We start from the raw sequence: 57,671 nt of genomic DNA, 5'->3' as shown, positions 1-57,671 counted from the left end.
CACTTCTGACCAAAATTATAGCGCCCGGTATCCCCAACTTCGCTGTTTTGCACAATTTTATAAATATTTTTCGCCCAGAGCAGATCCTCGCGTTCGATCAGGTTATGTCGCCAGTAGCGGAAAAACATCAGTAAAAAGGCAGCAAACATCACCACGCCAATAAAGGGATGCAGGATGCGCGCCAGCTGTGGCGTCCCCAGCACTTGCAGCAGCCAGTTAAACGAGGGGAAGAAAAACCCCAGGCCGCTCAGGGCCGCAAAGAGAAAACAGAACGCCACAATCCAGTGGTTAATCCGCTCTGGCGCACTGTAGCGCTGAATGGGGTGCTTTTTCATTGCCGATCCTCCTTATCATGGGCTTCTTCCTCATCTTCTTCCACCCGGTTCGGCCCGACGCCGACATAGTGAAAAATGCTGGCAGCAAAGGTGGCGGCAAAGCCAATCGCTGCCAGCGGTTTCCAGATCCCTTTCCAGAAGGTGACCGCCGGACTGATGCCGGGATCGTCTGGCAAACCGTGATAGAGCTGCGGTTTATCGGCGTGATGAAGCACATACATTACGTGTGTGCCGCCCACGCCCTGCGGATCGTAAAGCCCTGCATGGGCATAGCCCCGGCTTTTCAACTCACGAATGCGCTCCGCTGCCAGCTGCTTCATCTCCTCTTTGCTGCCAAAGTGCAGCGCGCCGGTTGGGCAGGTTTTCACACAGGCTGGCTCCTGGCCGACAGCGACCCGATCGACGCAAAGTGTGCATTTATAGGCGCGGTTGTCCTCTTTATTCAGACGCGGAACGTTGAACGGACAGCCAGCGATACAGTACCCACAGCCGATACACTGCTCCGACTGAAAATCTACGATGCCGTTAGCGTACTGAATAATCGCTCCCTCTGCGGGACAGGCTTTCAGGCAGCCGGGATCGGCACAGTGCATACAGCCATCCTTGCGGATCAGCCATTCCAGCTTGCCGTACTCTTCTGTCTCCGCGAAGCGCATCACTGTCCAGGATTTGGCGCTCAAATCTCCAGGGTTGTCATACACCCCGGAGTTGTGGCCGATTTCATCACGGATGTCATTCCACTCTGAGCAGGCCACCTGACAGCCTTTACAGCCTGTACAGGTAGTGACATCAATAAGCTTTGCGACCTCCTGCTGGTGATCCCGCGCCTGCGGCGGCGGCGTTAAGGTGTTCGTTGCTGAACGGCGGAGAATATTCTGACTTTGTAGTGACATAGCGTATTCCTTTACACTCTCTCGACGTTAACAAGAAAAGCTTTGTATTCAGGTGTTTGTGAATTGGCATCCCCCACCGACGGGGTCAGCGTGTTGGCCAGAAAGCCTTTACGGGCGCTCCCTTCAAATCCCCAATGGCAGGGGATACCAACGGTATCGATCTGCTGACCATCAATGGTTAATTGCTGCAAACGCCGGGTTACCACTGCTTTAGCTTTAATGTAACCACGCTGTGAGCTGACTTTTACCCAATCTCCGGCCTTAATGCCTTTGGCTCTGGCCAGCTCTGTGCCAATCTCAACAAACTGCTCGGGCTGGGCAATGGCATTCAGCCGGGCATGTTTGCTCCAGTGGCGGAACAGTTCAGTAATGGAGTAGGTGGTGGCGACAAAGGGGAATTTATCTGCCTTACCCAGTGCCGCCGCGTCACGACTGAACAGGCGAGCTACCGGACTGTAGACCATAGCCGGGTGCAGAGGGTTAGTGCCTGTGGGGCTTTCCATCGGCTCGTAGTGCTCCGGGAAAGGGCCGTCACCGAGTTTATCCAGCGCAAACAGGTGACCCATGCCGTCCGGCAGCATGATAAACGGGCCACTCTGTTTTTCTGGTGCCGTCGTTACCGGGTAATCCGGCACGTCCAGGCCTTCCCAGCGCTGACCGTTCCATTCGATAAGTTTGCGCTGCGGATCCCACGCTTTACCCTGCGGATCGGCTGAAGCACGGTTATAGAGAATTCGCCGGTTCAGCGGCCAGGCCCAGGCCCAGTCGTTCACCGCCCCCAGCCCTGACGGATCGGCATTGTCGCGCCTGGCCATCTGGTTGCCCGCAGGCGTCCAGCTACCGGCGTAAATCCAGCAGGCACTGGCGGTGGTCCCGTCATCACGTAGCTCAGCAAAAGAGGTGAGCTGCTGGCCTTTTTTCAGCACCAGCTTGCCTTGCGCATCTACAACGTCGGCCAGTGCCTTGCCGTTACTCTCTTTCGCCACTTCTTCAGGCGAAGGTGACGCCGGGTCACTGTAATCCCAGCTCATCGCCAACAGCGGTTCAGCCGCCACGCCGCCCTCCTCGCGGTAGAGCTGGCGCAAACGCAGATAGATATTGCCGAGGATTCTACCGTCATGCATCGCTTCGCCCGGCGGGCTGGCTGCGGCCCAGTGCCACTGCAAACAGCGGGCGGAATTGGAGACAGACCCCTCTTCTTCCGCAAAACAGGAAGAGGGCAGACGGAATACTTCTGTCTGGATCTCACTGGCCTTAACGTCGTTAAACTCGCCATGATGCTGCCAGAAGCTGGCCGTTTCCGTACTCAGGGGATCGATCACCACCAGATATTTCAGGTTGGAGAAGGCGCGGAAAGCTTTGTTTTTGTCCGGGAAGGCGGCCAGCGCGTTAAAGCCCTGCACGATATAGCCATTCATTTTTCCCTCAACCATCATTTCGGCCTGGGTCATACAGTCGTAGCTTTTGTCCCACTTTGGCAGCCAGTCAAAGCCCCAGCTGTTCTCTTTCTGCGCCTTGTCGCCGTAGAAGCTTTTCATCAGGCTGACAAAGAACTTCGCGGTGTTCTGCCAGTAGTTAACCTGGTCCGGAAGCAGCATGGCTGGCGTGGTTTGTTGCAGGTATGCTTCCAGCGTGGTTTGTTTTTCTGAAGGCAGCGTGAGATAACCCGGCAGACTCTGGGAAAGGAGTCCCAGATCGGTAAAACCCTGCACGTTAGAGTGGCCGCGCAACGCGTTAATGCCCCCGCCAATCATCCCGATATTACCTAACAGCAGCTGTATCATAGCGGCCGCCCGTATGATCTGGGAGCCATTGGAGTGATGCGTCCAGCCGAGCGCATAAAGCACGCTGGTGGTGCGATCCGGCACACAGGTTGTCGCGAGCTGCTGACAGATAGCCAGAAAATCTTCTTGTGGCGTGCCGCAAATCCGGCTGACCAGCTCAGGCGTGTAACGGCTGGCGTGCGCTTTCAGCAGATTCCACACGCAGCGCGGGTGGGTGAGCGAGTCGTCACGCTTCGCATGGCCGGCTGCATCCAGTTCATAGTGCCAGCGGGTTTTATCATACTGACGTGTGGCCTGGTCGTAGCCACTAAACAGCCCGTCACGGAAGCCATAGCCTTCACTGATTATCAGCGCGGCATTGGTATAAGCTTTTACATACTCATGCTGAACCTTGTCATGTTCCAGCAGGTAATTGACCACGCCCATCAGAAAAGCAGCATCGCTCCCTGCACGCAGAGGCGCATAGATATCGGCCACGGCGGCGGAGCGGTTAAAGCGCGGGTCAACCACAATGACGGTGGCATTGTTGCGGGTTTTCGCTTCCACCACCCATTTGAATCCTACCGGGTGAGCTTCTGCCGGATTGCCGCCCATAATGAGGATAACGTTGGCATTTTTGATATCGGTCCAGTTATTGGTCATTGCACCGCGGCCAAAGCTTGGCGCCAGCGCGGCCACGGTAGGGCCGTGGCAGAGCCTTGCCTGGTTTTCCAGCGCCAGCATGCCCATTGAGCGGGCAAATTTATGGTCGAGCAGGCCGGTTTCGTTGCTGGCGGCGGAAGAGCAAAGCATGCCCGTTGTCAGCCAGCGGTTTACCGTTGTGCCCTCGCTGTTTTTAATCTGGAAATTCGCATCGCGATCGTTTTTCATCAGGCGGGCGATGCGCGTGAAGGCTTCGTCCCAGCTGATGCGTTGCCAGCGATCGGAACCCGGAGCACGGTACTCCGGGTATTTCAGCCGTTGTTCACTGTGAATGTAATCCAGGACGCCAGCGCCTTTCGGACACAGAGAGCCTCTGCTCACCGGATGGTCCGGGTCCCCTTCAATATGATAAATGGAGGAGTGGGCATTTTTTGCTCCGTCGCCAAGGCTGTAAATCAGCATGCCGCAGCCCACAGAGCAGTAGGTACAGTTATTGCGGGTCTCTTTACTGCGCAGTAATTTGTATTCGCGTACCGAAGCCAGGGCTGCTGTTGGCGTAAAACCTAATAAGGTCAGAGAAGTACCGGCCATCCCTCCGGCACAGATCTTAAAAAAGCTCCGTCTGTTCATTTTCACTGTTATCTGCTCACTCTTGTTCCTTGAATGCGCAAAATAACAGGCTGAAAAGGGCAATATTTGATGGTAATCAATAAGTCAGCTGTTTATTGCTGTTCAATTAACAATTTAACTACTTTTGGCTATCACTCCTGCGGTTAAGCCCTCTTAACGACCAGTCGCTTAAGATAAGTTTTAATTTTCTCCTGATTTTCTCCCGATCAAGCCTCCATTACCGGCCTGGAAAGTGCTGTCTCGCCTTGCCGCAGCGGCTAAACCATTGTGATTAGCGGGTGACAGGTTCAGAATCTTTGCAAGCGCTGGAACGCAGATGATTAAAGCATGGCCGCCTTTTTTAAAGAGTCGTGATAACAGGTGAAATGCAGGTGAATAAAAACGGTGGGAATATGAGTGAGATCGCGGGGTTAAGCCAGGTACAGGTCCGGCAGCGCCGTTCGCTGGAGACGCCAGAGGATGACTGGCTGGCCGACGAGGTTCCGGTGGCGCTGGTCTATAACGGCATCTCGCACGTGGTGATGATGGCCACACCCAAAGATTTGCAGGCGTTCGCGCTGGGCTTCTCGCTCTCTGAAGGGATTATCAGCTCGCCTGCCGATATCTATGGCATCGATATTCACCCCTCCTGCGGCGGTATTGAGGTTCAGGTTGAGCTTTCCAGCCGTCGTTTTATGGGACTGAAAGAGCAGCGCAGAGCGATGGCCGGGCGCACGGGCTGCGGCGTCTGCGGCGTGGAGCAGCTGGAAGAGATTGGCAAACCCATTCAGCCGCTGCCGTTTACCCAGACCTTTGAGATTGCCCGGCTGGATGAAGCCCTTTCCCAGCTGAAAAGCTACCAACCGGTCGGACAGCTTACCGGCTGTACGCACGCTGCGGCCTGGATCCTGCCGGACGGCAATCTGGCCGGAGGCTGTGAAGATGTCGGGCGGCATGTGGCGCTAGACAAGCTGCTGGGGCAACGCAGCCAGCAGCCGGCGTGGCAGCAGGGCGCGGTGCTGGTCTCCAGCCGTGCCAGCTATGAGATGGTGCAGAAATCCGCAATGTGCGGCGTCGAAATCCTCTTTGCCGTCTCAGCCGCCACGAAGCTGGCCGTTGAAGTAGCCGAGCGCAGTAATCTGACGCTGGTGGGCTTCAGCAAACCGGGAAGAGCCACCGTATACACGCATCCGCAGAGATTGGTGTAATATTGAGCGACTTTTAGACACATGGGATGTGACATTATGCGAAAGCCTTACCGTATTGAAAGTATCACTTTGCAAGACATCGGTGTTTTTGAGCATATACATTTTGATTTTCCAAAAATCAAGAGGGTCGGACAGGATGTCAATAAAGCCGAAATTCATATTTTTACGGGCCCGAACGGCTGTGGTAAAAGCACCCTTCTCTATGCACTGGCAGCAATTTTTGATTCTGTCCCTTTTGACAATGAACTGATAAAAAAACGTTTCAGAAATACCGGACTGGTTGACTATCGCTTTGATGGTCTTGATTTGAAATACTTTGGCAACGAGCCTTTGCCTCCAGTCCCTGGCACGGGCAGCATCGCCTCATTTTCCTCGTCAACCCTTCTTGATAACTATCGAAATAGTGTTTATAAAAAAACGAATTCCCCTGTGAGTTTTGCTGCTTTTGCCTATTCAGGTAACCGAAACAGTGAGGGTCAGTTTCGACTCGATTCCATTAAAGAAGTAGAATGCTCTCCCTTTGAGAACGCCTTATCATTTAACTCTACTGTCAGGATAGATGTATTAGCCCAGTGGATTGCTAATAACCGCACAAAGCATGCGCTTTCATTGTCTGAGAATGAGCTTGAAGAAGCTGAACACTATCAACATGCTTTGAAAAAAATTGGCGAGTTTATTTTCGATGTTTCCTCATTGAACGTCTCTTTTAGCCTGAAAAGAAAGCCGCTTGAGGTGGTTGCTATAGTTGATGGGCAAGAGATGCGTTTTGAGGTCTTACCGGAGGGATTAAAATCCATTATTTCATGGGTGGCCGATTTGTCATTACGTCTTGAAGCCATTACATGGAAAGAGAAAGGGGACATCTTTTCTCAGCCAGTCATTCTTTTCCTCGATGAAGTAGATATCCATCTCCACCCTAAATGGCAGCGTCGTATTCTTCCTGCTATCCAAAAATTATTGCCTGAGGCACAAGTTTTTGTTTCTACTCATTCACCTTTTGTCGTGGGCTCTGTTGAAGATGCATGGGTCTACCGCTTGCCCGATCCGCAATGCAAAGTTTGTCGTGATCCCTCTGTCCCTGAAGTGATTGCCCCAGTTGAGTCAGGCGCAGGTAAAAGTTATCAGCTTATCCTTGAAGAAGTGTTTGATGTCAGCGAACAATTTGATGTGGAAACTGAGCAACTATTAAAACGATTCAAAGAGTGTAGGGATTTTTATCTGCAAAACCCTCAGGACGATGGTGAATTGATGATGTTGGCCGATAAAATTCGTGAGAGAGGTGATGAGCTGGAAATAATTATTGAGATGGAACTTCGGCAGATTGCACGCCGCTTAAAAGGATAAGGGCCAGGGAATGAGGAAAATGATTCGGGTAGAGCAGCCACGTTGTCTGGCTCTCAGAGGATCTGAATGGACAGAGCGTTATAACACAGCCAGACGATTAAATCCTGCCGCTACTTTTCGCTGGTATTCGAGAGCATGTTACGCAGATATCCGCACTGCTTTGCAGGCTACAACGCAACACCACTGCGCATTTTGTGATGGCTTTATTGGAAGTGAAGGGCGGGAAACAATTGAACACTTTCGTCCCAAAAGTCGCTTCCCAGAACAGGCATTTGCCTGGGAAAATTTGTTTCCCTGCTGCGATGTCTGCCAAAGCAAAAAGTTGGAAACATACCATGAACTGCTGATCAAGCCCGATGAAGAAGATTACCAGTTCGAAAACTACTTCATCTGCAATTATGGCAGTGGGGAACTGCAACCTGCGCCTGATGCCAGCGAGTTTCACAGGTTGAAAGCAGAAAAAACTATAGAAGTTTATGGACTTAACCTGCCAGTCAGGAAAAAGGCAAGAATAAGAGAGTTGAAAAAGTTTCGGGCCGTAGGCGAAACAATGCATATAGATGAGTTTCCTTACCGCTACTATCTTGCTCCTTAAGCCAGGACTACCTCTGCCAGACTGTTCTTCAGGGCAGCAAAAGCGGGAAGCGTGGCCGCGCCGCTGTCGGTGATCAGCAGGGATACCTGCCCGATATCGGCATAGTTTATCCGGCTGGTCAGCCCTAATTTGCTGTGATCGGCCAGCAAAATCAGCTGTGCGGACTGCTGTACCATGGCGCGGGCAATGGCGGCTTCGTGAGGATAAAAGCTGCTGGCACCCTTTTTACTGTCAATTCCTACCGGCGACAACATTGCCACGTCAGCGCGGTAGCGGTAGATCTCCCCCACCGTCAGTTCGCCACGCGTCTCGTGCGCCCCGGCAAGCATATTACCGCCCAGCAGAATAATGCTGTTATTCAGCGCCTCATGCTCCTCAGCCGCAGAGAGCTTGAGCGCCGCATTCAGGCTGTTGGTGATGATGGTTAAACCTGACATGGTTTTCAGCTCTTCTGCCAGCATCGTTGTGGTGCTGCCTGCGTCCAAAAACAGCGTTTGCCCCGGCTTCAGACGCTGCGCGGCCGCCCGCGCAATGGCCCGCTTTTCTTTCGCCCTGACTTCGCTACGCACGGTAAGAGGCGGTTCCGGTTCTGCATTCAGCGCCATCAGTCCGCCATGCACGCGGCGGGCTAACCCCATCGCCTCCAGCTCAATAATATCTCTTCTGGCAGTTTCTCTGGAGATACCCAGTTCCCTGACAATGCGTTCGGTGCTGAGGTGGTTCAGGGTGGTCAACAGGGCGCGAATGCGATGTAAGCGGGTTTCCTGCAACATAGCGTTTCCTTTTCCATGAAAAGAGCCTGGCGTCACGGAGTGCCCTGGCCTCTTATTGTGTATTTCATTGTATTTGTGTATTTGGTTGCATTCCAGCAAAACTTTGCCATGATAAGGGGAGTTAGGCGCCTTCTGCCCGCCCATCCTCACTTCGCAACGGGAGTTCTTATGGCTACACGTTCGACAATTATGGACACCAACAGTTTTCGCGCCGAGCACGCCGACGGCCTGGAGGCTGACGTACGCAAACTGACAGATAAACGCAGCAAAGTGCTGGGTGAATCTTACCGTCTGTTCTACCGTAAGCCGGTGCATCTGGTGCGGGGTGAGGGCCAGTATCTCTGGGATGCCGCCGGGGATAAATATCTGGATGTCTATAATAACGTAGCCAGCATTGGTCACTGCCATCCGGCGGTGATTGATGCGGTATATCAGCAGATGCAGCAGCTGAATACGCACACCCGTTACCTGCATGAGCGCATTCTGGACTATTCAGAAGAGCTGCTGGCGACAATGCCGACCGGGATCGATCGGGCGATGTATATGTGCACCGGATCAGAAGCCAACGATCTGGCTATCCGCGTGGCGCGCGCCCACAGCGGCGGCACCGGGATTATCGTCAGTCAGGAAGCCTATCACGGCACCAGCGACCTGACATCTGGCGTATCGCCTGCGCTGGGAACGGGTCAGCCACTGGCAGCAACGACCCGCCTGGTTTCCCCTCCTGACCATTACCGCGTCAACGCGCCAGATTTGGGGGAGTGGTTTGCGAACGAAATCCAGAAGCAGATTGATGATATGGCCGCGCACGGCATTAAGTTTGCGGGCTTCCTCGCCGATTCTATCTTCTCTTCAGATGGCGTGCTGCCGGGGCCAAAAGGCTTCCTGAAGCAAGCGGTGGACGTGGTGCATAAAAATGGCGGGATCTTTATTGCCGATGAGGTGCAGCCCGGCTTTGCCCGTACCGGCGAGGCGTTCTGGGGCTTTGCCCGTCACGGCGTGGTGCCCGATATCGTCACTACCGGTAAACCGATGGGTAACGGCATTCCTGTTTCGGCGCTGCTGGCGAAAAGCGATGTGCTCGCCTCGTTTAGCGATGATATTCCCTATTTCAATACTTTTGGCGGCAACCCGGTAGCGATGGCGGCAGCTCAGGCCGTACTCAGGGTTATTAAAGAAGAGGGGTTGCAGGAGCACAGCTGTGTGGTGGGCGAGAAGCTGTTGCGTGAGCTGCTGACGCTGAAGGAGAAATATGAGTGCGTGGGAGATGTTCGTGGTGCCGGGCTGTTTATTGGTTTTGAGCTGGTAACGGATAAAACCAGCAAAACGCCCGATAAGCAGCTGGCGCTGGACGTCACCGAGAAGCTGCGTGAAAACCATGTCCTCACCTCTGTCGCCGGGCCTTATGGCAACGTGCTGAAACTGCGTCCGCCGTTGGCATTCCAGGAGAGCGATATTGACTGGCTGGTCGGGGCGCTGGATAAATCGTTGGCAGCATTAGGGAAATAATGGCTTAGATCGATTTGGTGTCACGCTACAGCCAAATGGCATAAAGCTGTCGTTGCGCCCGCTAAGGCGTAATCCCTTATTAACGTCGGGGCATTGATAACCCTTTTACGGATCGTTTATTTAACTATAATGATCCGACTGCTTACGCGGTGCTAACAGAAACGGCGCCGCTCACCCTTAAATGGAGATGATGAACATGAGTTATTCACTGCCATCCTTACCGTATGATTACGACGCACTGGAACCGCATTTCGACAAGCAGACGATGGAAATCCATCACACTAAACACCACCAGACTTACGTCAACAACGCCAACGCGGCGCTGGAAGGCACCGAGTTTGCCGACCTGCCTGTTGATGAGCTGCTCGCTAAACTGGATCAGGTTCCCGCTGACAAGAAAACCGTACTGCGTAACAACGCGGGCGGCCACTCTAACCACAGCTTCTTCTGGAAAGGCCTGAAAACCGGCACCACCCTGAGCGGCGAGCTGAAAGCGGCTATCGAAAAAGATTTCGGCAGCGTTGATGCATTCAAAGCTGAATTTGAAAAAGCGGCTGCAACCCGTTTCGGTTCAGGCTGGGCGTGGCTGGTTAAAAAAGGCGACAAGCTGGCTGTGGTTTCCACCGCCAACCAGGACAGCCCGCTGATGGGCGAAGCGATTTCTGGCGCATCCGGCACCCCAATTGTGGGTCTGGACGTGTGGGAACATGCTTACTACCTGAAATATCAAAACAAACGCCCTGACTACATCAAGGCGTTCTGGGAAGTGGTTAACTGGGATGAAGCCGCAGCGCGCTTCTCAGCCGCTAACTAATTTCTCTCCACGTTAAATCGTGACCCTAAGCCGACGAAGCCCGCTTCGTCGGTTTTTTATTGCCCGCTGGGCGTCGCCACCTCATCTTCTTGCCCATCCCTGTAGAAAATCATCCTCTTTGCCCTTGTGGCGTTATTGCCAGCAAGCTCACGTTTCTTATCAGTACAGAAAAGAAGCGATGAACTTTTGCTGGCATGGCGACACTCAGTTCAAATTATGAACTTTCAGGAGAACTTTATGTTTCCGGCACTCCCCTTAACTTCTGCACAGGTGAAAAGAAGTGACCCTCAGACGGTAAAGCTCTGGGAAGCGCTGCCGGGCCGGCATCGCGGTGAGACGGTGCTGGTTTCGCCTGAGTTGATGAACGAACTGAATATTGCTCAGAACGTAATCGATGTTGTTAAAGATAACCTCGTGCACGGAACCGGCAATCAGAAAACAGACTACATGCTCTCCAGGGGACAAAGCTATTACCATGCTGTTGCCGCCCGTCACTTACGGGATGTTGATTTCCGCGGGGACGATGGGGCCATTGTTAAATCGGGGCAGGCAGCCCGGGGAGGCACCTGTGGTGAACAATCTGCCCTTGCCATGGCTTATTTATCCAATATGGATTTAACCCGTCCGGTTTATACTTATGCCGTTGAAAATCATCGCGATCATCAACTGAATGTGATTGGCGATTTGCGTGAACCCCGCCGCGCTGTCGTGGTGGATCCATGGCCGATTTTTGCCCGTGCCCATCTTGTCGATAATGCCGCGCTTCGGCCAGATATTAACCGGCTGCTGGATGTTCATCTGCCAGGTTCCGATCCCAAAATCGAGTTAGATGAACTTGCCGATGTGAAACTTGTGGATGAAAAGCGGATTGCGCATATTAATCAACAAAAGCAGATCCCCACCTATCATCAGGTACTGGAAAATCCGGGCAGCGTCAGGCTTGAAGGGCGAACGCACGGTATCCGCAATGCTGGGGTGCGCTATCAGAACCGGGAGAACGCGGCAGAGGTATTAGAGAATATTGCCGACCGTGCCGTTTATGAGCGACAGGCGATGGCCATGCAGCAGGCGCGTCGCTATTTCCCTGAAGGGGACGATAGCTGATGCCTGGTTCCTCTCTCTTTGCCCGACTGATGCAACCGCTTTTACGTCACCTGAACGTCAGCGCACCGCCGCTGGCAGAAAATCAGGGGATCAACATCGACTTTAAGCATATTGCCATGCAGTTTACTCCCCTGAACAGCGATGAGCTTCTGATCGTAGCCAGCCTGGGTTGTGTACCTGCGGAACATCATCAGGAGCTGGCGTGGCTGCTGCTGGAGCAAAATAGCTTTGACCAGCCTGCGCCTGCCATAAACCTCTCTGTTCTGGGAAATCAGAAAACAGTGCTTCTCTGGAGCCGTGAACGGTTTGTGAACCTGGACAGCAGTACGCTTATCGCACTGTTTGAACGGTTAGTTGATCAAGCAAACGAAACGGCGCGGCTGATCTCAACCCAGCGGTAACAGTCTTCCGGATAAAAGTATCAACTGATCTTCGGGCCTGTGGCTTAACAGGCCGAGCGAAATGCTGCCTGTAGCAATTATCCCCCCGCATTATGCTGGCCAGGCGAGTCTCGCTGGTTTTAACCGCTTATATGGCTGGATGTCTGGATGGCTAATACCATTTCGTGTTAGCTTATGCGCTTTCGTTCGTTGCCAGCCGTGCCAATCCAATAAAAAATGCGGCGACACCTTTGATCATCTGCCAGAGAATTTCGCCCATGACTGCGTTAAACCGCCTCGAAATGCGTCAAATCTCCATCGCTTTTGGCGGTTTTACAGCCCTGAACGGCGTGGACTTCAGCCTTGAAGGCCATTCGGTACATGCGCTGACGGGCGCTAACGGCGCGGGAAAGTCGACGCTGATGGCAGTATTGTCAGGGGCTTACGATCACTACAGCGGTGAAATTTTGCTGGATGGTCAGCCCGTAACCATCCGCTCCCCGCGCGACGCGAAACAGCTGGGCATTCATCTGGTGCAGCAGGAAGTGGACGTGGCGCTGGTGCCGGTACTCAGCGTGGCGGAAAACATCATGCTGGACAGACTGGCAGAAGGCGGACAGATTTATCACTGGGGAGAGATCCGGAAACAGGCCAGAGCGCTTCTGGCGCAGCTGGATGTTTCGCTGGATGTTCGTCGGCCTGTCGATCGCTGTACGCTGGCGGAAAAACAGCAGATTTTGCTGGCAAGGGCGCTCTCCCATCACTGCCGCTTCCTTATTCTTGATGAACCCACCGCGCCGCTGGATCAGCATGAAAGCGAGCGCCTGTTTGCGGTCGTGCGCCGTCTGCAACGCAGCGGCATCGGCGTGGTGTTTATCTCCCACCGTATTCATGAGCTGCGCGCTATCTGCGACCAGCTTACCGTGCTGCGTGACGGTCAGCTGATTGAAACCTGCCCAATGGCGCAGCTGGATGGCGAACAGATTGTCGAGAAGATGCTGGGCCATCAACTGGATGATATCTATCCCCCGCGTCGTCCCCCCTTCAGCGAGCAAACGCTGCTCAGCGTGGAGGGCCTGCACGACGATGCGCTGCTGCACAACATCTCCCTGACGCTGCGTAAAGGCGAAATCCTGGGGATTGCCGGGCTGGCCGGCGCAGGAAAAACGGAACTCTGTAAGGCTCTGTTTGGCGCGACCCGCAGCCGGCTTGAGCGTGGAGAGCTGCACGGTAAACCCTGGAAGCCCTCTTCGCCCCATGCTGCGGTAGAGAAGCGTATGGCGCTGATTCCGGAAGAGCGCCGCAAAGAGGGCATCTTTATTGATAAGTCGGTAGCAATGAACCTGAGCGTGACGGCGGATAACAGCTTCTCCCGCTGGAGCCTGTTTGGCCACCGGCAGGCCTGGCAATGGGCAGAGGAGGTCATCAAGCGGCTGGGCGTGCGTACCACCGGCCCACAGCAGACATTGCGTCGTCTGTCGGGCGGTAATCAGCAGAAAGTGGCCATCGGCAAATGGCTGCGCAATGACGCCGACGTGCTGATTTTTGATGAGCCGACCAAAGGGGTCGACATCAAAGCCAAAACGGATTTATTTGAGCTGATCGACGGGCTGGCTCGCCAGGGAAAAGGGGTGATTTACGCCTCTGGCGAATTCTCTGAACTGGTTGGCCTGTGCGATCGCATTTGCGTGCTCTGGGACGGGCGTATCGTGGCAGAAATGGACGCCAGCGACGTTGATGAAGAGACACTTTTACTTTATTCCACCGGAGGTACGCCTGCGTGAGCAGCAAAGAACTTTCCCTGAAGGCGGCGCCCTCTGCGCGTCACCAGCTGTTTGAATTTCTCTATAAATGGGGGATGTTGCTGACAGTTGTTGCCCTGATCGCGGCATTTGGCCTGGCGTCCGACAGCTTCCTTGAGCCGACGAACATCGTCAATATCCTGCGCTCTATCGCTATCGTCACGGTAATCGCCATCGGCGTGTCGATTTCCCTGACTATCGGCGGCTTCGACCTCTCTGTCGGATCTACCGCGTCGCTGGCGAACTCGCTGGTGATCTCGCTGTTCGTCTGGTACGGCTACGGCTCAACGCAGGCGATAGTTATCACTCTGCTGCTCTGTACGCTGGTAGGCCTGTTTAACGCCTTTCTTATCGTTATCCTGCGTATTCCCGACATGCTAGCTACCCTGGCCAGCCTGTTTGTTGTGCAGGGCGTGGCGATGACCTACAGCTTCGGCGGCTCTATTACGGAAAATATGGTGTTGCCGAGCGGCGATATGGCGGAAGGCACTATTCCGGCTAACTTCTCGCTGCTGGGGCAGGTTCCCACCATCGTTATCATTATGCTGGTGGTGACCGTGCTGGCGCAGTTGGGGCTGTCGCTGACCAAGCATGGCCGCCGGATGTATGCCATTGGCGGTAATCCTGAAGCGGCGCGGCTGTCGGGCATTCGTACCAACCGCTATCGCGTGCTTGCCTATGTTATCGCCTCTCTGCTGGCGGGCCTGGGTGGGATTTTACTGGCTTCCCGCATCGGTTCTTCGCAGGTTAATGCGGGTGGCGGCTACCTGATGGATGCCGTAGCCGCGGCATGGATCGGCTTCTCGCTGGCAGGCTCCGGCAAGCCGAACGCGCTGGGAACGCTGGTAGGGGCCATTATTCTCGGCGTGTTGCAGAACGGACTGGTGATGCTCTCCGTGCCCTATTACGCCATGGATATTATCAAAGGCTTAGTGCTGGCTGTTGCACTGGCGATTACTTACATACAGCGCCGATAGGCGCTTTACACCGACCGACAGGGTAGTGATAACAATGAAAAAACTGACCACCTCGTTACTGGCGTTAAGCCTGCTCACCGCCGTACCAGCCTTCGCGGATACCGCTACCGTTCCGGCCGTCATTGCTAATCACGACGGCCCGGTTCGTGTGGCGGTGATCCGTAACCTCGGTTCGGATGACAACACCACCCAGTTTGTGGCGGGTGCGATTCAGGAAGGGCGCAAGCTCGGCTTTAAGGTCAGCACCTTTTTGAGCAACGGCGACGACGCCCGCTTTCAGGATTTTGTGAACCAGGCCATCAGCCAGAAATATGACGGCATCATTCTGTCGCACGGGAAAGATCCTTACTCTACGGCGCTGGTGAAGCGAATTGCTGACGCAGGTATCAAGGTTTCCGTGTTCGACACGCCGGTCAATCAGCCGGTAGAAGGGGTGACCGTCACCGCGCAGGATGATGCTTCTCTGGCGCAGCTCTCTCTGGATCAGCTGATTAAAGATACCAACGGCAAGGCGAATATCGTCAAGCTGTGGGTGGCCGGCTTCCCGGCGATGGAGCGCCGTCAGGTGGTCTATGAGAAAGTGCTGAAGGCGAATCCGGGTCTTCATCAGCTGGAGTCAATTGGTGCGGTTTCTTCAGACGTTCAGGGCGACACGGCGAACAAGATTGGCGCCATCCTTGCCAAGTACCCGAAAGGCAAAATTGACGCAATCTGGGGCTCATGGGATGCCTTTGCTCAGGGCGCCTATAAAGCGTTGCAGGAGAACGGCCGTACCGAAATTAAACTCTACAGCATCGATGTCTCTAACCAGGATCTCCAGCTGATGCACCAGGCTGACAGTCCCTGGAAGCAGACGGTAGCGGTAGACAGTAAGCTGATTGGCGCTACCAATATGCGTCTGATTGCCAATAAGATTGGTGGGGAAGCAACGCCTGCAACTTATCAATTCAAGGCGGCGGCTATTTCTCAGGCGCAACTTGCTGAGCAGTCTGGCGCGGTCAACGTTGCCAGCCTGAACAAAATCATTCCGGGTTGGGGAGAATCTGCCGACTTCGTGGCGCCGTGGTTCGCCACGTTGCAGGCTAAATACGCGAAAAAATAACCTATTTTGTTTATCCGCCTCACCGCCAGGCAGCACTAAACAAGAGTGAAGTCAGTCGCGCTCACCGCTTTATACTGAGCGCGACAAGACCACATCGGCCATCAGGAACGAACGGATTCGGCTGACTGGCCCACAATAAGTTCCAGCGCATTACGCAACATATGCTGTTGCTCTGCATTATCCGCTGTTTCCAGCATTTCAATCAGTCGTAGGGTGATGGTCTTGTTAGTCACGTGACCACGGGTAGAGATCTGGTGGTGAATAATGCTGCCTATTATCTGTTTTTCATCCTGATAAAGGTCGCTTTCCTGACCGGAATTCCCGGAAAACGCTTGTTTAACTCTCTGCTGCATAGTTTCCATTCCTGATTGTCCAGATTAAGAGTGCATGGTAAGTAAGCCTGACAGGCGTGAACGCTTCACGGTTTATCAGTGTTTAGTCGCTTTAGCGGTACGCTGGTGTGAAAAGAGCGGCAGCACATGGCTCTCCTCATCTGAGTGAAAGGCGCAAAACTTTGCACTTTTACGCACGTTTATCAGCGCATTCAGACAAGCCTGTTTGTACATCTCGCTCTCTTCACGCTCCGCCATTCGCTGTAGTGTAGCGATCAGCGCGCTAACGTTTATCGCGCTGTCTTCGTGCAGCAGACAGAGGAGAGCGTCACCCAACATACTATCTGTGAGCTTTTCTTCTTCATCTGGGAACATGAACTCAATCCATGACAAGCACCAGGCTCAGAGGAAACCCCTCCACCTGACACAATTTTTTTTCGTCTGAGACCAGGTTGTGACGCTGTGCGAACTGAAATTTCAGGCTAAACCACTCTTACCTGAAGGTATTGCCGCTTATCAGATCTCCCGTGAAAACAGCAGGCCTATCAACTGCTGATAGTGACGCTCTTCTTCCTGTCCACTGGCATGCTCAAGACGAAACAAAAGACGGCTGCAAATCGCCTTACGGTTCAGGCTTTTTCCGGCACGAAGGATTTCAGTCACGATCTGGCCCAGCGTCTCCTGTTGGGTAGGCAGATGTATGCTGTTGAAATAATGCGCAATTTGCTCTTCGGTCTGCGGGGCTACGTTATTCTGGCGCATAATGGCTGCACTCCGGTGGTTGATTATTCTCCATTTGATGCGGGGTAAGTTATACAAAAAATATTTTTTTGTACAGGAATGTCTCCGGGCCGATGACAGATTTTTGTGCAATATGTGCTAACTCTTGCAGATCAGCAAGTTATGAAACAGGCACCCGCATCCCGCTCCCGCCCCGAACTGTACAACCTGCAAGGTGTGATAAAGGCGCGTGAGGAACGCCCTTCTCAGGAATGAAAGGGTGATATACTGGATATTCATACAGCCTGGAGAATTTTTTGAAGATAACGGATGAACGGCAAAACGACCAGCGCGCCATTATTGGTGCGGCAGTAACGGCCCTGTTAAGAGCAGATCTGCCCCTTCACAGTGAAAATATCCTGACCATGTTGCAGTTGATGGGCGCAAGTGCCGGCAACCCGGCAGTGAAAGCCATTTGCTGCTGGGCAAGGGATTATATTGTGAGGAGTACCCCGAACGAGTAGTCCGTAAACGTTAGCTTTTTTGCATTACGCACATCAGAAAGATGCAGTGATGACACGCCCTAAGAAATAACGTTGGCGAGTGCTCGTGCTTGATGGAGAGGTCTGAGGATCTATCAGGGATGATGCCAGAGAAAGCGGCTCTGCAATCACAGAACCGCTGAACCAGGCGAAAACGCGGGGTCAGAATGCGTTTTTTGCGAAGCCTGTCATCTCCTGGAGGCCCATCTCGCGGCCCAGCGCCGTCATCGGGTGAACCACCACAATGCCACGGACGCTTTTCTTCAGCTCGCCCAGGTTGGCCTGCTCTTTTTTGGTGATTGCCCGGCTGAAAGGCAATGCTTTCAGCTTCTGCGCCTCTTTGCTGAGCTTCTGCTCGCGCACGCCACGCAGGCGTTCCAGCTCTGCAATAATCTTGTCTTTCTCTTTCAGCAGTTCGCCGAGCTTTTCTGCGTCGCCAGACTCCAGCAGCGCTGGCTCTTTGCGCGTCATCGCTTCCAGCTTATCGCTAAGGGTTCTGATTTCTTCCTGAACGGGTTCTTTCATTTTCATTGACCGTAATGTGATTCATTGCCGCAAGGATACACGAAAGCAGTAGCAAGAGGGAAAGGGGACGCGTTACTTTTTGAACGCCTGCTTGAGACTGATGCGGGAAATCAGCTCTGTCAGGGAGAGCACCAGCGTGGATCGCACTACCTGCTGATAACGCTGTTGCAGCATGGCGCGCAGTTCAGGATCGTCGCTGGAAAGATCTGGCAGAGGCGGGAAAGCCGCCACGCAATGCAGTTCACCGAAAGGACCAAGCAGCTCATCGTCGGTAAAACGGTAGTCGGTGCCGTCGTCATTCAGCGCCTCGCGCAGCGCCATCAGGAGTTCCGCATCCTCATATTCACTGCGGCTTATTACGCCTAAACCGTAAATCAGCTTCAGCCTGACGGAAAGTTCGCCCAGCGGGCCATCGCCCAGCAGCAGCGGTTCTACCGCATACTTCACCGCATAGTCATCTTTGCGGAAAACCTGAATAACCAGCAGGTTTACCGCTTCAGCCAACAGCTCAACCGCCGCGATCAGAAAAGTTCTGACCGTTCGTCCGGCGTTCAGGCGTTCAAGCACCCGATTCTCAAAAGCCTGTGGTTTTTCCATGAGAGCCTGCATATCGTTCATCACCAGGCGGGACGCCGCCTTAAAGGGCACAGCGTGTGCCCTGTTCGTTCATCCGCTGAAACCGGCGCTAGGCCATAGCATCAAATGCTTTTACCACATCAGCGACTACGTCGCTCTCTTCTTCCAGGCCAGAGATCTGCGCCAGCGTAGCCTTAACGCCTTTGCTTTCCAGCAGCGCTACCAGCTCCTGCGCCTGTGGATCCTGGCTGCTGCGATAGTGCATCGCTGCGGCAATCCCGGTCACCAGGTTAGCATGCGGCAGACCATATTCCAGGGTGCCCAGAGTAGGTTTAATCAGGCGATCGCCCGCGCTCAGCTTGCGCAGCGGCTGGCGGCCTACGCGCTCAACGTCATCTTTCAGATAAGGGTTTTCAAAGCGACCAAGGATTTTCTGAATATAGGCGGCATGCTTGTCAGCTTCAAAAGCGTAACGCTTGATCAGCACTGCGCCGCTCTCTTCCATCGCTCCCTGTACCACCGTGCGGACTTTCTCATCCAGAATGGCATCACGAATGGTCTGGTGCCCGGCCAGCTGGCCCAGATAGGCGGTGATAGCGTGGCCGGTATTCAGCGTGAACAGCTTACGCTCCACAAAGGCCATCAGATTATCGGTCAGCTCCATGCCCGGAATGGCAGGCAGATCCCCTTTGAACTGAGTTTTATCGACGATCCACTCGCTGAAGGTTTCTACGGTCACTTCCAGCGGATCGGTGGTGCCCGCTTCTGACGGCGGTACGATGCGATCTACGGCGGAATCCACAAAGCCGACGTTGGCTTCTGCCCAGGCGTGATACTGCTCTGGCAGCGCCTTCATCACATGGCCTTTCAGCTGCGTGGTGCCGCGCACCATGTTCTCACAGGCAATAATATTTAACGGGCGGTTATTACCGCTGTCGCTGCGTTTTATCAGCCCTTTAGCGATGCCAGCCGCGATGCGTTCCAGGATCTGCGGGCCTACCGCCGTGGTCAGGATATCCACTTCAGCAATCAGGGGAATGATGTCGTCACTGGCACTGTTTACCGCATTCACACCTTTAACAATCTCAACCTGCGCCTGCTCGCCAACCACATGCACCGGGTATTCGTGACGGGCATTCAGCGCATCCAGAACCACCTGGTTGACGTCGGCAAACGTCAGCTGGATCCCGGCGTCAGCCAGTAATTTACCAATAAAACCGCGGCCAATATTTCCGGCACCAAAATGTAATGCTTTCATAATTTTTCCCGTATCAACGATCAAGGGCCGGACAAACCCGACCCGAAAAAAGAGCCGGGCATGCCCGGCCCTGGGAGGTAATGCTTGAGTAGCGGAAGCTTAAACCGGCTTTTTACCCGCGAGCAGATCCAGTACTTCCTGGACGTCGGTGGTGGTGGTCAGCCGTGCAATCACGGACTCATCATCCAGCGCGTTGGTCAGGCTGGTAATCACCTGAATGTGCTCATTGTTGCGGGCAGCGATACCGATGACCAGACGGGCAATATCGTCCTCATCTTCACCGAAGCGCACGCCGTCCGGATACTGGCAGAAGACGATGCCGGTGTGCAGCACGCGGTCTTTCGCTTCAATCGTCCCGTGCGGAACCGCAATGGACTCACCCAGATAAGTTGGCGTCAATTTCTCACGATCCAGCATCGCCTGAACATATTCTGGCTCAACATAACCGCCTCTGACCAACTGCTCACCAGCAAAGCGGATCGCCTGCTCTTTATCGGTTGCGTGGTTGCCAAGGAAGATGTTGCGGGCGCTCAGCTTGAACAGATGTTCCTGACTGTCGTCGTAACTGTCGCTCAGCGTGGCGGTGACTTTTTCACGGTGACCCGCTGTACGGTTCGCCTCTACCAGACGGCTGGTCAGGTCGGTATAGAGACCGCTGTCGAGGAAGTTAGTCAGAGAAATATGCTGTGCGTGCGGTGCCTGACGAATGGCGCGCTCGGTCAGGTCACGGTGAGTGATCACCAGATCCACATCGCCCGGCAGGTTATTGATGGCGGTATTGGTGACGGAAATCATGGTCAGACCGGCATCTTTCACCTTTTTACGCAGCACGCCTGCACCCATTGCGCTGGAACCCATACCTGCATCGCAGGCTACGATGATTTTACGCACCAGGGTCAGGTCGCTGTGCATACCATCGGCAGCAGTAGCCGCGGTAGCGGTGCCCTGGCCTTTAGACTGCGCTTTCATCTCGCTAACGCGACGAGCGGCGGCTTCAATATCGTCATCTTCTTTTACCTTGCTGGTTTTCAGCAGGATGGCAGAGACCACGAAGGAGACCGCAAAGGCGGCAACAATGGCGGTGATATTGGCGAAGTAGGCACCTTTTGGCGTCATGGCCAGCACGGCCAGGATAGAACCCGGCGAGGCCGGAGAAACCAGACCGCCGTTCAGCAGCGTCAGCGTGAACACGCCTGTCATGCCGCCCAGGATTACCGCAATAAGCAGGCGAGGGTTCATCAACACGTACGGGAAGTAAATTTCGTGAATACCCCCCAGGAAGTGGATGATGGCCGCGCCGCCCGCAGACTGCTTAGCATTACCGCGTCCGAAGAACATGTAAGCCATCAGCACGCCCATACCGGGACCTGGGTTGGCTTCAATCAGGAAGAAGATCGACTTACCGGCTTCGCTTGCCTGCTGAATACCCAGCGGCGAGAAGATGCCGTGGTTGATGGCGTTGTTCAGGAACAGGATTTTCGCCGGTTCAACAAAGATGGAGGTCAGCGGCAGCAGGTTGTTCTGCACCATCAGATTTACGCCAGCGGCGAGAATATGGGAAAGCCCCTCGACCAGTGGACCAATCGCCAGGAAAGCCAGGATCGCCAACAGCATGCCGATGATACCGGCAGAGAAGTTGTTGACCAGCATTTCGAAGCCGCTTTTGATTTTACCATCGACCACACGGTCGAATTTTTTGATTGCCCAGCCGCCGAGCGGGCCAGCAATCATCGATCCGAGGAACATTGGCATATCCGCACCGACAATCACGCCCATGGTGGTGATAGCACCTACCACGCCGCCGCGATCGCCGCCAACCAGACGACCACCGGTGAAGCCGATCAGCAACGGCAACAGGTAGGTGATCATCGGGCCAACCAGCTTGGCCAGGGTTTCATTTGGCAGCCAGCCGGTAGGAATAAACAGTGCGGTGATGATACCCCAGGCGATAAAGGCCCCGATATTTGGCATCACCATGTTGCTCAGAAAGCGACCAAAGTTCTGCACTCTGATCTTGATATCTGATGAGGACATAAAAAAACACCCCTTATTGGTACGCGCTGACAATAAGAGAGCGCGTTGATTTTTGTTTAGGACATCTCGGCGGGGAGCCGCTAGATCACTGTGTATGCAGGCGGACTCTATCACGCGAATATGACGCTGCGTAGTCAGCAGGAAAAGTGTGATACATATCACTAAGTTGGGTGGGCATGAGGGGGTGTTTTAGTGATGCGGATCACATATATAGGGTGTAAAAAAAAGACGCTGGTGAATTAATACGCAAATGCGCCGATTTTGTGTGATTTTTGTCACGAAATTGGGAGGTGGCTTTCTGTCATATGTGTGACAGAAGTCACAATAAATTTTGTGCTCAAAATGCGTGCGATCACACTTCTGCCTGGCCCCTGTTCAACAGATAGATGCTATGTAGGAAAATGACCTCTGTGTTCTGGTTCAACGTGAGGTTTTGTTCGGGCAGATGACGCTTTCCGCTTAACGGTTTCGTCAGGCATCCGGCTGGCGTTTAAGCAGCACGGTTGGCAGGCGGAAAAATGGCCTGCCTTTCTCATCACAGGCGGGATATTCCCACCTGCGATGAGCTGTAATGGCTATCCTGACTTAGTCCGGTCGCTTACTGGAAACCGCCCTGTAGTGCGCTTTGCGCCTGGCTCAGCGCCTGAGCGTTGGCAGAGAGGTTCTGCATCAGCGTGTTGTACTGCGTTGCCTGCTGCTGCGTTGGGAACTCAATAGCGGGGCCGTTAAAGGTTACCTGGCTTCCCTGCGCCTGTAGGAAATCACCGGTCTGCACCGCATCCTGGCTCAGCGCCTGTAAGGCGGGCAGCAACGGCTGCAACGAATTCGCTGGCTGCGTCACTACTTTGTTATAGACATTGTCATAGACGGTTTTCAGATCTTCAGGCTGCTTCAGCGCGGCCTTGCTGCTGTCGGCCTGCGTTTTGGCCGCCTGAATCTGCTGGATCAGCACGCCCAGCGAACCGCTGGCCTGACGCAATGAGTCACGACGAGTCAGATAATCCTGCGGCGTACGAATAGCGGAAAGCTCATCCACTACCGGCTTCATGCCGGAGTCCACGGCGCGGTTAACCTGCTGAGAAAAACCGTAAAGAATGGCGTAATCGCTGACGTAATTACCTAATTTTTGTTTTTGATCTTCACTGAGGCTCGGCAAATGTTCGCCGCTGCGCATCACCGTGTTTTGCAGGAAATCGATAAAAGCTTTGCGCTGATCGGCTTCTTTATCACCGCAGCCGGTGAGCTGGAAAACCAGAAACAGTGCCACAAAGGGCACCAGCAGACGTGACCAGACGCGAGAAAGTCCTGTCGTCATGGGGAGTAACTCCTGTAATTGTAGGGCTTGCAAAGAAATGAGGGCGGCATGCGCCGCCTCTGAAGAATAGTCTAACTCGTGCGGGGAGGATACGGAAAACAGGGCCGGAAGGGTGAAGAAATTCACGCCACCGGCAGCATGGCTCAGAAAACCAGGGCCTGGCCATCTTTGCGGCTTTCCGTGGCGGCAATGTAGAAGCCTTGAGGGTCGCGAACAATTGCCTGCGCACCGCCAAAGTTATAGGTCTGAAGCGGATCTTCCACCACAATTTTATGCCCCATCGCGCGCAGGGCGGCTATCGTATTCAGCGCCATTGCCGGCTCCACGCTTACCTCGCGGCCTTCCACCACGCGCCAGCGCGGTGCATCAATCGCCGCCTGAGGATTCTGTTTCGCCAGCATAATCCGCAGCGCCATTTGCAGGTGCCCCTGCGCCTGCATCGGCCCGCCCATCACGCCAAAGGACATCAGCGGCTGACCTTCACCATCCAGCGCAAAGGCGGGGATAATGGTATGGAAAGCGCGCTTGCTGGCCGCCACCACGTTTGGATGGTTCTCCTCCAGCACAAAGCCTGCGCCCCGGTTTTGCAGACTGATGCCGGTACCCGGTACCACCACCCCTGAACCAAAGCCCATATAGTTGGACTGAATAAATGAGACCATCATCCCGCTGGCGTCGGCGGTGGAGAGATAGACCGTGCCGCTCTGCTTAGGGGCACCAAAGGTAAAGTCGCCGGCGCTGGTCGGGTCGATCAGCGCGGCGCGGGTTTTCAGATACTCATCGCTAAGCAGCAGCTCCGCCGGAAACTCCATATGATCTTCATCAGCCACATAGCGCTCCAGATCCACCAGCGCCAGCTTCATCGCTTCGATGGAGAGATGCAGCCACTGCACGGAATCTGGCTCATAGCGGCCAATATCCCACTGCTCCAGGATACCCAGCGCCATCAGCGTGGCGATGCCCTGACCGTTCGGCGGCAGCTCCTGCACCGAGCCGCCTGCAAACGGACGCGACAGCATCTCTACCCAGTCAGCCTTATGGGTTTTCAGATCCTCCAGCGTCAGCGCCGCGCCATGCTCTTTGGCGAAGGCGGCAATTTTTTCCGCCAGCTCGCCGTGATAGAACGCTTCACCGTTAGTGGCGGCGATTTTTTCCAGCGTGTCTGCCTGGTCCGGATTACGGAACAGTTCGCCCACTTTGGGCGCGCGGCCTTCCGGCGCAAAACAGGCGCTGAAGCCCGGCTGATCGCGCAGCTTGTTGAAGCCGCGCTCCCAGAGGTGGCCAATCAGGGGGGAAACGGGAAAACCGTTGCGGGCATACTCAATGGCCGGTTGAGCCAGCGTGGTCATCGGCAGGGTGCCAAACCGCTCTGCCAGTTCAACCCAGGCAGAGACCGCACCCGGCACCGTCACCGCATCCCAGCCGATTTCCGGCATTGCGGCCAGATGAGCAAAGGTCTCCCGCGACCAGGCAGCAGGAGCACGGCCCGAAGCGTTCAGCGCATGCAGTTTTTCACCGTCCCAGATAATGGCGAAAGCGTCACTGCCGATGCCGTTGCCGGTGGGTTCCACCACCGTTAACGCCATCGCGGTGGCAATCGCTGCGTCAACCGCATTGCCGCCCAGTTGCAGCATGCGGATCCCCGCCTGTGCGGCCAGCGGCTGGGATGCCGCCACCGCATTACGGCCCATCATCGGCGCGCGATAAGATGGGTATCCCACGTTAAAATCACTGATTCCACTCATAGCCGTTCCTTAATGATTAGTCGTTGCGCGGATCGAGCGCGTCGCGCAGTCCGTCGCCCAGCAGATTAAAGCCCTGCACGATAAGAAAAATGGCAAGGCCGGGGAAAACCGACATCCAGGGCGCCTGCTCCAGAAAGCCTTTGGCTGTGTTCAGCATCGCGCCCCAGGAGGGGGCTGGCGGCTGTTGTCCCAGACCCAGAAAAGAGAGGCTGGCCTCGGTAATAATGGCGGAGGCGATAGCCAGCGTAGCCTGCACCAGAATGGGCGACATCACGTTAGGCAGCACGTAGCGCAGCACAATCCAGCGGTCAGGCAGGCCGATAGCGCGCGCACCGTCGATATACTCTTCATTGCGAATGGCAATCACCTGCCCCCGGGTCAGGCGGGCAAAGATGGGCATGGCGGACAAGCCGATAGCGATCATCGCGTTGCCGAGACTGGGGCCGAGGAAAGCACCCAGAGCGATAGCAAGGATCAGAAAAGGGCAGGCCAGCAGGGCTTCAATAAAGCGCGATATCACGCCGTCCCACATTCCCTGCCAGTATCCGGCAATCAGCCCCAGCGGAACGCCAATCAGAATGGCGATCAGCACTGAGATACAGCCCGCCAGCAGCGAACTACGGGCGCCCCAGATCAGGCGCGATAAGATATCGCGTCCCAGCTCATCGGTGCCGAGCCAGTAGAGGGCTGAAGGCGCTTTGCGCACCGCCAGAAAGTTGGCTTTGATCGGATCAAAGGGTGCCAGCCAGGGCGCCAGAAGGGCCACGATCACAAAGAAGAGCACAATCACCGCACCGATAACCGCGCTTTTATTGCCGAGAAACTTCTTCAGCACGCGGTTGGTGGGCTTGCGCAGCGCAGCAGCGTTGCCAGCGGCCAGAATTTCACTCATCGTCAGCCTCGCATCTTAGGGTTGATCAGCACGTACAGAACGTCAGCCAGCAGGTTCAGCAGCAGGAAGCCGATAGCCACCACCAGCACCACGCCCTGCACCACGGCGTAATCACGGTTAAATACCGCATCGACAATCATTTTGCCGAAGCCCGGCAGGGTGAAAACCTGTTCCGTCAGTACTGCGCCACCCAGCAGCTCGCCAAACAGCAGGGTGGTCAGCGTAATCACCGGTACCAGCGCGTTACGGAAGGCGTGCTTGAGGATCACCTTTTTCGGCAGCAGACCTTTAGCCCTGGCTGTACGGATATAGTCCGCTTTCAGCACCGCAATCATCGAGGCGCGCGTATGACGCATCAGCGTGGCGGCCAGGCCAGTGCCGAGCACCAGCGCTGGCAGCAGCAGCGTTTTGATGTTTTGCGAAACGCTCTCACTCAGCGACACGTAGCCGGAGGCCGGGAGCCACTGAAGATGCACGGAAAACAGCAGGATCAGCAGGATCCCCAGCCAGAAGTGCGGGATCGAGATCCCGGAAAGCGCGACAAAGTTGGTGGTGTGATCGATCCAGCTGTTTTTCCGGACGGCAGCGACAATCCCCATACTGATGCCCACCACCAGCGCTACGATCATCGCCAGCAGCGACAGCTCCAGCGTGACCGGAAGCTTGCTGGCGATAAGCGTAGTGACCGGCTCCTGAGTCCGCAGCGAGGTGCCGAGGTCGCCGCGCAGTGCGTTACCCAGCCACCAGAGATACTGCGTTGGCAGCGGATCGTTCAGGTGATACTGCTCTCTGAGCTGGGCTATCACCGCCGGGTCGCGCTCTTCCCCCGCCATCGCCAGCACCGGGTCGCCCGGCAGCAGCTTCTGCAACGAGAACACCATAATGCTCACCAGAAACAGCGTAGGAACAGCCAGCAGCAGGCGTTTACAGATCAATTCCAACATGGTCGCTCTCCGGCTCAGGGGGCCATTTTCACGCCAGCCAGGCGTACCAGCCCGTCCGGCCAGGCTTTAAAGCCCTGCACTTTTTTGTTCAGGCCAAAGATGCGCGGCTCAAAGTAGAGGTATGCAATCGGCATATCGGTTTGCAGCTGCTTCACCACTTTGTCATACAGCGCCTGGCGCGTGGCCTGATCGTTGGTCTGACGCGCTTCGGTTAGCCAGGCATCGACCTGAGGGTTGCTGTAACGCCCGTCGTTCAGGGTGCCCTTGCTGTTGATAAACGAGAAGATGCTGCCGTCAGGATCGGGACGTCCAGACCAGCCAGAGAGGCTGAGCTGGAACTCGCCGCGCTGCTGACGATCCAGCAGGGAAGCAAATTCACTCATCTGTAGCTTCAGATTAAATCCGGCTTCGCTCACCATCGCCTGAATCACCTGACCAACCTGCTGTGAGGTGGGGTTGTTGGTGACTAACAGGGTGACGTCCAGGGGCGTTTTCACGCCAGCCGCGGCCAGCAGAGCTTTGGCCTTCTCCACGTCACGAGCCGCTATCGGCAGCTTGACGTGGTAGGGAGAGACCGGCGAGAGCGCCTGATTAGAGGGCGTGTATACCCCTTCGAACGCCACCTGATTCAGCGCATCGCGGTCGATAGCCAGCGAGAACGCTTCCCGCACGCGGGCATCTTTCACAAATGGGTTGTTCGGGTCGACTTTGCCGTTGGCGATGTTGAAGGTAATGCCCTGATAACCCAGGCCAGTGACTTTGGCGAGGCTCAGTTTGCTGTCGGCCTCAACGGTTTTTACGTCGCTGGCGGCGATGCCCTCGGTCAGGTCGAGATCGCCGGAACGCAGGTTTGCCAGACGTACCGAGGCATCAGGAATGGGCAGGAAAACCACTTTATCGAAGTGATAGGCTGACTTATTCCAGTAATTATCGAAGCGTTTCAGGATGATGCGATCCTGCTGCACGCGGCTTGCAAACTGATAGGGGCCGGAGCAGACCGGATGGGTGGCAAAATCGGGTTTCGCCGCCGCTTTGGGTGCCAGCATCGCGCCTGCGCGGTCAGTCAGCTGACTCAGCAGGGCGGCATCAGCATTTTTCAGGTGGAAGATCACCTGTGAAGGCGAAGCGACTTCAACCGACTCCACAGAGGAAAGTTCACTTTTGCGCAGCGAGCCGGGCAGCGTCAGGGCGCGTTCAATATTAAATTTCACCGCTTCAGCATCAAACTTCTCGCCATCCTGGAAGGTCACGCCCTGGCGGAGATTCATGGTCAGCGTTTTGCCATCCTCACTCCATTTCCAGTCTGTTGCCAGGCCAGGGATCACCTTCAGGTGTTCATCCACATCGACCAGACGATCGCACATGGCTGCAAAGACAAAGCGGCCGTAATAAGTGCGCGCCAGATGCGGGTCGAGCATATCCGGGTCTGCGCCCAGGCCTATACGCAGCGTGCTTTCAGCCTGCGCATGCAGGCTGCCGATCAACATCAGGCCGCCCAGGGCGGTCAACAACGTGTGGCGTACTTTCATCGCGTCACTTCTCCAGAGGGGGTTATTGCATGTTGTTTTACCGCCTGTTCAAACAGCGCACGGCGCTGCATAAAAGCGGAAGAGGGGGGAGCAATGGTTATCACGCTGCGGTCGCGGTTAAGTTCCTGCCAGCGATGACAGGCCACCTGACGGCCGCCCGGTAAAATCTGGTTGATGGGTTCAATGCGGCGGCACTCCTCCGTGACATGCGGGCAACGGGTATGAAAACGGCAGCCGGAAGGGGGCGAGGCGGGATCGGGCAGATCGCCTTGTAGCATCGGGATCTGACGCTCTGCGCCAGGCTGCATCTGCGGAGCAGAGGCGATCAGCGCCTGGGTATAGGGGTGGAGCGGAGCATCGAAAATCTCCTCCACGGTAGCCAGCTCCACAATCTGCCCGAGGTACATCACCGCCACGCGGTCACTCATATGGCGGATTACCGCCAGGCCGTGCGCCACGATAATCATCGTCAGCCCAAACTGCTGTTTCAGGCTCTCCAGCAGGTTTACCACCTGCGCCTGCACCGAGACATCCAGCGCGGAAACCGGCTCATCGCCCAGCAGCAGTTTTGGCCCGGACGCCAGTGCGCGGGCAATGCCAATACGCTGGCGCTGCCCGCCGGAAAATTCATGGGGATAGCGGCGGGACCAGGCAGCAGGCAGCCCGACGGTTTGCAGCAGATCGGCCACTTTTTCCTGACGTTGCCGTCTGTTAAGCGCTTCATGCAGCCAGATCGGCTCGCCAACGATGCTCTCCACGTTCATCCTGGGATTCAGTGAGGCAAACGGGTCCTGAAAGATAATTTGCAGTTCCCGGCGCAGCTGATTAAGCCGGGCGCCGCTGGCTTTGGTGATCTCTTCGCCCTGATAGAAAACGGCTCCCTGTGAAGGCGAAAGCAGGCGCAACAGCAGGCGGCCCAGCGTGGATTTTCCGGAACCTGACTCACCCACAATCGCCAGCGTTTCGCCTGGCATCACCTGTAACGAGATGCGGTCAACGGCGGTAACCTGCGGGGTACGTTTAAACAGGCGGGTTGGTCCGGCAAAGTTTTTGCTCAGGTCGGTACATTCCAGAATCGGGGTGCTCATGCAATTTCTCCCAACGCGATATGCTGTTCCAGCGGGGCACGAAAACAGGCCACCTGATGAAGATCGCCAAAGGCTTGTAACGCAGGTTTATGCTGATGACAGCGAGTTTCGGCAAAGGGGCAGCGGGTGGCAAAGCGGCAACCCGCAGGCATCTGTTCTGGCAGCGGTACGGTACCGGGAATAGTGGCAAGGGTGGCGCTGCGCGCGCCCAGGCTGGGAATCGATCCCATCAGGCCGATGGTGTAAGGGTGCTGCGGATCGTTAAAAATTTCTGCCACATCGCCAGTTTCCACCACCTGACCGGCGTACATTACCGCCACGCGCTGTGCCACTTCCGCCACCACGCCCAGGTCGTGGGTGATCATCAGCACGGCGGTGCCGGTCTCCGCTTTCAGGGTGTTCAGCAAGGAGAGAATTTGTGCCTGGATGGTCACGTCAAGCGCGGTTGTCGGCTCATCGGCAATAAGTAATTTCGGCCGGTTGATCAGCGCCATCGCTATCATTACGCGCTGACGCATGCCGCCGGAGAGCTGGTGGGGATACGCTTTCAGCCGCATTTCAGGCGCCGGGATCTGCACCTTTTCAAGAATTTGCAGCGCCACCTGCATCGCTTCACGACGGCTGACATCGCGATGGCGCATCACCGCCTCACTGAGCTGATCGCCCAGCGTAAAGGCGGGATTCAGCGAGGTCATCGGCTCCTGAAAAATCATCGCCAGTTCGTTGCCACGGATATCGGCATAGTCACGAGGGCTGAGCCTCAACAGATCTTTTTCCAGAAAGGCTATTTCACCCTGCTTTACCTGAGCGCTGGCGGGCAGCAGCCCCATCAGAGCCAGCGAGGTAATGCTTTTTCCGCAGCCAGATTCGCCCACCAGCGCCAGGGTTTCTCCGGCATGAACCTGTAGGGAAATGTTGTCCAGTACGCTGACTGGCGATCCGGCAAACTGCACGTTCAGCTGGCTGAGAGCCAGCACCGGGTGAGAGTGTTCAGCGGTCATGGATGCTCCTCTTCGCCGCAGCTGATAGCTTCAATCAGGGCCTGCTGTAGCACCAACAGGTGTTCTCGCATGGCTGCTGCTGCCTCAAGCGGCTGGCGGGCGGCAATATGCTGCACCAGGCGTTGGTGATGGTCGTCATAATTGTTCAGCCGCTCCTGGGTTCTGGCCAGCACCCGCAGATGTTGCCAGCTCGGTTCACGGCGTACGGCATCAACGGCATCAAACAGCCCCAGCATCAGGCGGTTTCCGGCGGCTTCGGCAATAGCGCGATGGAAGGCGCTGTCCCACAGCTCGTGCTGATCGCCATCATCCAGAGAGATACTTTGCATGCGCTCCAGCAGACGCTTTAACAGAGCTATCTGTTCATTGCTGGCGCGCAGCGCAGCCAGACGCGCCAGCCCCGGTTCCAGCTGAATGCGCGCTTCCATCACTTCCAACAGGTTTGACCGCTGTGGAAGGTCCTGCAAAACCAGAGGCTGTACCGGCGCGGCTGGGCCAACAAAGGTGCCCTTGCCCTGCTTACGCCAGATCCGGCCCTCTTCTTCCAGCACGTCCAGCGCCCGACGGATTTCCCGGCGGCCAACGCTAAACCGTTCCGCCAGCTCACGTTCGGTGGGCAGAGGCAGCTCCGGCTGTAGCTCCTGCTGCTGGATCAGCTGGCGCAGCTTTTCCAGCGCGGAGCTGGAGTTGATGGCAGTTTCTGGCGTGTCACCCATAATTGGTTCGCTTATTTATTCATCGTTTAAGGGAGCGCTTCCGCTAACGAGCCTTGCCAGCAAGCGGGAGAAACGTGATGACCTGTTTATTACAGTAGGCAAGAACTGAACCAATATTTAATTGGTTCAGTATTTTGTGAGCAGGGTCTCGCTAATTATTTGAATTATCGGTGGTTTAAAAGAAAGAGCGAAACGGGGAGGACGATTGTGCAGGCCGCTGCTCTGCTCATTTTTGGTGCAAAGGATCACTCTGAGTGCACCAATATGATACCTGGGTAAAGCAGATAACCGATCCTCTTGCAGAGTAAAACTGCCATCGGCCTGTATGAGCCGTTAACCGATTTTTTTGCCCGGCGAAGGCACCAGGAAATTTCTGAAAAATGCGCGATGAAAAGTAAGCTGATTATAAAATTTGAACAGATAAAAATAACTAAAGTGAAAGGTGTAAGCGATACCAATGGCGGCCTGTCTCGATTGTCTGAAAAGCAGGCACCGGTGGGGAAAAAATTACTCTGGTTAAAGGTGGCCCTGGATAAAAAGCAAGTGTGAAAAATAGTCAAAAAATATGACGCAAATCGCATGATTTGATCTAATACTTAGAACCTGGCGTTTCCCTGCGCTGTCTCTCTGAGCACTCTCTCTGAGCAACCCAGCGGCTGTCGTCGCCAATATTCTGAACCTGAGACTCAGGTTCTTACCCTCTGGCCGTTCACATTTGTGATTTTTATGAGGAGAGCCTTATGGAATTGAAAGATCCGATGGGCGAATTGTTGTCGAGTCTGGAACATATTGTATTAACGCGTGAAGTTATCCAAGCCGCTCCTGCATTAAAGGGTGAAGTCACTGTGCCCGAACCAAAACGCATCAGGGAAATTACCGGCATGGAAATTGATGAATTTGCCCTGGCATTGGGCGTCAGCGTTTCTTCGGTGAAAAGTTGGGAAGCCAAGCGCACGAAACCTTCGCGCAGTGCTCAGAAACTGATGCAGTTGATACAATTTAATCCTTGCCTCAGCAGACAGCTGCTGGGGTAGTAAAGAAAAACCCGCCCTCTGGCGGGTTTTGTGTTTCTGGCTGCCAGAAAGAGAGCTTTTCACTACATTCCCTTCGCTTCTTCTTCCGCCAGCTTATTTCGTTGATAGCGAGCCAGAGTCTGTAATACACCCTGCGCAATACGCTCTCCTGCTTCAGGTTACGATATAAAAATTTGCCAGACTGACGTAGTACAGCAGCTTTTTCTGCGAAAATTCAGTGCAGGCAAAATATCGCAGGCTTTATGGTGCAGCGACATCCAGGATGTCCCGCTTTTTCCGTTCGTGGAGCATCTGGCACCAGCCAACGTCACGCGCATCCGCCTGAGGATCGCGAGCCGGGAAAGGGTATCATCACGTTCAATCAGCTTGTCCAGTTCAGCAATGGTGGCGTCATCAAGCCTCTCATCAGAACGCCCCAGCCGCTGTCCATCATCGAAATCAGGGAGACCATACAGTGCCTCCTGCCCGGCACTATTTAAAACCGCCAGTCGTTCACTTTTGCCTGTCACTTTGCCACGCGTTGTCATCCTGACTCCGATTAATCATCTCCGTTAGAGGATCGTTCAACGGACAGTGAAAATAAAATTTTGCATCTCAGTAAAAATCACTGCTGACGTTATCTTATATAATTGGTACGGTATCAATTTCTTTCATGGCCCCTCAAACGTACACTTTTATGACTGAAATACAGATTGGCTATGCCCGATATTCAACTGACCGCCAGGATCTGGCCGCACAACAAGAAGCCTTTATCAGCCCTGGCGTTTCCCCGGATCGGATTTATACCGATAGGGGGCTGACCGGCTCAAATCGCCAGGGCAAAAGTGAAACTAAGGGGGAAACAGCCGAAGCTTTCAGATAAACAGCAAAAAAAATTTTGTAGGATGCCTGGAAGAGGTGAGTATTCAATCAGTGATTTTGCTGAATTATTTTCCGTTTCCCGACTAACTGTTTACCGGACACTTTCCCGAGGGAAATAATGAAAAAATGGATTTAATGAAAATTAGCATGGAGCGGTTATGTACAACAACAATGAAGTCATCAGTTACCTACAAGCTAACAGGATTCTCGCATTAAAGCTCGATCATGCAGTTTCTGCTGTCGCTCAGCAGGTTACAAATCAAGTTGAAACCTTTGGAAAGGGTGCTACCCGCCTGCTGTATTACACGTCCTGTTTTACCGATGAATATAATGATGTTTGCCAGCAGAAAAAGACGGAGGATCTGCGCTTCAGGAATGCTGTTATTCGCATTATTCAGCATGGTGACGTTGTCTTTGAAATGCTTCGGGTCTACTTTGAAGAAATATTAAAATACAAAACTAATGCCCAATTAGAGCATATTAAAAAAGCGCTTATGGCCGTGAATGTTCATATCGCAGCCAGCACCCTGACAGGTGCGGGGTACGCTTTGGCGGTCGCTACCAGCGTCCGTATTGGATTGAATCTAAGTATGCAACTCAGTGCCCTTACGGGACGTGCAGCGGTTACGGCTGCGGGAGTTGTGGCCACGTATGGCCTGGTTCAGAAAGCGGCGGATAGTGCTCGTCGTTTATACGTCCAATATCCAGCTTATTACTCTGCACTTTACATGCAACAACTGGAAATGATGTATTTCCTGATTGAACCGTTATTCGAGCGCGCGGGCGCACTTGAAGCACAATGGTCGTCTGATTCCGGTATAGCAAATATCATCAACCGGATGATCAGATAACCATGATTCGATCACTAAAGAAATTTCTACTGTGGCAGCTCAGGTTTTTATCATCGCTGTACGGGCCTGTAATCCTTACGATTATTTTCGCATTGCTCCAGGGGTATTTTTTCCCTGACAGCCCTGTCTGGCCTACAGGCGTATTCGCCATAATTATGATTGTTATTTTCACGCGTTACTGTAAATGGTGATAGCGTTAATATCACAGTTATTTAAATCATCAATGATAAGGAAATTATATGTCTGCTCCCGCTCATTTATGGCTTGAAGATGAAAACGGCTCGCCGATCGTTGGCAGTTGTTTAATGCCCCTGCGTTTGGGTTCCATCGAATTAAAATCATTCTCGCATGGTGTAACCATTCCAGTAGATCCCAACTGGGGCAAACTTACAGGAACGCGCGTTCATAGCCGTTCACGATAGTGAAAGAATTTGATCAGACAACACCACTCCTGTACCGCGCTGTCTGCGAAGGCCGAACCATGAAAAAGGCGACAATCAAGATGTACCGTATTCTGGAATCAGGCATCGAGGCCGAATATTTCAATATCATTCTGGAAAACGTCAAGTTCACAACAGTTGCGCCATATCTGGCTCTTAACGGTATGAGTAGCACTCACCTTGAAACGCTCGAATTGCGTTATGAGGCGATCGCCTGGAAATATACGGAAGGAAATATCATCTATCGTGATTCATGGAACGATCGTTGCTGTGCCTGATAACTAAGAGCATCAGAGGAGGCAAATATCTACTCTGGCATTAACGAGGAGAGAAAATGGTCGACTTAACTGCTGAACAACGACAGCTGGCGAAGATAGTTCATGATTATGCCTGTCGGTTTCCCCTGACAGAAAATGGTGATGCTCAGTTATTGCAGGGCTGTTATGACTATATGGACGCCTTTAAACAGGTGATGGACAGCGCTTCAAAAGTCCAGATGGACTACATTTGCCTGCAATACCCTGGATATTTTCGCTTTGCAAAATGGATGGAAAGGCTGGCTCAGGGCATTGCTGATGAAGTCATTGAGGTGCCGAAAGCTCACTAAAAACAACGAACCGGAAATTTCGGCGGTTCCGGCGTAGAACCCTACAGAAGTAATATATCACCCGGACAGTATCGCGCGGGTGTGTGCCCGCTCTGGGGCGGGGCCATATGGCGGTAAAACTGGCGAGCATGCTGGCAGCGAAAGTGGGGTTGTTTACTGCCTCACCAGCCAGTGGAAAGGCGGCTGATTTACACTGATTGTAAGGTGTACAGAGAGGAAAAGGGCGGGAATAACCCCACCCTTTATCTGACCGGAAAGCATGACTTCATCGAAAAAAGCCCGACGAGGCTGGCCATTTCCTTCAGTTGCTGATTGCCGGGGCAAAGACTGTCACCCCGGTAACGGCTCTTACTGCAACAGCGAAATATCCGCTACTTGCAGGAACAGCTCACGCAGTTTAGCCAGCAGCGTCAGGCGGTTGATCCGCACTTCTCGCTCTTCGGCATTTACCATCACCTTCTCAAAGAAGTTATCCACCGCACTACGCAGCTGGGCCAGCTCAATCAGGGCGTCCTGATAGCGGCCTTCCGCGAAGTAAGGCTGAAGTTTGCTGCTCAGTGCGGAAACGTAGGTCGCCAGCTGGATCTCTTCATTCTCTTTCAGCAGGGAGGCCTGCACGCTGTCGTTCAGCGGCTCGGTAGCCTTAGCCAGAATATTAGAGACACGCTTGTTGGCGGCAGCCAGGGCGGCAGCCTCTTCCAGCGAGCGGAAGTGCGACACGGCTTTCATACGCGCGTTGAAGTCTGCCGGACGGGTTGGACGACGCGCCAGCACCGCCTGAATGGTATCCACGCTGTGGCCCTCTTCCTGATACCAGGTACGGAAACGTCCCAGCATAAAGTCGATCACCTCATCCACTACTTTAGCGTTGCTCAGCTTGCTGCCATAGAGGCGCACCGCTTCTTCGGTCAGCGTTTGCAGATCCAGCGGCAGGTTTTTCTCGACGATGATGCGCAAAGCGCCCAGAGCAGCGCGGCGTAGTGCGAACGGGTCCTTGTCGCCTTTTGGATGCTGTCCAATGCCGAAAATGCCGACCAGCGTATCCATCTTATCAGCGATAGCCAGCGCACAGGCCACCGGATTAGAGGGCAGATCGTCACCCGCAAAGCGTGGCTGATACTGTTCGTTCAGCGCAACGGCAACATCTTCCGCCTCGCCGTCGTGGCGGGCATAGTGCATACCCATCACGCCCTGGGTATCGGTGAATTCGAACACCATGTTGGTCATCAGATCGCACTTGGAGAGCAGGCCAGCGCGCGTGGCGTGGTTAACGTCCGCGCCGGTTTGCCCGGCAATCCAGCCCGCCAGCGCCTGAATACGGTCAGTTTTATCACGCAGCGTGCCCAGCTCTTTCTGGAACAGCACGGTTTCGAGGCGTGGCAGGTTATCTTCCAGGCGCCTTTTGCGATCTGAGTTAAAGAAGAACTCAGCATCAGCCAGACGTGGGCGAACCACTTTCTCGTTACCGGAAATAATCTGCTGCGGATCTTTTGACTCGATGTTGGTGACAAAAATGAAGTTCGGTAGCAGCTTGCCCGCCGGGTCATAGACCGGGAAGTATTTCTGGTCGCCTTTCATGGTGTAGACCAGCGCTTCCGCCGGTACCGCCAGGAATTTCTCTTCAAATTTCGCCGTCAGCACCACCGGCCACTCCACCAGCGAGGTGACCTCTTCCAGCAGGCTGTCGCTGAGGTCGGCAACGCCGCCAATTTCGCGCGCTGCCGCTTCGGCATCCGCTTTGATCTGTGCTTTACGCGCTTCGTAGTCAGCCTGCACCTTGCCACGTTCCAGCAGGATCTGTGGATACTGGTCGGCGCTATCAAGGCTGATCTCCGCTTCGCCCATAAAGCGATGACCACGGATGGTGCGGCCAGAAGTGACGCCCAGGATAGTGGCGTCCAGGCTCTCTTCACCCAGCAGCAGCGTCAGCGTATGCACCGGACGCACAAACTGCACGTCGGAATCGCCCCAGCGCATCAGTTTGGGGATCGGCAGCTTAGAGAGGGCGGTGCTGACCATTGCCGGCAGCAGCGACTGTGCGCTTTCACCCTTCATCTGCGCACGGTAGAGCAGCCATTCGCCTTTGTCAGTACTCAGGCGTTCAGCCTGATCGACGGTGATACCGCAACCGCGCGCCCAGCCTTCGGCAGCTTTGGTCGGCACGCCGTTAGCATCAAACGCAGCGGCAATCGCCGGGCCACGTTTTTCAACTTCGCGGTCGGGCTGGGCGGCGCTCAGGGCAGCCACTTTCAGCGCCAGGCGGCGGGGAGAAGCAAACCAGCTCACTTCGCCGTGCGTCAGGCCTGCGGCATCCAGTTCGGCAGTAAAGCTGGCAGCAAAAGATTCAGCTAAATTACGCAGTGCTTTTGGTGGCAGCTCTTCAGTGCCAAGCTCCACCAGAAAAGTTTTTTCAGTCATGGCGGCCTCTTATTTCTTGTTATTGCACATCGGGAAGCCCAGCGCCTCACGCGACGCATAGTAGGCTTCAGCCACGGCTTTGGTCAGGGTGCGAATGCGCAGAATATAGCGCTGACGCTCGGTAACGGAGATCGCTTTACGCGCATCCAGCAGGTTAAACGTGTGGCCCGCTTTCAGAATGCGTTCGTAGGCTGGCAGCGGCAATGGTGTTTCCAGCGCCAGCAGGCTCTGCGCCTCTTTCTCATAGTGCTCGAAGCAGGAGAAGAGGAAGTCGACATCGGCGTGTTCGAAGTTATAGGTGGATTGCTCCACTTCATTCTGATGGAACACGTCGCCATAGGTCGTTTTACCCAGCGCGCCGTTGCTCCAGATCAGGTCGTAGACGCTGTCCACGCCCTGGATATACATTGCCAGACGCTCCAGGCCATAGGTGATTTCGCCGGTAACCGGCTTACACTCCAGGCCGCCAACCTGCTGGAAGTAGGTAAACTGCGTCACTTCCATGCCGTTCAGCCACACTTCCCAGCCCAGACCCCAGGCCCCCAGCGTCGGGTTTTCCCAGTTGTCTTCTACAAAGCGGATATCATGAATGGTGGGATCCAGCCCCAGCGCCTTCAGGGAGCCGAGATACAGCTCCTGAATGTTCTCAGGCGAGGGCTTAATCGCCACCTGGAACTGATAGTAGTGCTGTAGGCGGTTAGGGTTCTCGCCATAGCGGCCATCGGTAGGGCGGCGTGATGGCTGCACATAGGCAACCGCCATCGGCTCTGGCCCTAAGGCACGCAGGCAGGTCATAGGGTGAGAAGTCCCTGCACCCACTTCCATGTCCAGTGGTTGCACGATGGTGCAGCCCAGGCTGCCCCAGTAATCCTGTAAGGTCAGGATCAGTCCCTGAAAGGTTTTGGTATCAAACTTTTGCATGTTGGGTCCGCACGCGAGACAAGTGGTAATAAAAAGTGGGCGTCAGTATACCCTTTGACCGGCAGATAGTCAGCCCGCAGTCGCTGACAATGGAGGGAATGGGGAAAGCCCGTTGCGCCATAATCTCAACTTCTCCCCTTTATTTTCTCTCCGGACGGCATTAAACGCCGGCCATCGCTACACCGTACAGATTCCGCACGGCCCCTTTTAGCGCGGTTTAACCATCCGGATCTGTTTTTTAAGCCGATGATAAGGATTTCTCACAGACGATGATGATCGTTCACTGCTGCGCTGCCAGAAAAGCAAAACTGACCCGAAGTGCCTGCCACTCGCCACATCGCGCGCGCTGTGTGCACTATTCTGTCGGCTGACTCCCGCAGGTGGCTGCTGTCTGGTGATGGGGTAAGGCGTTAAACCTGGTGTAATCAGCCGTTCGCTGGCGAAAAATCCGGTGCGGGTTGAAGAAAGCTTTGCCTGCTGCCCGACGGGCCGGGCCTGGGCGTGGAGCCGCGTGAAGAAATTATTGCAAAGTTTCTGGTGCGGGAGTGATCCCTGGCTTGATGCCGCTGCCGGATAATGATTTCAGGGCTGCCTGCGGGCGGCCTTTTTCATGTTGCAGGCTTGTTGAACATTCTCGCTCCGTCTACCCTCTGGTACGCATTGAAGTAGGGTGATGAGGGTGAAATGAAGGAAAAGATCGGCTGGATTGATAATTTACGTGCTGTGGCCTGCCTGATGGTCATCATGATCCACACCACCACCTGGTATGTGACTAACAGCACGGCAGTGGGCGAGCATACCTGGGATGTCTCTAATCTGCTGAATTCCGCCTCACGCGTCTGTGTACCGCTTTTCTTTATGATCTCGGGTTATCTGTTTTATGGCGAACGGAGCGCCCAGGGGCGGCATTTCCTGCGCATTGTGCTTTGCCTGGCCTTTTACAGTGCGGTTTCTCTGGCCTATATCACCCTGCTGACGCCCATCAATGAAATGATTTCAGTCAGACATCTGTTACAAAAACCGGTGTTCTATCATTTGTGGTTTTTCTTCGCGATTATTCCCGTTTATCTGCTTTCACCGCTTATTGAGGTCAAGGCTGTGCGGGCAGGCTATCTGGCGGCCGTCACGCTGGTGCTGGCGGTGCTGGCTAATCCCAACACCGTTGATCAATCCATAGGGCCTTTCCACTGGCTGCCGCTGAACCTTTATCTCAGCGGGGACAGCATCTATTACCTGCTTTATGCACTGTTTGGGCGGGCGACAGGCATGATGGACACCAGCAAACGCGGGGTCAGTTGGGTGGCAGGCATCGTGTTTATTGCCAGCGTGGCAGGCATTGCGATGGGGACAAAAAAGCAGCTGGCGATCAACGGCGCTTTTGCCGATACCTGGTATCTTTACTGCGGCCCGGTGGTGTTTATCGCGGCGGTCAGCCTGCTGATCCTGTTCAAGAACTGCCTGAATCAGCGCCCGTTGCCCTTTTTCGCGCTGATTTCGCGCAACTCCCTGCCCATTTACGGTTTTCACGCGCTGTTTATCCATTTTATCCGCACGCATCATCTGGATAACACTGACCATCCGTTTATCGATATTCCGTTGGTGTTTACGGTTACGCTATTTGGCAGCCTGCTGCTGGCGATGGGATTACGGCGGCTGGATAAGACACATCTGGTGAGCTGACTGGGTTAAGCCTGATAAACCGTTGAATAGCAAAAAAGCCCTGTTAAGGGCTTTTTTGCATCAGGGAGCTAACGGGTAAAAACTTCCGGACCTCTGGCATCGATAATATTCAGCAATCTCAGGGCAGGTCCGCTTGGACGGATCTGGTCACGCTCCCATTTTGAGACGCTTTCTACCGACATACTCAGGGTATAAGCCAGTGCAGACTGCGACATACCATAACGATTACGCATCGCTTTGATTTGCTCACCGTTCATTACCTGAACCTCTCCGATGCGCTCGCGCCATTCACGTACCCTGACCCGAGCATTAATGCGTTGCAGCGTTTCAGCAGGCATTGCACCGAGCTCGTTTAACTCCTGAGCCATTTGCTGGAGTTCAAGCAGATTTGCCACCATTACAGATAACCTCTCTGAGAAATTTATTCGATATCAGGTGAAGCAACAGAGTGGGATCGTAGCGAAAGAACTCTTTCGCCAAATCCTTATAGGTAGCCAGTTCATCATCTTCTATTTCTCTTTTTGTGCCGGAAGCGGAACTCTTTTTCCAGGCATCAGCAAAAAAGAGATGCTTACCCGTTTTGAAAAAAATAATTGTACGGGCTCCGCCGCTTTTTCCTGCCTGGAGGGGAAGACGTTTTTTTATTACCCCGCCACCGAGATTTGCCTCGTACTGACCTGCCATAACCTCAGTCGCCGCGAGACACAGATCGTCATCGTGGAGATCTGATTTGCTGAAAACACGATCTACTTTCCGTGTGACATAAATAGCCATTCCATTAGCCTCATCATTAACCCGCAATGATTACTGTAGTATTTATTACGGTAGTTTTCAACACCAGTAGTAAGGGGGATTTCTGCCAGCGTGTCGTTAAAAACTTTAAGCACCGTACCCCATAACAGCAAGCAGGTGATGCGCCTGCTGAACGGCATCCTGACGGTGCGCAATGCCCATCTTCTGATAGAGATTACGGATATGCGTCTTGATGGTGGTGGCCGCTACCGCCAGCTCTTCAGCAATCTGTTCATTGCTGTAGCCTGAATAGATCAGCCCCAGAACCTGCCATTCGCGCTGGGTTAGCGGGCTGGTGCGGATCAGTTCCGGCACCTGCGGATGCGTCAGCAATTTCGTGACAAACCCCTCGTCGAAATGGGCAAACTTATGCCGGTGGTGCTGATTCAGCTCGCGAAGGATCTGCTGCGCCCGGCGCTGTTCAAGCTCTGGTAACAGATTCAGCTGTAACAGCTGCCTTAACTGTTGCGCCATCATCTCCCCTTCAATCACAAAATGACTGATAAAGCCCGTGCGGTTCGCCAGCCCCAGCGCCTCTATCAGTACCTGCTGCGCCTCGCTTTTCCTGCCGGTATGCCAGTAAACCAGATTGCTCAGCAGCAGGTTACGGTTGAGATCGCTGAGCAGGCGGAGCTGGCGGGCATTACTGTTAAGTTCATCCAGCACCACTTCCGCTTCGTTAAACTGTTCTAATAATATCTGCGCACGGGCAATGGTGCGCCACTGCCCCTGCTGGAAATGATTATCTGCCACGCCCGGTTTGCGCGCCTGCTGCATCCACTGGCGCGCGGCTGCTTTATTCCCGGTAATCTGCCAGTAAATCACCCGGGTTTTATCGGTATTTGTCAGCCAGTCGATGTGATACTGGCCGGTTTTTAACAGCCCTTCGCAACGTTGCAGATAGTGGTGAGCATTATCAAGCTGACCGCGAGCCAGCGAGCATTTCGCCAGCATCGCCAGGCACTGTAACTGCTGCTGGGGCTGGAAATTAGTCAGCACAGCCAGGCCCTGACGGGCAGCGGCCTCGGCATCATCAAGACGGGACCAGGACCAGAGAACCTGAGCGCGTAAACGCAGCAGGAACTCATGCATCGGCAGCTGTTCCAGATGCTGTTCCCGCACCAGTTCAAAGCCGCGATCCTGCATCTCATAAGCCGCCTGCAAAAAGCCCTGGGCTATCAGGATCTCGCTCTGCTGCAACAGTGCCCAGAGCGCATAGTGATAAACCTGATAACGCCTGGCGATCTGCTCTGTCTGCTGCATCAGCGGCAGCGCGCGCGCCAGATCGCCTTTACAGTGCTGGATCTCTCCCGTGACCGACGTCGCCACAATACGGCTGTAGTAGCTGTCATGCGGTAAAAAGCGCAGGGCTTCCAGCGCCAGCCGTTCCGCCTCTTCCTGGCGGCCATCGTTAATCGCTACCTGCGCGCGCAGCGCATCAAACTCGGCGGCGAGATCCTGTGCCATCGAGATATCCCGCAGCTGCATCTCCGCCTGAGCGCGCGAGAGCAGAGCCTCCACTTCCGCATAGCGATGCTGACTTTGCGCCAGCCACGCCTGTAACAGGACCAGCTTAGGGTTGAGGATCATCTGATCGTAGGGCAGCGCATTCAGGCACTCTTCAAGCAGCGCCAGCTCGCTCTGGTTAAACAGCGCCCAGGCGTGCTGCAACATAATATCGCGCAGCATATCGGTATCTTTGGCACCTAAGGCATGATGAATAGCCTCAGCCGGGAAGCCCTGCGCCAGCCAGCCCTCAGCGGCGGCACGGTGAATGGCGGGCAGCTCGCTGGCCCGTTCCCACTGGCAGCGCTGACGCAGGAAAGAGGCAAACAACGGATGGAAGTTGAACCATTCGCCGGTGTCATCCATGCGATGAATAAATAACCCCTGACTCTCCAGCGACTCCAGCCGCTGCTGGCCGTTTTCACCGCCCATCAGGCGCACTATCAGCGAGTCGTTCATCGAGCGTAACAGCGAGCAGCGCAGCAGAAACTCACGGGTCGGGCCATCCACCCTGTCGAGCACCTCTTCCACCAGATAGTGGGAGAGATGACTGGCATTTACTCCGGCCAGCTTACGGGCAGATTGTTGCGTTGACTGCTGCGCTGGCGTGGTGGACTGCCGGGCAGAGAGGGCAATCAGTTGCAGGGCAGTCGCCCAGCCCGCCACCTCGTCACAAAGCCGGTGGCTGTCAGCCTGGTCGATAGGCTCACTCAGGCGGAAATCAAAAAACTGCTGCGTCTCGCTGTGCGTAAAGGCCAGCTGGCTAGAGTTGAGTTCCAGCAGCTGGTCGCGCACGCGCAGGTTGGCAATGCCCAGCGAAGGCAGCGTTCTTGAGAGGATCAGCAGCGAGACATTTTCAGGCTGGTGCCGCAGAAAAAACCGCATGCCTTCGTCAATCGCGGCATTGGTGATCAGGTGGTAGTCATCTATCACCAGCATCAGCGGTTGGTGCCAGTCCGACAGCTCGACAAACAGCTGCGCAAACAGAGCGGAGAGGCTGGCGTATTGATGCTTCTGACTCAAGGCTTCGCTCTTGACGCAGTGACCGCCGGTGGCGTGCTGCACTGCCGCAATCAGATAGCTGACAAAGCGCTCGGGCTGATTGTCGCTCTCATCGAGCGAGTACCAACCCAGATAATTTTTGCCGGAGGCCCAGTGCGCCATCAGCGTGGTTTTGCCGTAGCCAGCCGGGCTGGTTACCAGCGTCAGCCGGTAATTTTGCGCAGCGGAAAGTCTCGTCAGCAAACGCTCGCGCACCACCGTATTTTGCAACCGCACAGGGCGGCTCAGTTTCGAAGGGATCAGCATAGTTTCGTTTCTTATGACGTAGGCCAGAGGGGGGATATCTTTATTTTACTGTGCGTAATTAATCAGTTTTCCTTAAGGTCTGCCTTCAAGGTGTTGATTGCAAGCAGGATTGAAATTTTTGTTTCATTTAGTCGCACTTCATCACATTTTTAAAAATCGGAGTTTCCGCGTGTGCCTTTCTGCACAAGCTACGCCCCATTTCTCCTCCCTCTCTAATTTCTTACGGGAGGATGTTGCGCCCCTGCTCAACATGCAGCATGGAAGAAATTTATGGAGAGTAAGGAAAAGTGATGCAGGTTCAGTTTAATAAATCGCTGTTTCTGGCCGCGCTGACCCGTCAGTGGCAGGGCTTTGGATTGCACCAGGCACAGGAAATGACGCCACATCAGTGGTGGCAGGCGACCAGCGCGGCGCTTTCCGAACAGCTGAATGCGCAGCCAGCCCCTCCGGCGGCACCCTTGTCACAGCGCCACGTTAATTACCTTTCAATGGAGTTTCTGATTGGTCGCCTGACCGCCAGTAACCTGATCAATCTTGGCTGGGCTGAAGAGGTGAAAGCGGTGCTGAAGCAGCAGGGCGTAGAGCTGGCTGATGTGCTGGAGCAGGAGGTTGACCCCGCGTTAGGTAACGGCGGGCTGGGCAGACTCGCCGCCTGTTTCCTGGACTCTATGGCTACCGTTGGCCAGCCCGCTACCGGCTACGGGCTGAACTATCAGTACGGGCTGTTCCGCCAGTCTTTCCGTGACGGCGAGCAGCAGGAAGCGCCCGATAACTGGCATCGCGAAAGTTATCCCTGGTTCAGCCACAACAGCGCCTTAACGGTGGAAGTGAGCTTTGGCGGGGAGTTGATCAGGCATGATGATGGCCGCGAGCAGTGGCAACCCGCCTTTTCAATCCAGGGTGAAGCCTGGGATCTGCCGGTAATTGGCTATCAGAATGGCGTCACGCAGCCGTTGCGTCTGTGGCAGGCGGGGGCGCTTCAGCCTTTTGATTTAGCGCTGTTTAATGACGGCGAGTTCCTGAAAGCGGAACGGCAGGGCATTGAGGCCGCCAAACTCACCAAAGTGCTCTATCCCAACGACCATCACCAGGCGGGAAAACGTCTGCGCCTGATGCAGCAATATTTCCAGTGCGCCTGTTCCGTGGCGGATATTTTACGTCGCCACCACTTCCTGGGACGAAAGATTGAGGATTTACCTCGCTTTGAGGTTATCCAGCTTAACGATACCCACCCGACCATCGCGATCCCTGAGTTACTGCGCATCCTGCTGGATGAGCACCAGCTGACGTGGGACGCCGCCTGGGCGATAGTCAGCCAGACCTTTGCCTACACCAACCACACGCTGATGCCGGAAGCGCTGGAGTGCTGGGATGAGAAGCTGGTACGCAGCCTGCTGCCGCGTCATTTCTCGCTGATTAAGCAGATCAACGCCCGTTTTAAAAAGCTGGTTGAACAGCGCTGGCCGGGCGACAAGGCGGTCTGGGGAAAACTGGCCGTACACCATAACAAACAGGTTCGCATGGCTAACCTCTGCGTGGTCAGCGGCTTTGCGGTGAACGGGGTTGCGGCCCTGCACTCTGAACTGGTGGTGAAAGATCTCTTCCCGGAATATCACCAGCTGTGGCCGCAAAAATTCCATAACGTCACCAACGGCATCACGCCGCGTCGCTGGCTGAAACAGTGTAATCCTGCGCTCTCTGCGCTGATTGACAGCAAGCTGGACAGCGGCTGGGTAACCGACCTTAACGCGCTTAAAGGGCTGGAAGCCTTTGCTGACGATGGCGATTTTCAGCAGCGTTATCAGCAGATCAAGCGGGAGAACAAGCTGAAGCTGGTGAGCTGGGTTCAGCACCATATGGGGATTACGCTGGATCCGGAGGCGATTTTCGATGTGCAGATCAAACGCCTTCACGAGTACAAACGTCAGCACCTCAACCTGCTGCATATTCTCTCGCTCTATCGCCAGATCCGCGATAACCCGGAGAAAGAAACGGTTCCGCGCGTCTTCCTGTTCGGAGCAAAAGCTGCGCCGGGCTATTACCTGGCAAAGAATATTATTCACGCCATCAACAAAGTGGCGGAGAAAATCAATAACGATCCGCTGGTGGGCGACCGCCTGAAAGTGGTGTTTATCCCCGACTACCGCGTCTCGGTAGCGGAGCTGATGATCCCCGCCGCGGACGTGTCAGAACAAATCTCCACCGCAGGTAAAGAGGCTTCCGGCACCGGTAATATGAAGCTGGCGCTGAATGGTGCGCTTACCGTCGGCACGCTGGATGGGGCGAACGTCGAGATAGCGGAAGAGGTAGGCAGTGAGCATATCTTTATCTTTGGTCATACCGTCGACCAGGTAAAAGCGTTGCTGAGCAAGGGTTACGATCCGCTTAAGCTGCGAAAAAAAGATAAGCATCTGCACAGCCTGCTGAAAGAGCTGGAGAACGGCTTCTTCAGCGACGGGGATAAGCACGCCTTTGCACCGCTGCTGGAAAGCCTGCTTAAAGGTGGCGATCCCTACCTGGTGCTGGCTGACTTTGCAGATTACTGCGCCGCCCAGCAAAGAGTTGAGGCGCTGTACCGTGATGCCACGCAGTGGACGCGCAGCGCCATACTGAATACGGCAAGGGTAGGTATGTTCAGCTCCGATCGGTCAATTCGTGACTATCAACAGCGGATCTGGCAGGCGAAGCGCTGAGGGGAATATATGGAAAATAATGCACTTGAGCAGGCGGCCATGGAGGCGGGCATCGCCTCTGGTTTTATCAACGCGCACGGCAAGCCGCAGGCGATAGCGGCTGAAACCAAGCGCGATCTGCTACAGGCGATGGGGTGGAGCGACGCGCGCCGTACGCTGGTCAGCCCCGTTCCCACGGTGAAGGTCTTTACGGAAGGCAGCCGTTTTGCGCTTGCCGTCAGCGGAGAAGGGGATTACGGCTGGCTTTTCACTCAGGAAAATGGCAGCACGCAGCAGGGCAAGGTCAAAGGCCGAATGACGCTGGCGCTGCCTGAGCCGGTTCCCTGTGGCTACCACCGGCTGACCCTTTCTCAGGGAAACCAAAGCTGGGAATGCAGGGTGATTATCGCCCCCAAGCGTTGCTTTGAACCAGAGCCGCTGCTGGCGGGGAAAAAGCTGTGGGGCACCTGCGTCCAGCTTTATACGTTACGGTCGGCGCGCAACTGGGGGATTGGCGATTTCGGCGATCTGGCGCTGTTAGTGGAGAATATTGCCTCACGCGGTGGCGCTTTTGTCGGCCTGAACCCGATCCATGCGCTTTTTCCCGGCGATCCCGAGGCGGCCAGCCCTTACAGCCCCTCCTCCCGCCGCTGGCTGAACGTAATTTATATCGATGTCGCTGCGGTTGAAGACTTCTCTCTGAGCGAGGCCGCGCAGCAGTGGTGGGTCGCGCAGGAAACGCAACAGGCGCTACAGTCTGCGCGGGCTTCTGACTGGGTTGATTACAAACAGGTCATGGCGCTGAAATTACAGGCGCTGCGGCTGGCTTACCCGCATTTCCTGGCGCGTAAACCCAGGGAAGCTTGCCGCCAGGCCTTTGACCGTTTTGTGAAGCAGGGCGGGGAAAGTCTGTGGCTACAGGCAGCTTATGATGCGTTATACGCCCATCTTGCCCGACAAAGCGGTACGGCCGAGGGGTGGAACAACTGGCCGGAAGCCTGGCGCAACGCACGCGGGCCAGCGGTTCGCGCCTTTTGCGAGCAGCAGGCGCCGGAGGTGGAATTTTATCTCTGGTTGCAATGGCTGGCTGAAACGCAGCTGGCGAACTGCTATCAGCTCAGCCAGCAGCAGGCGATGCCGATTGGCCTCTATCGCGACTTAGCCGTTGGCGTAGTGGAAGGCGGGGCGGAAACCTGGGGCGATGGCGAGCTTTACTGCCTGAAAGCCTCGGTGGGCGCGCCGCCCGATATTCTAGGCCCTCAGGGGCAGAACTGGGATTTACGGCCAATGGATCCCTGGGCGATGGTCAGTCGCGGCTATCAACCCTTTATCGATCTGCTGCGATCGAACATGATCCACTGCGGCGCGTTGCGTATCGATCATGTGATGGCGCTGCTGCGTTTGTGGTGGATCCCGGCGGGAGGGACGGCGGACAGGGGCGCTTACGTTCAGTATCCGGTTGATGACCTGCTGGCCATTCTGGCACTGGAAAGCCAGCGGCACCGCTGCATGGTAATTGGTGAAGATCTGGGTACCGTTCCGGTTGAAATCGTCAGCAAACTGCGTGAAGGCGGCATCTATTCCTACAAGGTGCTCTATTTTGAGCGTGACGCGGAAAAGAGCTTCCGTGCGCCGCAGTCTTACCCGGTACAGGCGATGGCCACCCTGACCACGCACGATCTGCCCACGCTGCGCAGCTACTGGCAGGGGGATGATTTAACGCTGGGGAAAACGCTGGGACTTTACCGGGATGAAACGGTACTCAAAGCGCTGTATGCCGACCGGGCCACGGCAAGGCAGAGCCTGCTGGATGGGCTGCATCACTACGGTTGCGTGCCGAAGAAAACCGGCAGGCGGGCAGCCTTAACGCCGCTGTCACCGGTGATCCGTCGTGGCTTGCAGCGTTACGTAGCCGACAGCGCCAGCGCGCTGCTGGGGCTGCAACCGGAGGACTGGCTGGATATGCAGACGCCGGTGAACGTGCCGGGTACCAGCAGCGAATATCCCAACTGGCGCCGCAAGCTCACCCATACGCTGGAAGCGATGTTTGCCGACCCGGAAGTGAACGCGTTGATTAAGGATCTCGATAAGCGGCGCAGAAAGGTTTCCGTCAGGTAGAGAGGGTGCGTTCAAACTATTCCCGATAATTTGCGGCTGAATGCTGCCCCTGATCCCGGGCAGCAATTTTCCTCTCTCCACTCATTTCTGAGAAATAATCGATCCGGGCTTTTCTGCGAAGAGATCCGGTAAGGTGCTGCGCTGTCTGAACCACATCGCAAAGAAGGCAATTATCAGCAGCAGTTCGGCCAGATCGCCCCCGTAATACATCCATTGTGCTGCGGCCTGGATCTCGCTGAGGCTGGCTGAAGTACCCAGCGGATAGCCGTAACCATACATCAGTTTACCGAGAATACCGTGTGCTGCGGTTGCCAGAAAAAGCACCGTAAGCCGCAAAGCTCTGCCAGGACGGCGTGGCGCAGGATCGGGGCCGGCGATTGACCAGGTAAACAGATAACCTGAAATCACAAAATGCAGGTGAATAAATACAAACAGGGCGGGATGCGTCATGGTCAGGAGATAAAGCGGCGTCAGGTAGAGAAGGTACATCCCACCAATGTCGAGCACCGCAGCGGTAACCGGATGGATCAGAAACCGAACCGGCGGCGTTTTAAGGAAGTGCATAATACGGCGTGCCGCAGAAGCGGGCAGGCTACGCAGCAACAGCGTGCCGGGGGCACCCAACACCAGCCCAAGCGGCCCAAACATGCCCAGCAACAGATGCTGACCCATATGACCACGCAGATCCTGATGCGCCCAGTGAGCTACGGGCGGCAGGACAGCGGTAATAATAAGTGCTGTGCCGAGAGTGAAGCTGGCAATGCGCCAGAGACGCCATCCGGCGGTTTTGCGCAGTCTGAAAGCAGCAGCCAGATAGAGGCAGAGCAGCACCGCAGGCAGGATAGCTAACAGAACAAACAGCACGGTTTGCCCTTCCATACCGCTATGCTGTGACATGTGCTCCATCACCTAACTCCCCGTACTATGCCGCACAGAAACCCCCGAACGACGATAAAACAGGAATCCCGCCAACAGCAACAGGAGACCAAAACCATTCCAGGCTAAATCGTAGGGTAAAAGGTTTTCAACGTAGCGGATCTGGTGCAGGCCGAGCAGTTTGTGATCGATAATCCCGTCAAAGAGTTGAAAGCTGCCCATGCCAAAAAAGAACCCAGCCCAGGCGCGGGACCGATCAAGCGCGCGCCGGGCACGCAGGTCAATAAACATGAAAAAGCCCAGCACAAAAAATATCAGTTCCCCCGAGTGCAGTAAGCCGTCAGAGAAGAGGCCGAATGCGGGCGTGGACCAGTCAAAAAAATGGTGCCAGGCGAGCATCTGGTGAAACACGATTTCATCGACAGCCGCCATCATGCCCACACCCAGCGGAAAGGTGGCAAGCAGCGTGCGTCGCAGATCGGGCTTGAGCACAGGTTCAGAAGAGGGCACAGATGTCTCCTTTGAAAATGACATTAGGGTTGATCGCTCTATAAGCGTAGCTAAAACAAGCGTGAGCTTCATGGCGATAGCGAAAGCAATTATCCTGAACCCTGTGCCGGGCGTAAAAATCAGCCCTGTCTCAGAAGCACAACCATAAAAAAAGGGTGGCCGTAAGGCCACCCAGGACACAGGACTGACTGTAATAACCCTATTACAGGTAAAAAATTTAGCCCTTCACGCCTCCGGCGGTGAGTCCTCCCACCAGCCAGCGTTGCGCTATCAGGAAGACGGCGGTAATGGGAATAGCAGAGAGGATGGCCGCTGCGGCAAAGTCTCCCCACAGATAGTTCTGCGGATTAAGGTATTGCTGCATTCCCACCGCCAGCGTGTAGCTGTTCACATCCCGCAGCAGCAGTGAGGCCACCGGCACTTCGGTAATCGCTGCAATAAACGACAGAATAAACACCACGGCCAGAATCGGCACGGAGAGCGGCAGCAGCACCAGCCGGAACGCCTGCCACGGCGAGGCGCCATCCAGCGCCGCTGCCTCCTCCAGCGAATTATCAATGGTTTCGAAGTAGCCTTTGATCGTCCAGACATGCAGCGCGATGCCGCCCATATAGGCAAAAATGACGCCGCCGTGGGTGTTCAGGCCCAGGAACGGAATGTACATCCCCAGCCGGTCAAACAGCGCATAGAGCGCCACCAGCGACAGCACCGCCGGGAACATCTGGAAAATCAGCATGCCCTTCAGCAACGAACTTTTCCCGCGAAACTTCATACGGGCAAAGGCATAAGCGCAGGTGGTGGAGAGCGCAACAATGCCAATGGCGGTGATCACCGCAATCTTGACGGAGTTCCACAGCCAGAGCATCACCGGGAAGGGCGGCGGCGTAAGGCTGCCGTCACTGTTGGTGACGCTGATACCCAGCGCCAGCTTCCAGTGATCCCAGGAGACCGTCTCCGGGATCAAACTGCCGGTGGCGAAGTTACCTGGCCGCAGCGAGATGGCAAACACCATCAGCAGCGGGAACAGGATCAGTGCAATAAAACTCAGCAATAACAGATGAGTCACCAGCAGCCTGACGCGCTGGGATTTTGGTTTAACCATCGCCATAACGCTTCCTTAATCAAATTTCATTCGTGAGGCTTTAAGGTTGATTACCGCCAGCGCGCCAACCAGCAGGAAAATCAGCGTGGCGATGGCGGCAGCCAGACCAAAGTCCTGCCCGCCGCCGCCCTCAAAGGCGATGCGCCAGGTATAGCTGACCAGCAGGTCGGTATGCCCGGCGGGCGTGGTGGTGCCCAGTCGGTCAGGGCCGCCGTTGGTCAGCAGCTGAATTAACACAAAGTTATTAAAATTAAAGGCAAAGCTGGCGATCATCAGCGGCGTCAGCGGCTTAATCAGCAGCGGCAGCGTGATGCGGAAGAAATTCTGTATCGGCGTGGCGCCATCCATTGCGGAAGCCTCATACAGATCCTCCGGGATAGCTTTCAGCAGGCCCATACACAAAATCATCATATAGGGATAGCCAAGCCAGGTATTGACGATCACCAGCATGGTTCTGGCCGTCAGCGGGTCGCTGAACCAGGCGGGTTTAATCCCGAACAAGGCGCCCAGCATCAGGTTGATTTCACCAAAGCTCTGGTTAAATAACCCTTTGAAAATCAGTATTGAGATAAAAGCGGGTACGGCATAAGGCAGGATCAGCAGCAGGCGATAGGCAGCTTTGCCCTTCAGCTCATCCCACTGCACAACACAGGCCAGCACCATGCCAACTGCCGTGGTAAGCAGTACCGTGAGCAGCGAAAACACCACCGTCCAGACAAATATTGCCAGGAAAGGTTTTTGGATCCCCTCATCCTGAAATACGCGCAGGAAGTTTTTCCAGCCGATGCCTACCGTAAAGCCCGGACTGAGCGTTTCCGTTTCCCATGCGCCATGCGCATCAATGGACTGATAAAACCCGCTGTCCATGTTGGGGCTGTAGACTTTCCCGTTCTGGCTGTTGGTCAGGAGCCTGCCGTCATCGCCCAGTTTATAAAGTGGCTGGGTGCCGGAAAACTGCCGCAGCGAGCTCATCCGTAACGCGGTGCCGTCTGCGAGTTTTGCTGAAAGCTGACCAAGCGCCTGGCGATTTTGCGTAATGATCCGCAGCCCGGCTTTGGCCGTTTCCGGTGCGGTTTGTGGTGCCATTTCCAGCGTCTGCGGAGCGGCGGGATTTAAGGTAAAGGGTTTGGAGACCAGCACCTCACTACTCTCGGGCGAAGTCAGCGCCAGCTGCCACTCTTTGCCAGCGGGGTAGAGCGCAAAGTTCCACGCTTTGTCGGCGCGGAATTGTCTCTCCATCAGCACGCTCTGGGCGCGCTCAAAACTCAGCTGATGAACGCTGCTGTAGTTAGTGAAGGCGATGGCAATGGTACAGACCAGCGGGAACAGCACAAACAGCGCCATACCGGCGAGGCCGGGATAAACGTAACGCCAGGAATAGGCCCGGCGATTACCATAGATAAACAGGCCGAGACTGGAGAGGATCAGCGTCAGGATGGCAAACAGGTATTCGCCCTGCGCGTACATCAACACAATTAAATAACCAGCCACCAGAGCACACAGGCCGATAAGAGACCAGGCGAGCAGGGAACGCCCTTGTTTTCTGGCAGGCAGGCTGGTCTGAGCTACGGACATAGCAACAATCCTTTTTGGCACGATGCAGCCGCAAAATGGCTGCATCGCTGGTCGCGGAAGAAACGATTATTTGGTCACGCGGGTTTCCACATCTTTCAGTGCCTGAGGCACGGTCTGACGACCATTAACCGCATTGACGATGGCACTGCGCTCGGCATACCAGAAGGCGCTCATTTGCGGGATATTCGGCATGATTTCGCCATTCTTCGAGTTCGCCATGGTGGCGGCAATGCGCGGATCTTTCTCCAGCTTAGACTGGTACGATTTCAGCGCTACGGCACCCAGCGGCTTATCTTTATTCACCACGGCCAGGCCGTCATCGGTGATCAGATAATTTTCCAGGAACTCCTTCGCCAGCTCTTTGTTGGGGCTGGCCGCATTGATACCCGCCGTCAGCACGCCAACAAAGGGTTTGGAAGGCTTACCGTGGAAAGTTGGCAGCGGCGCAACGCCGTAGTTGATTTTGCTCTTGTCGAGGTTAGCCCAGGCCCAGGGGCCGTCAATGGTCAGCGCCGTCTGGCCTTTGTTAAAGGCCGCTTCCGCAATGGAGTAGTCCGTATCGGCACTGATATGTTTGTTTTTCACTAAATCGACAATGAATTGCAGGCCAGCCTGCGACCCGGCATTGTTAACGCCCGTGTCTTTGGTGTCATATTTCCCTTCAACATACTTAAAGGCGTAACCGCCATCCGCAGCAATAATGGGCCAGGTAAAGTAGGGTTCTTGCAGGTTCCACATGATGGCGCTTTTGCCTTTTGCCCGCAGCGTTTTATCCAGCGCAGGGATCTCTTCCCAGGTTTTTGGCAGAGCCTTGATCAGGTCTTTGTTGTAAATCAGCGAGAGAGATTCCACCGCTACCGGATAACCAATCAGTTTGCCGTCGAAAGTGACCGCATCCCAGGTAAACGGGAACAGCTTATCTTTGAAAGCCTGGTCAGGAGAGATCTCGGCCACCAGACCGGACTGGGCATAACCGCCGAAACGATCGTGGGCCCAGAAAATGATATCGGGTCCGTCACCGGTCGCGGCAACCTGCGGATACTTCTCTTCCAGCTTATCGGGATGTTCAACGGTGACTTTAATGCCCGTATCCTGCTCAAACTTTTTACCGACTTCCGCCAGGCCGTTATAGCCTTTATCACCGTTGATCCAGATCACCAGCTTGCCTTCTTCTATTTTGGCAAAGGCGGCAGAGGAGAGAACCAGCGTTGCCAGTGCGGAGATCTTCACGGTATGTCTGAGGATGTTCTTCATGCTGAGAGCCATAATCCAGTCCTTATAGTGCTGTGAGGCAGCAGATTTCTCTCTACACAGAGGGAAAAGAGAGGGTACGTTGCCAGTGTGGAGTTAACCCTCCGGGGCTTCATCCTCCCCCCACCTACGCCCCCACCTCTCAGACTGTGATGCTCCTAACACTCTGGGCGGTAATGACAGCTGACTCGCAAAATTAACCATCAGTTTTTGCCAGGCCGGTCACGAAATTGACTTTTAGCCTGAACTTTTCTTCGCTGCGCGCGGCGGCTCATCCTCCCTGCTCCTCCCCCGTGAAAAACCCGCTGACGGAGGATTACGCCCGGCACGCTTGTCGGCATCCTTCCTGACATTCAATTTCCTCTGCATGTGGCAGAGAGAGGAGTTCAGGATGGCGAGCGTTTCCCTAAGCGGCGTGCACAAAGCCTTTGGCGACACGGTGATCTCCAGCGATATCAACCTGGAGATTGAGGAAGGGGAGTTCGTGGTGTTTGTCGGGCCATCTGGCTGCGGTAAATCAACGCTGCTGCGGATGATTGCCGGTCTGGAAGAGATCACCTCTGGCGAACTGAAGATTGGCAATCAGCGTATGAATGAAGTCCCGCCTGCTGGCCGTGGCATCGGGATGGTGTTTCAGTCTTACGCGCTCTACCCCCACCTTTCGGTGGCGGAAAATATGTCTTTCGGCCTCAAGCTTTCGCGCACCAAAAAAGAGGAGATAGAGCAGCGGGTGAATCAGGTTTCTGAAGTCCTGCAACTGGCTCATCTTCTGGAGCGGCGGCCAAAAGCGCTCTCCGGCGGCCAGCGTCAGCGCGTGGCGATTGGCCGCACGCTGGTGGCAGAGCCAAGGGTATTTTTGCTGGACGAACCGCTCTCTAACCTTGATGCGGCGCTGCGTGTGCAGATGCGTATTGAGATCTCCCGGCTGCACAAGCGGCTGAAGCGCACGATGATCTACGTGACGCACGATCAGGTTGAGGCGATGACGCTGGCCGACAAAATCGTGGTGCTTAATGCCGGGCGCATTGCGCAGATTGGTAAGCCGCTGGCGCTTTACCACTATCCAGCCAACCGGTTTGTGGCCGGGTTTATTGGCTCGCCCAGAATGAATTTCCTGCCGGTTAAAGTGATTGCCGCCGAGCCTGAGCGTGTACAGGTGGAACTGCCCGATCGCCAGTGGGTCTGGTTGCCTGTTGCAGGCAGCGACGTCACGGCGGGCAGCAATCTCTCGCTGGGTATTCGCCCTGAACACCTTTTACCGGGCGACAGCGCTGAAATCAGGCTTGCCGGTGAAGTGCAGGTCGTCGAACAGCTCGGTAATGAAACCCAGATCCATATCCAGATTCCGGCAATTCGTCAAAACCTGGTTTACCGCCAGAATGACGTGGTGCTGGTAGAAGAAGGTGCAACTTTCGCCATTGGCCTGCCGCCACACCGCTGTCATCTGTTCCGTGAAGACGGAACGGCCTGTCGCCGGTTACACCCGGAGCCGGGCGTTTAAATGCACCAGTCCCCCTACAGGAGAAGATGATGATAACAATACGTAATTCCTCCCTGGCGCTGGCAGTGGCCGCAGGCGTCCTTTCCACCCCGGCTATGGCCGTAGATTTCACCGGTTACGCCCGTTCCGGCATCGGCTGGTCTGGCAGCGGCGGTGAGCAGCAATGCTTTAAGGCGACTGGCGCAGAAAGCAAATACCGTCTGGGTAACGAATGTGAAACCTATGCGGAGCTGAAACTGGGGCAGGAAGTCTGGAAAGAGGGCGACAAGAGCTTCTATTTTGACACCAACGTAGCCTATTCCGTATCACAGCAGAACGACTGGGAATCAACCGATCCGGCTTTCCGTGAAGCGAACGTGAAAGGTAAAAACCTGATCGAATGGTTGCCAGGCTCCACCATCTGGGCAGGTAAGCGTTTCTACCAGCGTCATGATGTGCATATGATCGACTTCTACTACTGGGATATCTCGGGTCCTGGTGCCGGTCTGGAAGATATTGATGTCGGCTTCGGTAAGCTCTCCTTTGCGGCGACCCGCAACACCGAAAGCGGCGGCTCCTTTGGCTACATTGCGGACCAGCGTAATGAGCTGCCGACCTCCAACGACGTCTTTGACGTGCGTCTGGCCGGTCTGGAAACCAACCCTGGCGGCGTGCTGGAGCTGGGCGTGGATTATGGCCGTGCCAATGCGCGTGACGGCTACTCGCTGGACGATAACGCCACCAAAGATGGCTGGTTGCTGACCGCTGAGCATACGCAGAGCATCTATAACGGCTACAACAAATTCGTGCTGCAATACGCGGCTGACTCAATGACCGATCCGGGTACAGGCGCGGCGAACGGCCACTCTAACGGTTCAGCTATCAATAACAACGGCAGCATGCTTCGTGTGCTGGACCACGGTGCGATTGATTTCAACGACACCTGGAGCCTGATGTATGTGGCAATGTACCAGGATACGGATCGTGATAACAATAACGGCACCACCTGGTATACCGTGGGCGTGCGCCCGATGTACAAATGGACGCCAATCATGAGCACCCTGCTGGAAGCGGGTTATGACAACGTGAAATCCCAGCGTACCGGCGACCGCAACGGTCAGTACAAAGTTACCCTGGCGCAACAGTGGCAGGCTGGCGACAGCATCTGGTCCCGTCCGGCTATCCGCGTCTTTGCGACCTATGCCAACTGGGATGAGAAATGGGGTTATGACACCGACAGCGGCGTGAACAATGGTCTGGCAATGAATGACACCGGCGCGCGTACCTTCAGCCGTGGCAATGATGATGAAATAACCTTCGGCGCGCAGATGGAAATCTGGTGGTAAGTATTCTCTCATCTTCCGTGAAGCGGAGGTGTTGACCGGCCTTAGTTTCCCTGGGAGGTCGCAAAGAGTTCCCAGGGATAAGGTCAGTTTTGCCTTGCCGCCTCGTGAATGATTGTGCGGTAAGCGGCAAGTTGAGTCGTAAAGAAGATGTGCTGGCTGGCGGATCAGGTATCAATGGCCGCCAGCCTTCATGGTGATTTCAAAGGAAACAACAATGAAAAAGAATCTGCTGTCACTGTGTCTCTCCCTGAGCCTGCTGGCTGCTGCGCCCGCAGTGGTCTCTGCTGCTCAGCAGGATGCCGCTAAGGCCCCCACTCTTTCCAGCGAGCAGTTACGCAAACTCTCCTGGACACCGCTGGTTCCGCCAGTGACGCAGGATGTACAGCTTGGTAGCGGCGGCTCGCAGATCAATCAGGGCGAGATCCAGGGTGCCGTGGGCGCATTTGCCCTGCCAGCTGACCGTGGTTCGCTGGAGATCGTCTTAACCAGCGTGGTGACGGGCAAAACCGTCTATGCCCCGAACGTACTGGTACTGGATGAACAGATGCGTCCGGCAGCGTTCTATCCCAGCAACTATTTCCCCTATGAGAAGCCGGGCATCGTCTCCAGCGATCGCCTTGAAGGCACGCTGAAGCTCACCCCGGCGCTGGGGCAGAAACAGATCTACCTGCTGGTTTACACCACCAGCAAAGATCTGAGCGAGACAACGCAAATGATTAACCCTGCCAAAGCCTATGCGGCTGGCGTGGGCAATGCTGTACCCGATATTCCCGACCCGGTTGCCCGACACACCGCAACCGGCACGCTCAGTCTGAAAGTCACCGCCGAGCAGAAGGCGGGGAACGTGATGATAGGGCAGCTCTTCCCGTCATCGGATACGCCAGCGGCCGCTCCGGTCGTGGTGGGCAGTACGCAGGCTGCGGCGCCTGCGCCAGCCAAACCCGCAGAGCCGATGCTGGATGACTCTGACGCCTGGTTTAACAACGCTATTAAAAAGGCGGTGAAGGCAGGGGATGTGGACAAGGCGTTGAAACTGCTGAATGAAGCTGAACGGCTTGGCTCGAAAACGGCGCGTAAAACCTTTATCGAAAGCGTGAAGCAGTAAACTGCTGCGGTCATTCAGGGGCCAGGCAAGAAGTTTGCCAGCCTGTGCCCCTGAAGGGAGCCTTAAACAGAAAAATAGTCAGCGGCAGGAGCATTCATTTTCTCTGAATAATGCGGAGTTATTTTAAAAA

General features: G+C 55.0%; 51 protein-coding genes and 2 pseudogenes (1 of these 53 only partly in view). 23 read left to right on the top strand and 30 right to left on the bottom strand.

The features are described 5' to 3' along the window. The 3 genes in view from fdoI to fdnG are tightly spaced (at most 11 nt apart) and all read right to left on the bottom strand, a layout consistent with a single transcriptional unit that may run on beyond the window. Positions 1 to 335, bottom strand: partial view of a formate dehydrogenase cytochrome b556 subunit gene (gene fdoI / locus AAH450_RS16580; protein ID WP_342911190.1) — the 5' portion only. The gene continues 307 nt to the left of window position 1, outside the view; only the first 335 of its 642 coding nucleotides appear in the window; its start codon is at positions 333 to 335; its stop codon lies off the left edge, out of view. Continuing rightward, a complete protein-coding gene (fdxH, locus tag AAH450_RS16575) occupies positions 332 to 1,228 on the bottom strand; it encodes a formate dehydrogenase subunit beta (protein ID WP_342911189.1) in 897 nt (298 codons plus the stop codon). The genes fdoI and fdxH overlap by 4 nt, the downstream gene beginning before the upstream one ends. 11 nt (positions 1,229 to 1,239) lie before the next feature. Then, complete coding sequence (gene fdnG, locus AAH450_RS16570) at positions 1,240 to 4,290, bottom strand: formate dehydrogenase-N subunit alpha (RefSeq protein WP_342911188.1); 3,051 nt, start codon at positions 4,288 to 4,290, stop codon at positions 1,240 to 1,242. A 386-nt stretch (positions 4,291 to 4,676) separates the two neighbouring features. On the opposite strand from fdnG, the gene fdhD reads away from it, so the two are divergent. The 3 genes from fdhD to AAH450_RS16555 are packed head-to-tail and all read left to right on the top strand — an operon-like array spanning position 4,677 to position 7,410. Beyond that, complete coding sequence (gene fdhD, locus AAH450_RS16565; protein ID WP_463322738.1) at positions 4,677 to 5,471, top strand: formate dehydrogenase accessory sulfurtransferase FdhD; 795 nt, start codon at positions 4,677 to 4,679, stop codon at positions 5,469 to 5,471. A gap of 36 nt (positions 5,472 to 5,507) precedes the next feature. Further along, entirely contained in the window at positions 5,508 to 6,815 is a 1,308-nt protein-coding gene (locus AAH450_RS16560; protein WP_342911186.1) for an AAA family ATPase, read from the top strand. Positions 6,816 to 6,825: 10 nt separating this feature from the next. After that, positions 6,826 to 7,410, top strand: a complete 585-nt coding sequence (locus AAH450_RS16555; RefSeq protein WP_342911185.1) for a retron system putative HNH endonuclease — start codon at positions 6,826 to 6,828, stop codon at positions 7,408 to 7,410. Here the strand turns inward: AAH450_RS16555 and AAH450_RS16550 are convergent. Continuing rightward, positions 7,407 to 8,183: a DeoR/GlpR family DNA-binding transcription regulator gene (locus AAH450_RS16550; RefSeq protein WP_342911184.1), complete on the bottom strand. Its 777-nt coding sequence runs from the start codon at positions 8,181 to 8,183 to the stop codon at positions 7,407 to 7,409. The two genes, AAH450_RS16555 and AAH450_RS16550, sit on opposite strands and share 4 nt — an antisense overlap. Positions 8,184 to 8,351: 168 nt before the next feature. On the opposite strand from AAH450_RS16550, the gene AAH450_RS16545 reads away from it, so the two are divergent. From AAH450_RS16545 to AAH450_RS16515, 7 genes are all read left to right on the top strand, one after another. Further along, complete coding sequence (locus AAH450_RS16545; protein WP_342911183.1) at positions 8,352 to 9,692, top strand: aspartate aminotransferase family protein; 1,341 nt, start codon at positions 8,352 to 8,354, stop codon at positions 9,690 to 9,692. Between the two features lie 196 nt (positions 9,693 to 9,888). Then, on the top strand, positions 9,889 to 10,506 hold the full coding sequence (gene sodA, locus AAH450_RS16540; protein ID WP_318789007.1) for a superoxide dismutase [Mn]: 618 nt from the start codon (positions 9,889 to 9,891) through the stop codon (positions 10,504 to 10,506). Between the two features lie 237 nt (positions 10,507 to 10,743). Beyond that, entirely contained in the window at positions 10,744 to 11,610 is an 867-nt protein-coding gene (locus AAH450_RS16535; RefSeq protein WP_342911182.1) for a hypothetical protein, read from the top strand. Further along, entirely contained in the window at positions 11,610 to 12,011 is a 402-nt protein-coding gene (locus tag AAH450_RS16530) for a CesT family type III secretion system chaperone (protein ID WP_342911181.1), read from the top strand. The genes AAH450_RS16535 and AAH450_RS16530 overlap by 1 nt, the downstream gene beginning before the upstream one ends. A gap of 257 nt (positions 12,012 to 12,268) precedes the next feature. After that, entirely contained in the window at positions 12,269 to 13,774 is a 1,506-nt protein-coding gene (locus AAH450_RS16525) for a sugar ABC transporter ATP-binding protein (RefSeq protein ID WP_342911180.1), read from the top strand. Next, positions 13,771 to 14,769, top strand: coding sequence for an ABC transporter permease (locus tag AAH450_RS16520; RefSeq protein WP_342911179.1), 999 nt, complete (start codon positions 13,771 to 13,773; stop codon positions 14,767 to 14,769). Before AAH450_RS16525 ends, AAH450_RS16520 begins: the two co-directional genes overlap by 4 nt. Positions 14,770 to 14,803: 34 nt before the next feature. After that, on the top strand, positions 14,804 to 15,871 hold the full coding sequence (locus AAH450_RS16515; protein ID WP_342911178.1) for a sugar ABC transporter substrate-binding protein: 1,068 nt from the start codon (positions 14,804 to 14,806) through the stop codon (positions 15,869 to 15,871). Between the two features lie 101 nt (positions 15,872 to 15,972). Here AAH450_RS16515 and AAH450_RS16510 read toward each other — a convergent pair whose 3' ends face one another. From AAH450_RS16510 to ycgZ, 3 genes are all read right to left on the bottom strand, one after another. Beyond that, positions 15,973 to 16,224 carry a biofilm development regulator YmgB/AriR family protein gene (locus tag AAH450_RS16510; protein ID WP_342911177.1) on the bottom strand — a complete coding sequence of 84 codons (252 nt, stop codon included), beginning with the start codon at positions 16,222 to 16,224 and terminating at the stop codon, positions 15,973 to 15,975. A gap of 75 nt (positions 16,225 to 16,299) precedes the next feature. Then, positions 16,300 to 16,578, bottom strand: a complete 279-nt coding sequence (locus tag AAH450_RS16505; RefSeq protein ID WP_342911176.1) for a hypothetical protein — start codon at positions 16,576 to 16,578, stop codon at positions 16,300 to 16,302. A 141-nt stretch (positions 16,579 to 16,719) separates the two neighbouring features. Further along, entirely contained in the window at positions 16,720 to 16,965 is a 246-nt protein-coding gene (gene ycgZ, locus AAH450_RS16500; protein ID WP_342911175.1) for a regulatory protein YcgZ, read from the bottom strand. Positions 16,966 to 17,240: 275 nt separating this feature from the next. Between ycgZ and AAH450_RS16495 the strand changes: the two genes are divergently transcribed. After that, positions 17,241 to 17,447 (top strand): hypothetical protein, encoded by a 207-nt coding sequence (locus tag AAH450_RS16495; protein WP_342911174.1) that lies wholly within the window; start codon positions 17,241 to 17,243, stop codon positions 17,445 to 17,447. 180 nt (positions 17,448 to 17,627) lie between these two features. Here AAH450_RS16495 and AAH450_RS16490 read toward each other — a convergent pair whose 3' ends face one another. The 12 genes from AAH450_RS16490 to AAH450_RS16435 all read right to left on the bottom strand — a co-directional run bounded on the left by AAH450_RS16490 (position 17,628) and on the right by AAH450_RS16435 (position 31,088). Continuing rightward, complete coding sequence (locus AAH450_RS16490; RefSeq protein ID WP_342911173.1) at positions 17,628 to 17,990, bottom strand: YibL family ribosome-associated protein; 363 nt, start codon at positions 17,988 to 17,990, stop codon at positions 17,628 to 17,630. 72 nt (positions 17,991 to 18,062) lie between these two features. Beyond that, entirely contained in the window at positions 18,063 to 18,608 is a 546-nt protein-coding gene (gene mtlR / locus AAH450_RS16485; RefSeq protein WP_463322742.1) for a mannitol operon repressor MtlR, read from the bottom strand. Between the two features lie 67 nt (positions 18,609 to 18,675). Beyond that, the gene (gene mtlD, locus AAH450_RS16480) at positions 18,676 to 19,824 is read right to left on the bottom strand and encodes a mannitol-1-phosphate 5-dehydrogenase (protein WP_342911171.1); all 1,149 of its coding nucleotides are present in this window, start codon (positions 19,822 to 19,824) and stop codon (positions 18,676 to 18,678) included. Between the two features lie 99 nt (positions 19,825 to 19,923). Continuing rightward, positions 19,924 to 21,858 carry a PTS mannitol transporter subunit IICBA gene (locus AAH450_RS16475; RefSeq protein WP_342911170.1) on the bottom strand — a complete coding sequence of 645 codons (1,935 nt, stop codon included), beginning with the start codon at positions 21,856 to 21,858 and terminating at the stop codon, positions 19,924 to 19,926. Between the two features lie 598 nt (positions 21,859 to 22,456). Continuing rightward, the gene (locus AAH450_RS16470) at positions 22,457 to 23,173 is read right to left on the bottom strand and encodes a DUF3053 domain-containing protein (protein WP_342911169.1); all 717 of its coding nucleotides are present in this window, start codon (positions 23,171 to 23,173) and stop codon (positions 22,457 to 22,459) included. Between the two features lie 143 nt (positions 23,174 to 23,316). Then, on the bottom strand, positions 23,317 to 24,918 hold the full coding sequence (locus tag AAH450_RS16465) for a gamma-glutamyltransferase family protein (RefSeq protein WP_342911168.1): 1,602 nt from the start codon (positions 24,916 to 24,918) through the stop codon (positions 23,317 to 23,319). A gap of 16 nt (positions 24,919 to 24,934) precedes the next feature. Next, entirely contained in the window at positions 24,935 to 25,810 is an 876-nt protein-coding gene (locus AAH450_RS16460) for an ABC transporter permease (RefSeq protein ID WP_342911167.1), read from the bottom strand. A 2-nt stretch (positions 25,811 to 25,812) separates the two neighbouring features. Further along, positions 25,813 to 26,754, bottom strand: a complete 942-nt coding sequence (locus AAH450_RS16455) for an ABC transporter permease (RefSeq protein ID WP_318789025.1) — start codon at positions 26,752 to 26,754, stop codon at positions 25,813 to 25,815. A 14-nt stretch (positions 26,755 to 26,768) separates the two neighbouring features. Beyond that, positions 26,769 to 28,283: an ABC transporter substrate-binding protein gene (locus tag AAH450_RS16450; RefSeq protein WP_342911166.1), complete on the bottom strand. Its 1,515-nt coding sequence runs from the start codon at positions 28,281 to 28,283 to the stop codon at positions 26,769 to 26,771. Next, on the bottom strand, positions 28,280 to 29,371 hold the full coding sequence (locus tag AAH450_RS16445) for an ABC transporter ATP-binding protein (protein ID WP_342911165.1): 1,092 nt from the start codon (positions 29,369 to 29,371) through the stop codon (positions 28,280 to 28,282). Before AAH450_RS16445 ends, AAH450_RS16450 begins: the two co-directional genes overlap by 4 nt. Beyond that, positions 29,368 to 30,372: an ABC transporter ATP-binding protein gene (locus AAH450_RS16440; RefSeq protein ID WP_342911164.1), complete on the bottom strand. Its 1,005-nt coding sequence runs from the start codon at positions 30,370 to 30,372 to the stop codon at positions 29,368 to 29,370. The genes AAH450_RS16445 and AAH450_RS16440 overlap by 4 nt, the downstream gene beginning before the upstream one ends. Next, complete coding sequence (locus AAH450_RS16435) at positions 30,369 to 31,088, bottom strand: FadR/GntR family transcriptional regulator (protein ID WP_342911163.1); 720 nt, start codon at positions 31,086 to 31,088, stop codon at positions 30,369 to 30,371. The genes AAH450_RS16440 and AAH450_RS16435 overlap by 4 nt, the downstream gene beginning before the upstream one ends. A 297-nt stretch (positions 31,089 to 31,385) precedes the next feature. Here AAH450_RS16435 and AAH450_RS16430 point away from each other — a divergent pair, with 297 nt between their 5' ends. Then, entirely contained in the window at positions 31,386 to 31,637 is a 252-nt protein-coding gene (locus tag AAH450_RS16430; protein ID WP_342911162.1) for a hypothetical protein, read from the top strand. Between the two features lie 191 nt (positions 31,638 to 31,828). Continuing rightward, complete coding sequence (locus AAH450_RS16425) at positions 31,829 to 32,122, top strand: HTH-type transcriptional regulator (protein WP_318789030.1); 294 nt, start codon at positions 31,829 to 31,831, stop codon at positions 32,120 to 32,122. Positions 32,123 to 32,280: 158 nt separating this feature from the next. On the opposite strand, the gene AAH450_RS16420 is transcribed toward AAH450_RS16425, so the two are convergent. After that, positions 32,281 to 32,649: a hypothetical protein gene (locus AAH450_RS16420; protein ID WP_463322743.1), complete on the bottom strand. Its 369-nt coding sequence runs from the start codon at positions 32,647 to 32,649 to the stop codon at positions 32,281 to 32,283. Positions 32,650 to 32,798: 149 nt separating this feature from the next. Between AAH450_RS16420 and AAH450_RS16415 the strand changes: the two are divergent. The 4 genes and pseudogenes from AAH450_RS16415 to AAH450_RS16400 all read left to right on the top strand — a co-directional run bounded on the left by AAH450_RS16415 (position 32,799) and on the right by AAH450_RS16400 (position 34,881). Next, positions 32,799 to 33,102: pseudogene (locus AAH450_RS16415) on the top strand (helix-turn-helix domain-containing protein). A 39-nt stretch (positions 33,103 to 33,141) separates the two neighbouring features. Beyond that, on the top strand, positions 33,142 to 33,834 hold the full coding sequence (locus tag AAH450_RS16410; protein ID WP_342911161.1) for a hypothetical protein: 693 nt from the start codon (positions 33,142 to 33,144) through the stop codon (positions 33,832 to 33,834). 239 nt (positions 33,835 to 34,073) lie between these two features. Continuing rightward, positions 34,074 to 34,552, top strand: a pseudogene (locus tag AAH450_RS16405) (Hcp family type VI secretion system effector). A 56-nt stretch (positions 34,553 to 34,608) separates the two neighbouring features. Next, positions 34,609 to 34,881 carry an arylsulfatase regulator gene (locus tag AAH450_RS16400; RefSeq protein WP_342911160.1) on the top strand — a complete coding sequence of 91 codons (273 nt, stop codon included), beginning with the start codon at positions 34,609 to 34,611 and terminating at the stop codon, positions 34,879 to 34,881. A gap of 348 nt (positions 34,882 to 35,229) precedes the next feature. On the opposite strand, the gene glyS is transcribed toward AAH450_RS16400, so the two are convergent. Both glyS and glyQ read right to left on the bottom strand, forming a co-directional pair. After that, positions 35,230 to 37,299 carry a glycine--tRNA ligase subunit beta gene (glyS, locus tag AAH450_RS16395; protein WP_342911159.1) on the bottom strand — a complete coding sequence of 690 codons (2,070 nt, stop codon included), beginning with the start codon at positions 37,297 to 37,299 and terminating at the stop codon, positions 35,230 to 35,232. 9 nt (positions 37,300 to 37,308) lie between these two features. After that, positions 37,309 to 38,220: a glycine--tRNA ligase subunit alpha gene (gene glyQ / locus AAH450_RS16390; RefSeq protein ID WP_342911158.1), complete on the bottom strand. Its 912-nt coding sequence runs from the start codon at positions 38,218 to 38,220 to the stop codon at positions 37,309 to 37,311. 684 nt (positions 38,221 to 38,904) lie between these two features. Between glyQ and AAH450_RS16385 the strand changes: the two genes are divergently transcribed. Continuing rightward, positions 38,905 to 39,900: an acyltransferase gene (locus tag AAH450_RS16385; protein WP_342911157.1), complete on the top strand. Its 996-nt coding sequence runs from the start codon at positions 38,905 to 38,907 to the stop codon at positions 39,898 to 39,900. Between the two features lie 68 nt (positions 39,901 to 39,968). Here the strand turns inward: AAH450_RS16385 and AAH450_RS16380 are convergent, their stop codons facing one another. From AAH450_RS16380 to malT, 3 genes are all read right to left on the bottom strand, one after another. Next, positions 39,969 to 40,298: a helix-turn-helix domain-containing protein gene (locus AAH450_RS16380; protein ID WP_463322737.1), complete on the bottom strand. Its 330-nt coding sequence runs from the start codon at positions 40,296 to 40,298 to the stop codon at positions 39,969 to 39,971. Beyond that, positions 40,279 to 40,674, bottom strand: a complete 396-nt coding sequence (locus tag AAH450_RS16375; RefSeq protein ID WP_342911156.1) for a type II toxin-antitoxin system RelE/ParE family toxin — start codon at positions 40,672 to 40,674, stop codon at positions 40,279 to 40,281. The genes AAH450_RS16380 and AAH450_RS16375 overlap by 20 nt, the downstream gene beginning before the upstream one ends. 105 nt (positions 40,675 to 40,779) lie before the next feature. Next, positions 40,780 to 43,506: an HTH-type transcriptional regulator MalT gene (gene malT, locus AAH450_RS16370; RefSeq protein ID WP_342911155.1), complete on the bottom strand. Its 2,727-nt coding sequence runs from the start codon at positions 43,504 to 43,506 to the stop codon at positions 40,780 to 40,782. Between the two features lie 290 nt (positions 43,507 to 43,796). Between malT and malP the strand changes: the two genes are divergently transcribed. After that, a complete protein-coding gene (gene malP, locus AAH450_RS16365) occupies positions 43,797 to 46,199 on the top strand; it encodes a maltodextrin phosphorylase (protein WP_342911154.1) in 2,403 nt (800 codons plus the stop codon). A 9-nt stretch (positions 46,200 to 46,208) separates the two neighbouring features. After that, complete coding sequence (gene malQ, locus AAH450_RS16360) at positions 46,209 to 48,296, top strand: 4-alpha-glucanotransferase (protein ID WP_342911153.1); 2,088 nt, start codon at positions 46,209 to 46,211, stop codon at positions 48,294 to 48,296. A gap of 81 nt (positions 48,297 to 48,377) precedes the next feature. On the opposite strand, the gene AAH450_RS16355 is transcribed toward malQ, so the two are convergent. The 5 genes from AAH450_RS16355 to malE all read right to left on the bottom strand — a co-directional run bounded on the left by AAH450_RS16355 (position 48,378) and on the right by malE (position 53,625). Beyond that, entirely contained in the window at positions 48,378 to 49,193 is an 816-nt protein-coding gene (locus AAH450_RS16355; RefSeq protein ID WP_342911152.1) for a cytochrome c oxidase assembly protein, read from the bottom strand. 12 nt (positions 49,194 to 49,205) lie between these two features. Further along, positions 49,206 to 49,682, bottom strand: coding sequence for a DUF2243 domain-containing protein (locus AAH450_RS16350; RefSeq protein ID WP_342911151.1), 477 nt, complete (start codon positions 49,680 to 49,682; stop codon positions 49,206 to 49,208). 217 nt (positions 49,683 to 49,899) lie between these two features. Continuing rightward, the gene (gene malG, locus AAH450_RS16345; protein ID WP_342911150.1) at positions 49,900 to 50,790 is read right to left on the bottom strand and encodes a maltose ABC transporter permease MalG; all 891 of its coding nucleotides are present in this window, start codon (positions 50,788 to 50,790) and stop codon (positions 49,900 to 49,902) included. A 9-nt stretch (positions 50,791 to 50,799) separates the two neighbouring features. Further along, positions 50,800 to 52,359, bottom strand: a complete 1,560-nt coding sequence (malF, locus tag AAH450_RS16340) for a maltose ABC transporter permease MalF (protein ID WP_342911149.1) — start codon at positions 52,357 to 52,359, stop codon at positions 50,800 to 50,802. 66 nt (positions 52,360 to 52,425) lie between these two features. Further along, entirely contained in the window at positions 52,426 to 53,625 is a 1,200-nt protein-coding gene (malE, locus tag AAH450_RS16335) for a maltose/maltodextrin ABC transporter substrate-binding protein MalE (protein WP_342911148.1), read from the bottom strand. 376 nt (positions 53,626 to 54,001) lie between these two features. Between malE and malK the strand changes: the two genes are divergently transcribed. The 3 genes from malK to malM all read left to right on the top strand — a co-directional run bounded on the left by malK (position 54,002) and on the right by malM (position 57,541). After that, positions 54,002 to 55,111, top strand: coding sequence for a maltose/maltodextrin ABC transporter ATP-binding protein MalK (gene malK, locus AAH450_RS16330; protein WP_318789055.1), 1,110 nt, complete (start codon positions 54,002 to 54,004; stop codon positions 55,109 to 55,111). 26 nt (positions 55,112 to 55,137) lie between these two features. Beyond that, the gene (locus tag AAH450_RS16325; protein ID WP_463322736.1) at positions 55,138 to 56,436 is read left to right on the top strand and encodes a maltoporin; all 1,299 of its coding nucleotides are present in this window, start codon (positions 55,138 to 55,140) and stop codon (positions 56,434 to 56,436) included. 214 nt (positions 56,437 to 56,650) lie between these two features. After that, positions 56,651 to 57,541 carry a maltose operon protein MalM gene (gene malM, locus AAH450_RS16320; protein WP_342911147.1) on the top strand — a complete coding sequence of 297 codons (891 nt, stop codon included), beginning with the start codon at positions 56,651 to 56,653 and terminating at the stop codon, positions 57,539 to 57,541. Positions 57,542 to 57,671 lie beyond the last annotated feature (130 nt).

Origin of the sequence: Erwinia magellanica, assembly GCF_039023495.1 — a bacterium.
Classification (GTDB): domain Bacteria; phylum Pseudomonadota; class Gammaproteobacteria; order Enterobacterales; family Enterobacteriaceae; genus Erwinia.
This window is presented reverse-complemented; position numbering and strand designations above follow the sequence as displayed.

Coding starts and splice junctions, on each gene's coding strand:
- fdxH (WP_342911189.1), bottom strand. CDS start 1,228: ATGTCACTACAAAGTCAGAATATTCTCCGCCGTTCAGCAACGAACACC.
- fdhD (WP_463322738.1), top strand. CDS start 4,677: ATGAGTGAGATCGCGGGGTTAAGCCAGGTACAGGTCCGGCAGCGCCGT.
- AAH450_RS16560 (WP_342911186.1), top strand. CDS start 5,508: ATGCGAAAGCCTTACCGTATTGAAAGTATCACTTTGCAAGACATCGGT.
- AAH450_RS16555 (WP_342911185.1), top strand. CDS start 6,826: ATGAGGAAAATGATTCGGGTAGAGCAGCCACGTTGTCTGGCTCTCAGA.
- AAH450_RS16550 (WP_342911184.1), bottom strand. CDS start 8,183: ATGTTGCAGGAAACCCGCTTACATCGCATTCGCGCCCTGTTGACCACC.
- AAH450_RS16545 (WP_342911183.1), top strand. CDS start 8,352: ATGGCTACACGTTCGACAATTATGGACACCAACAGTTTTCGCGCCGAG.
- sodA (WP_318789007.1), top strand. CDS start 9,889: ATGAGTTATTCACTGCCATCCTTACCGTATGATTACGACGCACTGGAA.
- AAH450_RS16535 (WP_342911182.1), top strand. CDS start 10,744: ATGTTTCCGGCACTCCCCTTAACTTCTGCACAGGTGAAAAGAAGTGAC.
- AAH450_RS16530 (WP_342911181.1), top strand. CDS start 11,610: ATGCCTGGTTCCTCTCTCTTTGCCCGACTGATGCAACCGCTTTTACGT.
- AAH450_RS16525 (WP_342911180.1), top strand. CDS start 12,269: ATGACTGCGTTAAACCGCCTCGAAATGCGTCAAATCTCCATCGCTTTT.
- AAH450_RS16515 (WP_342911178.1), top strand. CDS start 14,804: ATGAAAAAACTGACCACCTCGTTACTGGCGTTAAGCCTGCTCACCGCC.
- AAH450_RS16510 (WP_342911177.1), bottom strand. CDS start 16,224: ATGCAGCAGAGAGTTAAACAAGCGTTTTCCGGGAATTCCGGTCAGGAA.
- AAH450_RS16505 (WP_342911176.1), bottom strand. CDS start 16,578: ATGTTCCCAGATGAAGAAGAAAAGCTCACAGATAGTATGTTGGGTGAC.
- ycgZ (WP_342911175.1), bottom strand. CDS start 16,965: ATGCGCCAGAATAACGTAGCCCCGCAGACCGAAGAGCAAATTGCGCAT.
- AAH450_RS16490 (WP_342911173.1), bottom strand. CDS start 17,990: ATGAAAGAACCCGTTCAGGAAGAAATCAGAACCCTTAGCGATAAGCTG.
- mtlR (WP_463322742.1), bottom strand. CDS start 18,608: ATGAACGATATGCAGGCTCTCATGGAAAAACCACAGGCTTTTGAGAAT.
- mtlD (WP_342911171.1), bottom strand. CDS start 19,824: ATGAAAGCATTACATTTTGGTGCCGGAAATATTGGCCGCGGTTTTATT.
- AAH450_RS16475 (WP_342911170.1), bottom strand. CDS start 21,858: ATGTCCTCATCAGATATCAAGATCAGAGTGCAGAACTTTGGTCGCTTT.
- AAH450_RS16470 (WP_342911169.1), bottom strand. CDS start 23,173: ATGACGACAGGACTTTCTCGCGTCTGGTCACGTCTGCTGGTGCCCTTT.
- AAH450_RS16465 (WP_342911168.1), bottom strand. CDS start 24,918: ATGAGTGGAATCAGTGATTTTAACGTGGGATACCCATCTTATCGCGCG.
- AAH450_RS16460 (WP_342911167.1), bottom strand. CDS start 25,810: ATGAGTGAAATTCTGGCCGCTGGCAACGCTGCTGCGCTGCGCAAGCCC.
- AAH450_RS16455 (WP_318789025.1), bottom strand. CDS start 26,754: ATGTTGGAATTGATCTGTAAACGCCTGCTGCTGGCTGTTCCTACGCTG.
- AAH450_RS16450 (WP_342911166.1), bottom strand. CDS start 28,283: ATGAAAGTACGCCACACGTTGTTGACCGCCCTGGGCGGCCTGATGTTG.
- AAH450_RS16445 (WP_342911165.1), bottom strand. CDS start 29,371: ATGAGCACCCCGATTCTGGAATGTACCGACCTGAGCAAAAACTTTGCC.
- AAH450_RS16440 (WP_342911164.1), bottom strand. CDS start 30,372: ATGACCGCTGAACACTCTCACCCGGTGCTGGCTCTCAGCCAGCTGAAC.
- AAH450_RS16435 (WP_342911163.1), bottom strand. CDS start 31,088: ATGGGTGACACGCCAGAAACTGCCATCAACTCCAGCTCCGCGCTGGAA.
- AAH450_RS16425 (WP_318789030.1), top strand. CDS start 31,829: ATGGAATTGAAAGATCCGATGGGCGAATTGTTGTCGAGTCTGGAACAT.
- AAH450_RS16420 (WP_463322743.1), bottom strand. CDS start 32,649: ATGACAACGCGTGGCAAAGTGACAGGCAAAAGTGAACGACTGGCGGTT.
- AAH450_RS16410 (WP_342911161.1), top strand. CDS start 33,142: ATGTACAACAACAATGAAGTCATCAGTTACCTACAAGCTAACAGGATT.
- AAH450_RS16400 (WP_342911160.1), top strand. CDS start 34,609: ATGGTCGACTTAACTGCTGAACAACGACAGCTGGCGAAGATAGTTCAT.
- glyS (WP_342911159.1), bottom strand. CDS start 37,299: ATGACTGAAAAAACTTTTCTGGTGGAGCTTGGCACTGAAGAGCTGCCA.
- glyQ (WP_342911158.1), bottom strand. CDS start 38,220: ATGCAAAAGTTTGATACCAAAACCTTTCAGGGACTGATCCTGACCTTA.
- AAH450_RS16385 (WP_342911157.1), top strand. CDS start 38,905: ATGAAGGAAAAGATCGGCTGGATTGATAATTTACGTGCTGTGGCCTGC.
- AAH450_RS16380 (WP_463322737.1), bottom strand. CDS start 40,298: ATGGTGGCAAATCTGCTTGAACTCCAGCAAATGGCTCAGGAGTTAAAC.
- AAH450_RS16375 (WP_342911156.1), bottom strand. CDS start 40,674: ATGGCTATTTATGTCACACGGAAAGTAGATCGTGTTTTCAGCAAATCA.
- malT (WP_342911155.1), bottom strand. CDS start 43,506: ATGCTGATCCCTTCGAAACTGAGCCGCCCTGTGCGGTTGCAAAATACG.
- malP (WP_342911154.1), top strand. CDS start 43,797: ATGCAGGTTCAGTTTAATAAATCGCTGTTTCTGGCCGCGCTGACCCGT.
- malQ (WP_342911153.1), top strand. CDS start 46,209: ATGGAAAATAATGCACTTGAGCAGGCGGCCATGGAGGCGGGCATCGCC.
- AAH450_RS16355 (WP_342911152.1), bottom strand. CDS start 49,193: ATGTCACAGCATAGCGGTATGGAAGGGCAAACCGTGCTGTTTGTTCTG.
- malG (WP_342911150.1), bottom strand. CDS start 50,790: ATGGCGATGGTTAAACCAAAATCCCAGCGCGTCAGGCTGCTGGTGACT.
- malF (WP_342911149.1), bottom strand. CDS start 52,359: ATGTCCGTAGCTCAGACCAGCCTGCCTGCCAGAAAACAAGGGCGTTCC.
- malE (WP_342911148.1), bottom strand. CDS start 53,625: ATGGCTCTCAGCATGAAGAACATCCTCAGACATACCGTGAAGATCTCC.
- malK (WP_318789055.1), top strand. CDS start 54,002: ATGGCGAGCGTTTCCCTAAGCGGCGTGCACAAAGCCTTTGGCGACACG.
- AAH450_RS16325 (WP_463322736.1), top strand. CDS start 55,138: ATGATGATAACAATACGTAATTCCTCCCTGGCGCTGGCAGTGGCCGCA.
- malM (WP_342911147.1), top strand. CDS start 56,651: ATGAAAAAGAATCTGCTGTCACTGTGTCTCTCCCTGAGCCTGCTGGCT.